This window comes from Pseudomonas matsuisoli (assembly GCF_014647635.1).
Lineage (GTDB): Bacteria > Pseudomonadota > Gammaproteobacteria > Pseudomonadales > Pseudomonadaceae > Pseudomonas_P > Pseudomonas_P matsuisoli.
This window is the reverse complement of record NZ_BMPO01000007.1, coordinates 171935-227957: the sequence shown is the minus strand read 5'-3', so window position 1 is coordinate 227957 and position 56023 is coordinate 171935. Positions and strand designations below refer to the sequence as shown.

The 56023-nt window shown below is 60.0% G+C and carries 54 protein-coding genes (2 of these 54 cut by a window edge); 24 read left to right on the top strand and 30 right to left on the bottom strand.

Going from position 1 to position 56023, the window contains the following annotated elements:
* The 3 genes from gcvT to IEY47_RS15610 form a co-directional block, all read left to right on the top strand.
* Positions 1-982: the 3' portion of a glycine cleavage system aminomethyltransferase GcvT gene (gene gcvT, locus IEY47_RS15620; protein WP_188984315.1), read on the top strand. 101 nt of this gene lie to the left of the window's left edge; only the last 982 of its 1083 coding nucleotides appear in the window; the start codon falls outside the window, past its left edge; the stop codon is at positions 980-982.
* Between the two features lie 129 nt (positions 983-1111).
* Positions 1112-1495 (top strand): glycine cleavage system protein GcvH, encoded by a 384-nt coding sequence (gene gcvH / locus IEY47_RS15615; protein WP_188984313.1) that lies wholly within the window; start codon positions 1112-1114, stop codon positions 1493-1495.
* A gap of 271 nt (positions 1496-1766) precedes the next feature.
* The gene (locus IEY47_RS15610; RefSeq protein WP_188984311.1) at positions 1767-3233 is read left to right on the top strand and encodes an inorganic phosphate transporter; all 1467 of its coding nucleotides are present in this window, start codon (positions 1767-1769) and stop codon (positions 3231-3233) included.
* 280 nt (positions 3234-3513) lie between these two features.
* Here IEY47_RS15610 and IEY47_RS15605 read toward each other — a convergent pair whose 3' ends face one another.
* Together IEY47_RS15605 and IEY47_RS15600 are read right to left on the bottom strand one after the other, a co-directional pair.
* Positions 3514-3816 (bottom strand): DUF2388 domain-containing protein, encoded by a 303-nt coding sequence (locus IEY47_RS15605; protein WP_188984309.1) that lies wholly within the window; start codon positions 3814-3816, stop codon positions 3514-3516.
* 56 nt (positions 3817-3872) lie between these two features.
* The gene (locus IEY47_RS15600; protein ID WP_188984307.1) at positions 3873-4187 is read right to left on the bottom strand and encodes a DUF2388 domain-containing protein; all 315 of its coding nucleotides are present in this window, start codon (positions 4185-4187) and stop codon (positions 3873-3875) included.
* A gap of 171 nt (positions 4188-4358) precedes the next feature.
* Here IEY47_RS15600 and IEY47_RS15595 point away from each other — a divergent pair, with 171 nt between their 5' ends.
* The 3 genes from IEY47_RS15595 to IEY47_RS15585 all read left to right on the top strand — a co-directional run bounded on the left by IEY47_RS15595 (position 4359) and on the right by IEY47_RS15585 (position 6674).
* Positions 4359-5225, top strand: a complete 867-nt coding sequence (locus IEY47_RS15595) for an HDOD domain-containing protein (RefSeq protein WP_188984305.1) — start codon at positions 4359-4361, stop codon at positions 5223-5225.
* Positions 5226-5422: 197 nt separating this feature from the next.
* The gene (gene mutM / locus IEY47_RS15590) at positions 5423-6235 is read left to right on the top strand and encodes a bifunctional DNA-formamidopyrimidine glycosylase/DNA-(apurinic or apyrimidinic site) lyase (RefSeq protein ID WP_188984303.1); all 813 of its coding nucleotides are present in this window, start codon (positions 5423-5425) and stop codon (positions 6233-6235) included.
* 94 nt (positions 6236-6329) lie between these two features.
* A complete protein-coding gene (locus IEY47_RS15585) occupies positions 6330-6674 on the top strand; it encodes a multidrug transporter (RefSeq protein WP_188984302.1) in 345 nt (114 codons plus the stop codon).
* 26 nt (positions 6675-6700) lie between these two features.
* On the opposite strand, the gene ggt is transcribed toward IEY47_RS15585, so the two are convergent.
* The 7 genes from ggt to IEY47_RS15550 form a co-directional block, all read right to left on the bottom strand.
* Positions 6701-8371, bottom strand: coding sequence for a gamma-glutamyltransferase (gene ggt, locus IEY47_RS15580; protein WP_188984300.1), 1671 nt, complete (start codon positions 8369-8371; stop codon positions 6701-6703).
* Between the two features lie 95 nt (positions 8372-8466).
* Positions 8467-8718: a YfhL family 4Fe-4S dicluster ferredoxin gene (locus IEY47_RS15575; protein ID WP_188984298.1), complete on the bottom strand. Its 252-nt coding sequence runs from the start codon at positions 8716-8718 to the stop codon at positions 8467-8469.
* Between the two features lie 157 nt (positions 8719-8875).
* A complete protein-coding gene (gene coaD, locus IEY47_RS15570) occupies positions 8876-9358 on the bottom strand; it encodes a pantetheine-phosphate adenylyltransferase (RefSeq protein ID WP_188984296.1) in 483 nt (160 codons plus the stop codon).
* A gap of 332 nt (positions 9359-9690) precedes the next feature.
* Positions 9691-10668, bottom strand: a complete 978-nt coding sequence (locus IEY47_RS15565) for a hydrolase (protein WP_188984294.1) — start codon at positions 10666-10668, stop codon at positions 9691-9693.
* Positions 10669-10677: 9 nt separating this feature from the next.
* On the bottom strand, positions 10678-11289 hold the full coding sequence (rsmD, locus tag IEY47_RS15560; protein WP_188984292.1) for a 16S rRNA (guanine(966)-N(2))-methyltransferase RsmD: 612 nt from the start codon (positions 11287-11289) through the stop codon (positions 10678-10680).
* 106 nt (positions 11290-11395) lie between these two features.
* Positions 11396-12880, bottom strand: a complete 1485-nt coding sequence (locus IEY47_RS15555) for a M16 family metallopeptidase (RefSeq protein WP_188984291.1) — start codon at positions 12878-12880, stop codon at positions 11396-11398.
* Complete coding sequence (locus IEY47_RS15550; RefSeq protein WP_188984289.1) at positions 12873-14225, bottom strand: M16 family metallopeptidase; 1353 nt, start codon at positions 14223-14225, stop codon at positions 12873-12875. The genes IEY47_RS15555 and IEY47_RS15550 overlap by 8 nt, the downstream gene beginning before the upstream one ends.
* A 135-nt stretch (positions 14226-14360) precedes the next feature.
* Here IEY47_RS15550 and ftsY point away from each other — a divergent pair, with 135 nt between their 5' ends.
* The 4 genes from ftsY (at position 14361) to rpoH (ending at position 18316) form a co-directional block, all read left to right on the top strand.
* A complete protein-coding gene (gene ftsY, locus IEY47_RS15545; protein ID WP_188984287.1) occupies positions 14361-15659 on the top strand; it encodes a signal recognition particle-docking protein FtsY in 1299 nt (432 codons plus the stop codon).
* The gene (ftsE, locus tag IEY47_RS15540; protein ID WP_188984285.1) at positions 15656-16324 is read left to right on the top strand and encodes a cell division ATP-binding protein FtsE; all 669 of its coding nucleotides are present in this window, start codon (positions 15656-15658) and stop codon (positions 16322-16324) included. The genes ftsY and ftsE overlap by 4 nt, the downstream gene beginning before the upstream one ends.
* Positions 16324-17337: a permease-like cell division protein FtsX gene (ftsX, locus tag IEY47_RS15535; RefSeq protein ID WP_188984283.1), complete on the top strand. Its 1014-nt coding sequence runs from the start codon at positions 16324-16326 to the stop codon at positions 17335-17337. The genes ftsE and ftsX overlap by 1 nt, the downstream gene beginning before the upstream one ends.
* Positions 17338-17461: 124 nt before the next feature.
* Positions 17462-18316: an RNA polymerase sigma factor RpoH gene (gene rpoH / locus IEY47_RS15530; RefSeq protein WP_188984281.1), complete on the top strand. Its 855-nt coding sequence runs from the start codon at positions 17462-17464 to the stop codon at positions 18314-18316.
* Positions 18317-18797: 481 nt separating this feature from the next.
* Here the strand turns inward: rpoH and mtgA are convergent, their stop codons facing one another.
* Positions 18798-19523, bottom strand: a complete 726-nt coding sequence (gene mtgA / locus IEY47_RS15525) for a monofunctional biosynthetic peptidoglycan transglycosylase (protein WP_188984279.1) — start codon at positions 19521-19523, stop codon at positions 18798-18800.
* A gap of 36 nt (positions 19524-19559) precedes the next feature.
* Here mtgA and IEY47_RS15520 point away from each other — a divergent pair, with 36 nt between their 5' ends.
* From IEY47_RS15520 to trmB, 4 genes are all read left to right on the top strand, one after another.
* Positions 19560-19931, top strand: coding sequence for a DUF423 domain-containing protein (locus IEY47_RS15520; RefSeq protein ID WP_188984277.1), 372 nt, complete (start codon positions 19560-19562; stop codon positions 19929-19931).
* 72 nt (positions 19932-20003) lie between these two features.
* The gene (gene thiS, locus IEY47_RS15515) at positions 20004-20204 is read left to right on the top strand and encodes a sulfur carrier protein ThiS (RefSeq protein ID WP_188984275.1); all 201 of its coding nucleotides are present in this window, start codon (positions 20004-20006) and stop codon (positions 20202-20204) included.
* Positions 20205-20301: 97 nt separating this feature from the next.
* Positions 20302-21096 (top strand): thiazole synthase, encoded by a 795-nt coding sequence (locus IEY47_RS15510; RefSeq protein WP_188984273.1) that lies wholly within the window; start codon positions 20302-20304, stop codon positions 21094-21096.
* Between the two features lie 91 nt (positions 21097-21187).
* The gene (gene trmB, locus IEY47_RS15505; protein ID WP_229779482.1) at positions 21188-21859 is read left to right on the top strand and encodes a tRNA (guanosine(46)-N7)-methyltransferase TrmB; all 672 of its coding nucleotides are present in this window, start codon (positions 21188-21190) and stop codon (positions 21857-21859) included.
* A 47-nt stretch (positions 21860-21906) separates the two neighbouring features.
* Here trmB and IEY47_RS15500 read toward each other — a convergent pair whose 3' ends face one another.
* From IEY47_RS15500 to IEY47_RS15455, 10 genes are all read right to left on the bottom strand, one after another.
* Entirely contained in the window at positions 21907-22230 is a 324-nt protein-coding gene (locus IEY47_RS15500) for a DUF3392 domain-containing protein (RefSeq protein WP_188984269.1), read from the bottom strand.
* 15 nt (positions 22231-22245) lie between these two features.
* Positions 22246-23397, bottom strand: a complete 1152-nt coding sequence (locus tag IEY47_RS15495; RefSeq protein ID WP_188984267.1) for a GGDEF domain-containing protein — start codon at positions 23395-23397, stop codon at positions 22246-22248.
* A 213-nt stretch (positions 23398-23610) separates the two neighbouring features.
* The gene (gene hemW, locus IEY47_RS15490) at positions 23611-24777 is read right to left on the bottom strand and encodes a radical SAM family heme chaperone HemW (RefSeq protein ID WP_188984265.1); all 1167 of its coding nucleotides are present in this window, start codon (positions 24775-24777) and stop codon (positions 23611-23613) included.
* Positions 24774-25367: an RdgB/HAM1 family non-canonical purine NTP pyrophosphatase gene (gene rdgB, locus IEY47_RS15485; RefSeq protein WP_188984263.1), complete on the bottom strand. Its 594-nt coding sequence runs from the start codon at positions 25365-25367 to the stop codon at positions 24774-24776. The genes hemW and rdgB overlap by 4 nt, the downstream gene beginning before the upstream one ends.
* Before the next feature lie 46 nt (positions 25368-25413).
* Positions 25414-26034, bottom strand: a complete 621-nt coding sequence (gene metW, locus IEY47_RS15480) for a methionine biosynthesis protein MetW (protein WP_188984261.1) — start codon at positions 26032-26034, stop codon at positions 25414-25416.
* 2 nt (positions 26035-26036) lie between these two features.
* Positions 26037-27176 (bottom strand): homoserine O-succinyltransferase MetX, encoded by a 1140-nt coding sequence (gene metX / locus IEY47_RS15475; RefSeq protein ID WP_188984259.1) that lies wholly within the window; start codon positions 27174-27176, stop codon positions 26037-26039.
* 154 nt (positions 27177-27330) lie between these two features.
* Entirely contained in the window at positions 27331-27849 is a 519-nt protein-coding gene (locus IEY47_RS15470; RefSeq protein WP_188984257.1) for an Hcp family type VI secretion system effector, read from the bottom strand.
* 325 nt (positions 27850-28174) lie between these two features.
* On the bottom strand, positions 28175-28768 hold the full coding sequence (locus tag IEY47_RS15465) for a YggT family protein (protein ID WP_188984255.1): 594 nt from the start codon (positions 28766-28768) through the stop codon (positions 28175-28177).
* A gap of 9 nt (positions 28769-28777) precedes the next feature.
* The gene (gene proC, locus IEY47_RS15460; protein WP_188984253.1) at positions 28778-29611 is read right to left on the bottom strand and encodes a pyrroline-5-carboxylate reductase; all 834 of its coding nucleotides are present in this window, start codon (positions 29609-29611) and stop codon (positions 28778-28780) included.
* 9 nt (positions 29612-29620) lie between these two features.
* Entirely contained in the window at positions 29621-30313 is a 693-nt protein-coding gene (locus IEY47_RS15455) for a YggS family pyridoxal phosphate-dependent enzyme (protein ID WP_188984251.1), read from the bottom strand.
* Between the two features lie 135 nt (positions 30314-30448).
* Here IEY47_RS15455 and pilT point away from each other — a divergent pair, with 135 nt between their 5' ends.
* Both pilT and IEY47_RS15445 read left to right on the top strand, forming a co-directional pair.
* Positions 30449-31483, top strand: a complete 1035-nt coding sequence (gene pilT / locus IEY47_RS15450; RefSeq protein ID WP_188984249.1) for a type IV pilus twitching motility protein PilT — start codon at positions 30449-30451, stop codon at positions 31481-31483.
* Positions 31484-31627: 144 nt separating this feature from the next.
* Complete coding sequence (locus IEY47_RS15445) at positions 31628-32773, top strand: PilT/PilU family type 4a pilus ATPase (RefSeq protein WP_188984247.1); 1146 nt, start codon at positions 31628-31630, stop codon at positions 32771-32773.
* 163 nt (positions 32774-32936) lie between these two features.
* Here IEY47_RS15445 and IEY47_RS15440 read toward each other — a convergent pair whose 3' ends face one another.
* Positions 32937-34391 (bottom strand): UdgX family uracil-DNA binding protein, encoded by a 1455-nt coding sequence (locus IEY47_RS15440; RefSeq protein WP_188984245.1) that lies wholly within the window; start codon positions 34389-34391, stop codon positions 32937-32939.
* A 2-nt stretch (positions 34392-34393) separates the two neighbouring features.
* A complete protein-coding gene (locus IEY47_RS15435; protein ID WP_188984244.1) occupies positions 34394-35602 on the bottom strand; it encodes a putative DNA modification/repair radical SAM protein in 1209 nt (402 codons plus the stop codon).
* A gap of 325 nt (positions 35603-35927) precedes the next feature.
* Here IEY47_RS15435 and IEY47_RS15430 point away from each other — a divergent pair, with 325 nt between their 5' ends.
* Positions 35928-36329 carry an NINE protein gene (locus IEY47_RS15430; protein ID WP_188984242.1) on the top strand — a complete coding sequence of 134 codons (402 nt, stop codon included), beginning with the start codon at positions 35928-35930 and terminating at the stop codon, positions 36327-36329.
* 8 nt (positions 36330-36337) lie between these two features.
* Here IEY47_RS15430 and IEY47_RS15425 read toward each other — a convergent pair whose 3' ends face one another.
* A complete protein-coding gene (locus IEY47_RS15425) occupies positions 36338-37327 on the bottom strand; it encodes a LacI family DNA-binding transcriptional regulator (RefSeq protein ID WP_188984240.1) in 990 nt (329 codons plus the stop codon).
* A 249-nt stretch (positions 37328-37576) separates the two neighbouring features.
* Between IEY47_RS15425 and IEY47_RS15420 the strand changes: the two genes are divergently transcribed.
* Positions 37577-38764, top strand: a complete 1188-nt coding sequence (locus IEY47_RS15420; RefSeq protein ID WP_444544327.1) for an L-talarate/galactarate dehydratase — start codon at positions 37577-37579, stop codon at positions 38762-38764.
* Positions 38765-38804: 40 nt separating this feature from the next.
* On the opposite strand, the gene IEY47_RS15415 is transcribed toward IEY47_RS15420, so the two are convergent.
* The 7 genes from IEY47_RS15415 to gshB form a co-directional block, all read right to left on the bottom strand.
* Positions 38805-40085 carry a dihydroorotase gene (locus IEY47_RS15415; protein ID WP_188984236.1) on the bottom strand — a complete coding sequence of 427 codons (1281 nt, stop codon included), beginning with the start codon at positions 40083-40085 and terminating at the stop codon, positions 38805-38807.
* Positions 40085-41092 (bottom strand): aspartate carbamoyltransferase catalytic subunit, encoded by a 1008-nt coding sequence (locus IEY47_RS15410; protein ID WP_188984234.1) that lies wholly within the window; start codon positions 41090-41092, stop codon positions 40085-40087. Before IEY47_RS15410 ends, IEY47_RS15415 begins: the two co-directional genes overlap by 1 nt.
* A gap of 16 nt (positions 41093-41108) precedes the next feature.
* A complete protein-coding gene (pyrR, locus tag IEY47_RS15405; RefSeq protein WP_188984232.1) occupies positions 41109-41618 on the bottom strand; it encodes a bifunctional pyr operon transcriptional regulator/uracil phosphoribosyltransferase PyrR in 510 nt (169 codons plus the stop codon).
* Between the two features lie 56 nt (positions 41619-41674).
* Complete coding sequence (gene ruvX, locus IEY47_RS15400) at positions 41675-42124, bottom strand: Holliday junction resolvase RuvX (protein WP_188984230.1); 450 nt, start codon at positions 42122-42124, stop codon at positions 41675-41677.
* Positions 42121-42690: a YqgE/AlgH family protein gene (locus IEY47_RS15395; RefSeq protein ID WP_188984228.1), complete on the bottom strand. Its 570-nt coding sequence runs from the start codon at positions 42688-42690 to the stop codon at positions 42121-42123. The genes ruvX and IEY47_RS15395 overlap by 4 nt, the downstream gene beginning before the upstream one ends.
* A gap of 61 nt (positions 42691-42751) precedes the next feature.
* Positions 42752-43642, bottom strand: a complete 891-nt coding sequence (locus IEY47_RS15390) for an energy transducer TonB (RefSeq protein WP_188984226.1) — start codon at positions 43640-43642, stop codon at positions 42752-42754.
* A gap of 152 nt (positions 43643-43794) precedes the next feature.
* Positions 43795-44748 (bottom strand): glutathione synthase, encoded by a 954-nt coding sequence (gene gshB / locus IEY47_RS15385; RefSeq protein WP_188984224.1) that lies wholly within the window; start codon positions 44746-44748, stop codon positions 43795-43797.
* Between the two features lie 233 nt (positions 44749-44981).
* Here gshB and pilG point away from each other — a divergent pair, with 233 nt between their 5' ends.
* The 6 genes from pilG to IEY47_RS15355 form a co-directional block, all read left to right on the top strand.
* Complete coding sequence (pilG, locus tag IEY47_RS15380; protein ID WP_188984222.1) at positions 44982-45389, top strand: twitching motility response regulator PilG; 408 nt, start codon at positions 44982-44984, stop codon at positions 45387-45389.
* 43 nt (positions 45390-45432) lie between these two features.
* Complete coding sequence (gene pilH, locus IEY47_RS15375; RefSeq protein WP_188984220.1) at positions 45433-45798, top strand: twitching motility response regulator PilH; 366 nt, start codon at positions 45433-45435, stop codon at positions 45796-45798.
* A 31-nt stretch (positions 45799-45829) separates the two neighbouring features.
* Positions 45830-46369 (top strand): chemotaxis protein CheW, encoded by a 540-nt coding sequence (locus IEY47_RS15370; protein WP_188984218.1) that lies wholly within the window; start codon positions 45830-45832, stop codon positions 46367-46369.
* A 114-nt stretch (positions 46370-46483) separates the two neighbouring features.
* A complete protein-coding gene (locus tag IEY47_RS15365; protein WP_188984216.1) occupies positions 46484-48526 on the top strand; it encodes a methyl-accepting chemotaxis protein in 2043 nt (680 codons plus the stop codon).
* A 210-nt stretch (positions 48527-48736) separates the two neighbouring features.
* On the top strand, positions 48737-55534 hold the full coding sequence (locus IEY47_RS15360) for an Hpt domain-containing protein (RefSeq protein WP_188984214.1): 6798 nt from the start codon (positions 48737-48739) through the stop codon (positions 55532-55534).
* Between the two features lie 2 nt (positions 55535-55536).
* A protein-coding gene (locus tag IEY47_RS15355) for a chemotaxis protein CheB (RefSeq protein WP_188984212.1) crosses the window boundary here: on the top strand, positions 55537-56023 show its beginning. Its footprint extends 548 nt past the window's final position; the window shows 487 of its 1035 coding nt (coding positions 1-487); the start codon lies at positions 55537-55539; its stop codon lies beyond the right edge, outside the window.

Below are 56023 nucleotides of genomic sequence, written 5' to 3'. Positions count from 1 at the left end.
CGACGAACACCACCAGGTGCGTAACGACTGCGGCGTGTTCGATGTGTCGCACATGTGTGTTATCGACGTCCATGGTGCCGATGCCAAGGTCTTCCTTCGCCGTTTGCTCGCTAACGATGTCGAACGTCTCGACCGTCCAGGGCGTGCCCTCTATAGCGCGATGCTGAACGAGCATGGCTACATCATCGATGATCTGATTGCGTACCTGATGCCCTTCGGCTACCGCCTGGTCGTCAACGCCGCCACACGCGAGAAAGATCTGGCGTGGATGCATTCGATCGCGGTCGATTTCCAGGTAGAGCTGCGTGAGCGCACGGATGTTGCGCTTTTGGCGATTCAGGGTCCCAGCGCCAGGGTACGTACGATCGATCTTCTCGATAGAAGTCGCGCGGCATTGATCACTGAGCTGATGCCGTTTCAGGGGCTAGAAGAGAATGGCTGGTTCATCGCGCGAATGGGCTATACCGGTGAAGATGGTCTGGAAATCATGCTCCCAGCGGAGCAAGCCGCTGGTTTCTTCGGTGACCTGGTTGGGGCAGGTATCGGGCCCGTTGGGCTGGGCGCGCGCGATACGCTACGCCTGGAAGCGGGGTTCAATCTGTACGGCTCCGATATCAATGATGAAGTCACGCCACTGACTGCGAACATGGCGTCCACGGTGGCTTGGGAGCCCCGTGAGCGCGATTTCGTTGGGCGTGAAGCGCTCGCCGTCCAATTGGCTGCCGGCGGCTGGCCGCAACTCGTTGGGCTGGTACTGGAAGATCGCGGTGTGCTTCGCCCTCGACAAGTCGTTCGGGTGGAATGCGACGGCGAAGGTGAAATCACCAGCGGCAGTTTTTCGCCAACGCTTGGAAAGTCCATTGCGCTCGCACGTATTCCCGCGGGTGCAGGCGAACGCGCCGAAGTCGAGATTCGTGGGCGTTGGCATCCCGTACGTATCGTTAAGCCTAATTTCGTGCGCCACGGGCGGCCTTTGATCTGAGCGGTGGTTTCTTACAGGTCACCACCGACACGTGCATGAACGAGAGCGCAGTTCGGGGCTGCCGGTAGCGCTCGGCAAGTGTTACATTTTCGAAAACCAACGATGCCTGACATTTCGAGGACCCAAGCCATGAGCGAAACACCCGCCGATCTTCGTTACGCCACTAGCCACGAGTGGGCACGCCTGGAGGCGGACGGCTCCGTTACGGTCGGCATCTCCGATCATGCACAAGAAGCACTGGGTGACGTTGTCTTCGTAGAGCTTCCCGAAGTAGGGCGTACCCTCTCGGCTGGACAGGAAGCGGGGGTGGTGGAGTCGGTCAAGGCGGCCTCGGACATCTATGCGCCGGTAAGCGGCGAGGTGCTTGCGGTCAATGAGAGCATTGTCGATGCGCCTGAGTCGGTGAATACCGATCCTTACGGCAGTTGGTTTTTCAAGCTCAAGCCGAGCGACGAAAGTGAGCTGTCCAAGCTGCTGGACGCCGCCGCCTATCAGGCTGCCAACAACGGTTGATCCGTCGACCGCACGCAATAGAAGCCAGACGCGCGAGTTCGCGCTCTGGCTTTTTTGTTTTGCGACAGCAGCGAATGACGCGCTGCGTTCGCTAATCCTAGAGCTAGCCTTCGCCGCAAACCCGCAGGCGAGAGGCCGAGTGAACGACCGTGTTGCCCATGTCGGTGGCTTCCCGATCACGTCAACGATCGGCACATCGCGCGCGACTGGATGCGGGCTGTCCAATTTCTGTCATAATTCGCGCCCACACCTCTACAGGCCCTGATCCTCCATGTTTGAAATGATCAGCGGGCTCCACGGCTGGTTGCTGTTGAGTCTGTTTCTGGCACTGGCGTTCGTTCTTGCGTTCGAATTCATCAATGGCTTCCACGATACCGCCAACGCGGTAGCTACCGTGATCTATACCAAGGCCATGCCGCCCCGCCTCGCGGTAATTGCCTCCGGTATATTCAACTTTCTCGGCGTTCTATTAGGCGGCGTTGGCGTGGCCTATGCCATCGTGCATCTGCTGCCGGTGGAACTGCTCATCAATGTCAATACCGGGCATGGGTTGGCAATGGTGTTCTCGCTCCTGGCGGCCGCCATCGCCTGGAACCTCGGGACCTGGTATTTCGGCATCCCTGCTTCAAGCTCCCATACGCTGATCGGCTCGATTCTCGGGGTGGGTCTCGCCAATGCGCTCATCACCGACATTCCGCTCGGCGAGGGCATCAACTGGCAAAAGGCGATCGACATCGGATTGTCGCTGCTGTTCTCGCCGACGGCTGGCTTCATCGTCGCGGCGGTGCTTCTGCTGATCCTGAAGAAGTGGCGCCCATATTCGAAGATGCACAAGACGCCCGAGCAACGCCCGAAGAAAAAGCATCCGCCATTCTGGAACCGCATGGTGCTGGTGTTATCGGCCATGGCGGTCAGCTTCGTTCACGGGTCGAACGATGGTCAGAAGGGCATCGGCCTGATCATGCTGGTCCTGATCGGCATCGTGCCGGGCTACTTCGTGCTGAACCTGGATAGCTCGACCTATCAAATCGACCGGACGCGGGATGCGGCTATCCACCTGCAGGCGTTCTATAACCGTAACGAAGAATCGTTGGGTGAGTTCCTGGCCTTGGGCAAAGGGGAGCGGACCACCGAGCTGCCCAAGGAATTTCGATGCGACCCGGCGCAGACGGAACCCACCTTGACCGCGTTGCTCACGGGCATCGAGGGTGTCGCCAATTACCACGATCTGGCGCCGGAGCGACGGGTCGAGGTTCGTCGTTACCTGCTTTGCCTGGATGACACCGCGAAGAAAGTCTCCGCCCTGCCAAGCCTGACGGCTGAGGATCGCTCCGATCTCAGCCGCTTGCGCAAGGATTTGACGGCCACGACCGAATACGCGCCTTTGTGGGTAATCATCGCCGTGGCCCTCGCGTTAGGTATCGGCACGATGGTCGGCTGGCGGCGGGTCGTGCTGACCGTAGGTGAGAAGATCGGCAAGCAAGGCATGACTTACGCGCAGGGTATGTCCGCGCAGATTACGGCTGCCGCAGCGATCGGGATGGCGAACGTATTTAGCCTGCCAGTCTCGACGACGCACGTGCTGTCGTCCGGTGTGGCGGGCACCATGGTCGCCAATCGCAGTGGATTGCAGGGCAGCACGGTAAGAACGATTTTGCTGGCGTGGATTCTTACGTTGCCGACATCGATGACGCTATCGGCTGGGCTGTTCTGGCTGTCGACGCGCTTTATCAGCTAGCGGGTTGACAGTATTGCTGCGGTTTAGGTGGAAGCTCTTCGGGATTTCACCTGCGACGCTACCGTGAGGGCGGCCAGGGCGACTATACCGGCGATTTTTTGGACGCCTGTAGGGGCGACTTTAGTCGCCTAACGGTAGGCGTTGATTACCCGTGACCCCTCATGCAAAAGAAGGCGACTGAAGTCGCCCCTACGGCCGTCTCGAAGGTGAATGCCCTTCGGAGCTTCACTCCGCGACCGATCGAGAAGCCGAGGAATCCTCGGCTTTTTTGTTCAGGCCATTAGTTGACTTCAGTCGTAACAATCGCCGAGGCCAGCTCCATATCGCTCGCCTGAAGGTCTGGGTGAGCGGTTCTTATCTGACGCAGGGCCGCCTCTAGATAGGGGCCGCGGATGTTGCCGTCGGTGGCGACATAGCTGCCCGCGTCATCACGAGCTGCCGCGACCAGCTTATGGTCACGAAAGGTCAGGTAGGTCGAGCCAGTGGTGAGGCCCGAAGACAGGATGTCCCGAACAAGGCCATCGGCCATGACGTTGGCGCTGCCCAGCAGGAGCGCGCTGCCCAATATCACGAATTTACGCATGTCTGCGTTCCTTCTGGGAGTGACTGCCAGCAAAACGGATGCTGGCAGTTCAGGCCTTAGCGTTCAGCTACCGGTTCCTGAGCAGTCAGGATCGCCGTAGCGATTTCCATGTCGTCGGCGGTGGAGCCAGGATTTTCGCTACGCACCTGGTTGAGCACCGATTCCAGGTACGGCCCGCGAATCTCGCCATTGCTGGCAACGAAGCTGCTGGCGTCGTCTTTGGCGGCGTAGACCATCTTGTGGTCGCGGAAGGTCGAGTACAGCGAGGCCGAGATGCCTGCGCTGGTCGCAAAGTCGCGCCATCCGGCGGCTAGTGCTGAGGTCACGGGCAGGCACACAGCGAGTGAAGCGACAATCAGTTGCTTGCGCATAGTGGAACTCCGTCTTTGTATTCTTCAATTGCTGAGAGTCCGTAGGCGAAGCCCGAGTTCCGGGAAAGTCTCTGGAAGGCGCGTGCATCGGCTTTCTTGCGCTTGCACGTATTCGCCGGCGTCGGCGTCGAGATAGACTTGTGCAGTCTTCCTCGTCACTAGCGCGCAGTCATGTCCCAGGAACTCTCGGCGGAACAAATCCGCAAGGCATTGCAAGGCATCAGTGTTCCACCGCAGCCCCAGATCATGGTGGATTTGCAAATGGAGCAGGTGATGCCGACGCCTGATCTGAAGGCGATCGCGCGCTTGATCAGCCAAGACCCAGGGTTGTCTGGCGCGCTGCTGAAAATCGTCAACTCTCCCTTCTTCGGTCTGGCCAACAAGGTGAGTTCCATCCAGCGCGCAGTGAACTTGCTGGGCTGCAATAGCGTGATCAACATCATCAACGCGCAGTCCATCAAGGGTGAGATGAGCGATCAGACGATCGTGACGCTTAACCGCTTTTGGGACAGTGCTCAGGACGTTGCCATGACGTGCCTGACGCTGGCCAAGCGGGTCGGCATCCAAGCCGTGGATGAGGCGTATGCCCTCGGGCTTTTCCATGATTGCGGCGTCCCGCTGATGCTCAAGCGCTTTCCGAACTACATGGATGTGCTGGAAGAGGCGTACGCGCGCTGCAGCGCGGATACCCGGATCGTCGATACCGAAAACCAGCTGCTCAACACCAATCATGCGGTCATCGGTTACTACACCGCGCGTTCATGGAATCTCACGCCGCATCTGTGCGAGGCGATCGCCAATCACCACAATGCCTTGGCGTTGTTCTCCGAAGACTCGGGCCGCGATACGCAGTTGAAAAACCTGCTCGCCATTTTGAAGATGGCGGAACATATTTGCGGCGCGTATGGAACGCTCGGCAGCCAGTCCGATGACCATGAATGGCAAGTGGTGGGCCCGTTGGTGCTCGATTATCTCGGGCTTTCGGACTATGACTTCCAGAATCTGAAGGAAAGCATCCGCGAGTTGGGTGTCGCGTAGGGCTACGGCTGCTTTTCGCGCGCTGGAATGACCAGGACTCGTTGGAAGGGCTATCCCCGCGTTGACGCAACCAGGGCCGCCCCTACGAACGGTGCGCGGAGCCCCGTGCGCCACCCTACAACTCGATCGGCCACAGCGGCCCATTGGCTTTCTTTCTGCTAGTGTGGCGGCCCTACCGGAAACGCCTGTATTGAGCTATGCCTGAATTACCCGAGGTCGAAACCACGCGGCGCGGCATCGCGCCTCATCTTGAAGGTCAGCGCGTCGAGCGTGTAGTTGTGCGCGAACGGCGTTTGCGTTGGCCAATACCGGAAGACCTGGACGTCAGGCTTTCTGGCCAAGTTATTCAGCGAGTCGAACGCCGCGCCAAATACCTGCTGATTGAAGCAGAGTCCGGGACGTTGATCGTGCATCTCGGGATGTCAGGAAGCCTGCGGATCGTCGAGTCGGGGCTGCCGGCAGCCAAGCACGAACATGTAGATATTGTGCTCGAGTCCGGCCTGTCCGTCCGCTATACCGATCCACGGCGTTTCGGGGCAATGCTCTGGAGTCAGACGCCGCTGCAACACGAGCTGCTTCGCAGCCTTGGACCTGAACCCTTGACCGACGCGTTCGACGGGGATCGCCTCTATCAAATGTCCCGCGGTCGAAGCATGGCGGTGAAGCCGTTCATTATGGACAACGCGGTCGTGGTGGGTGTCGGTAACATCTACGCAAGCGAGGCGCTTTATGCGGCCGGCATCGATCCGCGGCGGGCCGCAGGGTCTATTTCTCGGGCGCGGTATCAGGCGCTCGCGGTCGCGATCAAGCGAATCCTTGCCTATGCTATTGAACGGGGCGGTACGACGTTACGGGATTTTGTGGGCGGCGATGGCAAGCCCGGCTATTTCAAGCAGGAGCTATTCGTTTACGGGCGTGCTGGCGAGTTTTGTAAAGGCTGCGGTTTTACCCTGAAAGAGATCCGCCTGGGCCAGCGCGCGAGCGTTTTTTGTGTCAAATGCCAACGTTGACGATGATCGGTCACGACCGCGCGACGAAGCGAAAAATATTCCCTTGGCGACTGCTATAGTCGCCGCACGTTGAACGAGTTGAGGGATCACCGTCATGAAAGCATTTCGTACTACCGTCGCCGGGCTGGCGTTGCTCATGGGCGCTGCGTCGATGCCCGCGCAGGCCGACTACGCGGTTCAGGAAAACATCAGCGGTGACCCGATGTATTCGGTGGATGCGCCGCCAGCGTTCGCCATGATCGGTGACTTGCTTATTGCCCGCCCGCTGTTGATTGGCGCCACCGTTATCGGTGCCGGCGTGTTCGTCGTGTCGCTGCCTTTCACCGCCGCGGGTGGCGGTATTGGCAGGGCTGGAAAGGCCTTGGTCGTCGATCCAGGTAAAGAAGCCTTCGTGCGCTGCCTCGGTTGCACCCGCTCAGGCTACAACCGTCAGGATTGATCCCGTCGAGGATGCTTCGGCATCCTCTAATCCCTGACCTGGGCAGCGCCTACGCCGCGTGGGTCGCTCGCGGCCTGAACCTTGCTCGATTCTTTATCCCAGAGCAGCACATGCTGATTGCCGTAAGGCCGTGCTAGCGCTTTCATTTGATATCCCCTGCCTTCCATTTGCCGCTCGTCGTCGCGGCTGAATGCGCCAGGCTCGTATTCAACGATGTCCGGCAGGTATTGGTGGTGATAGCGAGGGGTGCTGACCCAGGCCTCCACGGGATGGCCTTGCAGGTATTCCATGATCGCGAGCAAGACCATGCTGGGGATGCGAGATCCGCCCGGTGTACCGAACGAAGCGAAGGCCTCATCGCTTTCAATGAAGGTCGGGCTCATGCTCGATAGCGGGCGTTTCCCGGCACTGATCGCATTCGCCTGGCTGCCGCTCAACCCATAGGCATTGGCGCCTTCCACGTCCGCGGCAAAGTCATCCATCTCATTGTTCAGCAGCACGCCGGTTCCGGCTGCCGTGAAGGCGGCGCCGAAAGGCAGGTTGATCGACAGCGTTGCCGCAACCGCACGGCCTCGTTTATCGATGACCGTAAAGTGGGTGGTGTGATCACCTTCGGTCCAGCCGGGGGCTGGCGGCAGGTCCTTGCTCGGCGTCGCTTGGGCGGGGTCGATGTTCGAAGCGAGCCTTGCTAGATAGGTCTCGCTCAGCAGATCTGCAGTGGGGATTTCGACGAAGTCGGGATCGCCCAATACACCGCGATCACGGTAGGCGCGGCGCAGGGCCTCGATGATGTAGTGGCTACGTTGCAGGCGGTTCGTGTGCTGCCACGGGAGATGTCGCAGCATGCCCAGGCTTTGCGCCAGGGCGATACCGCCCGCCGAGGGCGGCGGTGCGGTGATCAATGTCCGTTCTTCATCCAAGGTATAACGAAGCGGTTCGCGTTCAACGGTCCGGTAGAGTTCGAGGTCTTCCGCTTCCCAGATGCCGCCGGCGTTGCGTACGGCGTTGATCATCCGGGCGGCGCGTTCGCCGCTATAGAAGCCATCGTGTCCTCTTTGGGCGATGGCCTCCAGCGTATCGGCGAGATCCGGTTGGCGAACGATGAAGCCTTCTTCAGGGACCTCGCCGTCATGGAGGAAAAGCCGGGCGCTCTCGGGATCATCGCGTAACGCCGCCAGTCGGTATTGAGCGCGTTCTCGATACACGCGATCGACGGCGAAGCCGTTGCGTGCCAGGCGAATGGCCGGCGCCAGGGTTTGCGGCAACGGTAATGTGCCATAGCGCTCGCTCACGGCCACCAGTGCGGCAGGCAGTCCAGGAATGGCGGCCGCCAGGGCGCCATTCAGCGACAGGTCACGCTCGACTTTGCCTTGCCGACGATAGAGATTCGCTGTCGAAGACAGAGGCGCCCGTTCACGGGCGTCGAGGAAACGATACGTGGCGGGCTCACCCGCTTGTCGCAGTAAAAAGAAACCGCCGCCGCCCAAGCCGGAACTGTAAGGTTCGACAACCGCGAGCGCGGCGCTGACAGCGACCGCAGCATCGAACGCGTTGCCGCCCTCCGCCAGAATGGCCAAGCCCGCTTCTGTCGCAGCCGGGTGCGCACTGGCGACGGCGGCTTGATCAGGAGACTCGGCATGTGCGTTGAACGCGAGAAAGAAAACGAAAAACAGCGGTGCGAGACGATAGCGGCGCATCGGGACGGTCTTGGCGGTTAGGACGCCGTACCTTAACCCGATGTCACGTCCGCGGACAGTCGCCCATTTCCCGAACCCTGTCCAACGGTCTGCGCTTAGGCTTTGCCGGTGATGATTAGGTATTTCTTCATCAGGTCGTCCTTGCTCTCGACGTGGGCGTCATCGAGGGGGATGCAGTCGACCGGGCACACCTGCTGGCATTGCGGTTCGTCGTAATGGCCCACGCACTCGGTGCACAGGTTGGGATCGATCACGTAGATCTCTTCGCCTTGCGAGATCGCGCCATTTGGGCACTCGGGTTCGCAGACATCGCAGTTGATGCAATCGTCAGTGATTTTCAGGGACATACTTCGACTCCTGCCACGTCTCGGGGCACGTTGCGCGCGACGACTTGGCCACGCAACTGCGTTGCCGCACGCTTGGCCTAGGCATCAGAAAACCGGGGGCGCAATTGTGCCGTATCGGTAAGGCCGGTGCACGTCAAGTATGCCGGATGGTCGATTTTCAGGTCTTTTTGAAGCGTTCCGTCAGCGCTTCGGCCACAGCTGGGTGCACAAACTGATTGATATCGCCGCCAAGCCTGGCAATTTCGCGAACCAGCGTCGAGGAGATGTAGGAGTGGGTTTCCGGTGCCGTGAGGAACAGGCTTTCCACTCCCGGTGCCAACTGCCGGTTCATGTTCGCGAGCTGGAATTCGTATTCGAAGTCCGATACTGCGCGCAGGCCACGTAGCAGGATATTGGCTTGTTGCTCCTGGACGAAATGAGCCAGCAAGTTGGAAAAGCCTACGACCGATACGTTAGGCAGGTGCTTGGTGACTTCGCGGGCGAGCTCCACGCGCTGTTCCAACGGGAATAGCGGGTTCTTGTTCGGGCTGGCCGCAATGGCGATGACGACGTGTTCGAACAGGCGGGAGGCGCGTTCGATGAGCCCTCCGTGACCACGGGTGATCGGGTCGAAGGTGCCTGGATACAGCACTCGGTTCATCGCGACGTCCTTGCAGGGTCGGTGGGGAGGGCCGGATGGTAACGCAGCGAATTGCGGGGGCCAAGCCATGGGAGATCGGAAGCACGCGGTTAACCACTGGGAGCGAGCGATGCCGCGATTGGCTGGACGTTTTTTCGGCTGGTCACGGGTCTGGTCGTCGCTGCGAGGTGAGCGGTGAATTACGCCATCGAGCGGCTAATCCACCCTACGTTGTGTTTTCTTTCGTGGGAGCGGGCCATGCCCGCGAATGGAGTGATCAGGCGAGGGGGGGGCTTGGCTTAAGGCCGCTTCGCGGGCATGGCCCGCTCCCACAGGCGGGCTACTCTCGCGTGTTAACCCTTTAGCCAGCTTGGAATACGCCGCTCTAGATAGAAGCCTGGCCGCCGTAACGGGCCATCGATAAAGCCCACGTGTCCGCCTTTATCCCAGCTTTCGAGCTTCGTTGTTTCGGATACGTCATCAGGGCCTGGTATGCAGGCCGAAAAGATGAATGGATCGTCCTTGGCTTGAATGATCAGTGTCGGTACGCGGATAGCCTTGAGGTAAAACGCGCTCGACGCACGTCGGTAATAGTCGTCGGCATCCGCGTAGCCGTGCAGCGGCGCCGTGATACGGCCGTCGAAATCCCAGAACGTTCGCATGCCATCGAGGGGGCCAAGCTTTTCCAGCGCCGAAAGCCGGTCGGCCATGCCCTGGTGGGCGAACAGACGCTGTTTGTCCCGTACGTAGGCGATCATGCGGCGCACGAAATAGCGTTGGTACATCCGCGAGGCACCAAGACCCATACGATCGGCGCATTGATCCAGGCGAAAGGGGACGGAGACGGCAACAGCCTTGTGTATGCCGCTCGCGGTACCCGTTTCGCCCAGATGCTTGAGCAGTACATTGCCGCCTAACGAATAGCCCACGGCATATAGCGGGGCAAGTGGTCGCTTGCGCTGCAGGTGCCCTATGACTTCGGCGAGGTCTTCACTGGCGCCGGAATGGTATGCGCGTGGCAGCAGATTGGGCTCGCCGGAGCAGCCGCGCCAGTTCAGTGCAACGCTGGCTAAGCCTCGATCTGCCAGCGCCCGCTGCACACCGAGCACGTAATGCGACGAGGAGCTGCCAGTCAGCCCGTGTAGCACGAGTACCAAGGGTGCGTCCGCGGTGTGCGGTCCATGCCAATCGAGATCGATGAAGTCGCTGTCCTGAAGCCACAAGCGCTCGCGGACCCGTTCCAGCACGGGTGGGCGTCGCAGCAACGGGGCCCACAGGGTTTGCGCGTGTGGGCCGGGTAGCCACCAGGCAGGTTCGAAGGGTCGCGCCATGGGCGTCCGCTAAGCGGTTCTTTCCCACAGGGCGTAGTGGACTTGGCCTGCCTGCTTTTCACGGTGGAGTCGCCAATTCGATGGCAGTCCGAGGGCGGAAGGCGACGCTTCGCTTTCGGTGTAAACCCATGCCCGGGCGGCCAACCAGTTGTTGCGCTCCAACCGCTCGCAGGCCTGGAGCAGCAGGTTCTGATGAAACGGCGGGTCGAGGAAGGCAATGTCGAAAGGGTGGGCAGGCTGTTTGTCCAGGTAGCGTATGGCATCGCCTAGGACGACCTCCCCGCGAGCACAGTTCAGCGCGTCGAGATGGTGACGCAGTGACGACAACGCTTCGCTGTTCAAGTCCAGCGCCAGCGATTCACCCGCGCCTCTGGACAGCGCTTCGAGAAACAATGCCCCGCTGCCGACGAAGGGGTCGATGACGCGCGCCGCTTCGATCTGTCCTTGAAGCCAATTGAATAGCGTCTCGCGCACCCGGTCCGGTGTCGGGCGTAAGCCCGGTGCGCTCGGGAAGGCGAAACGGCGGCTACGCCACTCGCCGCCGATGATTCTCAGCGAGCCTTCGCCACCGTGAGGTTTCGGGCGCGCCTGACTAATAGGTTTGACGGTTTTGCCGCGCATCGTCGCGTACCTCATGGATGATGCCGCACCGTGCGGCTAAGAACCGGCTGATCGACCGAAATCGACCGCCGCGTCGACGCGGCGATCAGGTATGACGCGTTCACGCTCAATGTTCCGGAACCGTACTGGGCTGCTGCGCAGGCTTTGCCGATGGCGGGGGCAGCGGCTTCTGCTCGACGGTTGGGCCCGCCGTGACCACGACGAAGTTGTCGGGGTCGAGATGCTGGCTCATGGCGCTCTTAACCTGTTCGACGGTCAGCGCCTGCACCTGGTTCATGAAGTCTTCGAGGTAATCCAGAGGCAGGTCGTAGAAACCGATGGAGCCTAATTGCGCGGCGATGTCGGCGTTGCTTGCGGTGGATAATGGGAAGCTTCCGACTAGCTGTCGCTTGGCGTCATCCACCTCTTTCTGCGTAGGACCGTCGGCGAGGAATGTGCGCACAATGTCGCGGACCAGATCCAGCGTGCCCTGGCTTTGCTCGGCTCGGGTTTGCAGGGAGATGGTGAATGGGCCGCGCGCCGCCATGCCCGAGAAGCCGGAGTAGACCCCGTAGGTGAGGCCGCGCTTTTCTCGAACCTCCTCCATGAGTCGCGCGCCGAAACCGCCGCCGCCGAGAATCTGGTTGCCGAGGGTAAGCGCTGCCTGGTCCGGGTCGCCGCGTTCGATCCCGAGTTGCGCAAACAACAGGTGCGTTTGTGCGGATGGGTATTCGATGTGGTGAACCGCGGCTTCAGGCGATTGCGGCTCTGGCAGGCTCGCCAGCGCCGGCCCTTGGGGCAGCGCGCCGGAGACGCGTTCGGCCATGGCTTCGGCCTGCGCCCGCGTCATGTCGCCGACCAAGGCAATGACCGCGTTGCCGGCGCTATAGGCGCGCGTGTGAAAAGCCCGCAATTGGTCAACGGTCAATGCAGCGATGCTTTCCGGCGTGCCGTCGGACGGATGCCCGTAGGGATGTTCGCCATACAAATGCTGGAACAGTGCGTTGTTGGCCAGCTTGCCTGGGTCCTGCTTTTGCTGTTCCAGGCTGGCGAGAATCTGGTTCTTGATGCGCTGTAGGGAGTCTTCAGGAAAGGTCGGCTGACCAATGACCTGATCGAACAACGCCAAGGACGGCTCGCTGAGTGTCTCGTCGCTGAGGCTGCGCAGCGATACCACGGCCATGTCGCGGTAAGAACCGTTGCCAAACGCCGCCCCCAGCCCTTCGAAGCCTTCCGCAATTGCGGTGACGTCCTTGCCAGGAATACCTTCGTTGAGCATCGCGTTGGTCATCAAGGCGACCCCGGGATGGCCGTCGTCCTGGCTGCTGCCGGCGGCGAACGTAAGGCGCAGATCGAACATGGGAAGCTCGTGGGCTTCGACGAACAGTACGCGAGCACCACCCTTGGTCTGCCAGGATTGAATATCGAGCGTGCGGCGGGAAAGCGGTTTGCTTTCCACCTCCGTCAATGATTGCAGTTTTGTGGATTCCTCGAGCGTCGGTGGCGTGGCAGGCGCTTGCGCGGGACGGCTCATGAAGAACGCCACGATGCCGAGCAGCACGATCACTAGGAGGCCGAGCAGGCCATAACGCGCGCCGGGACGATTAATCATGGGCCGTCTCCTCTGGCAAAACACGGGCGATGGTCACGCGGGACGGCGTGAAGAATTTACGGGCGGCGGCTTGAATATCTTCAGGCTTGACCGATTCCAGTGCGCTGAGCTCTTCGTCCATCAGCCGCCAGCTCAGGCCGACGGTTTCCAGCTGGCCCATCGTCGTGGCTTGGCTGGTAATGGAGTCGCGCTCGTACACCAATCCGGACACCACTTGCGCGCGAACCCGGGCCAGCTCTTCATTCGAGGGTGGGGCGCCCTTCAGATCACCCAGCTGTTCCCACAGGGCCTTTTCGACGTCGTCCAAGGTGTGGCCTCCCTGGAGGTTGGGGAGCGCGGTCAGCATGAACAGGCTGTCTCCTCGGGTGAACGCGTTGTACCAGGCGGAGGCGCCGCTCACCAACTCCTGCCCGCGTTCGAGACGCGACGCCAGGCGCGCGCTATAGCCACCGTCAAGCAGTGCGCCTATCAAACGCAGCGCCTGGGCTTCGGTTGGGTTTTCTGCCGTGGCCATGCCTGGGACGTTGAAGCCCATCAGCAGCGCTGGCAATTGGGTGCGCACATGCAGCGTCAGGCGACGCTCGCCGGGTTCGGGCAATTCGAGCGGACGCTTGATGACCGGCGTTGGACGATTCGGAATAGGGCCGAAGTATTTCTCCGCCAGGCCCTTGATTTCATCGACCGTGACATCCCCGACCACCACCAGCGTGGCGTTGTTCGGGCGATACCAGGCTTCGTACCAGGCCCGTAGCTCCTCGATGCTCATCCGATGAAGGTCGGCCATCCAGCCGATGGTTGGTGTGTGATAGCCGCTGGCAGGGTAGGCAAGGGCCTTGAACCGTTCGAAGGCCAGCGACATGGGCTGATCATCAGTGCGGAGGCGGCGTTCCTCCTTGATGACTTCGATCTCCCGCGCGAACTCGTCGGCGGGCAAGCGCAGGCTCGCCATCCGATCCGCTTCGAGTTCGAACGCGACGGGCAGGCGATCACGGGCGATGACCTGGTAGTAGGCCGTGTAGTCGTCGCTGGTAAAGGCGTTTTCTTCGGCACCGAGTTCGCGCAGCACCCGTGAGGCTTCACCGGGACCAAGCTTGCGACTGCCTTTGAACATCATGTGTTCGAGGGCGTGCGAAAGGCCCGTGTTGCCCGGGGCCTCATAGGTGGAGCCCACCTTGTACCAAAGCTGAGAAACCGCGATGGGCGCGCGGTGATCTTCGCGCACGACCACCTTTAGGCCGTTGTCGAGCGTGAACTCATGGGTCGGTTGGGTTTCTGCGGCGTGAAGAGGGAGAGCCAGAAAAAAAGCGAATAGCAGGCCGACGCTGCGGCGAGCGGAAAGAGTCATGGGCATTTGGACCTTTCGGATAGTCCGCCGGTCATAACGCCGGCGAGCACTGAGGTGCTAGGATACGCATCCAATTTAGTGACGGCCACGTCTGTCGACCGCGACGGGCGTGGCGCTCTTGAGATACGCGACCCTATGTTTGGTTCCAACGACGACAACAAGCCGCCGCTCGAGTCGGCGGAAAAGAAAGGGTTGTTCGGCTGGCTGCGCAAAAAGCCGCAAGCTGTTCCGACACCTGAACCCGAAGCCCCGCGGACGGTGGATGACAACCTGAGGATCGATGCGCAGCAGCCGCCTCCGGTCGAGCCGCCCCCCGCGAATGATCCGCCGCCGCTGATCGATCCGCCGCCTGCGCCCATCGATGAGCCGCCGCCAAGTGAGGTTCCACCTCGCGAAGAGCCGGTCGATCCGCCTCCCGCCCAAGCCGCGCCCGTAGTCGCTGCGCAGTCTGCGCCGGTCCTGCAGGTCGCGCCGGTGGCACAGACAACGCCTGAACCCGAAAAGAAAGGCTTTTTCGCCCGGCTTCGACAGGGGCTCGCGAAAACGAGCGCCAGCCTTGGCGAAGGCATGGCCGTCATCTTCATGGGCGAAAAGGAAATCGATGACGATCTCATCGAAGAACTGGAGACCCGCCTGTTGATGGCCGACGTCGGCGTTGAGGCAACGGGCGTGATCATGCAAAACCTGACACGCCGTGTCGCCCGCAAGGAGCTCGCCAGCAGCTCAGCCCTTTATCGGGCTTTGCAAGAGGAACTGGCGGCGCTGTTGCTGCCGGTCGAGCAACCCCTGGTCATCGACAGTGCCCACCGCCCTTACGTGATTTTGGTGGTCGGCGTGAATGGCGTCGGTAAAACCACGACCATCGGCAAGCTCGCGAAGAAGCTTCAGCTCGAAGGCAAGCGGGTGATGCTGGCGGCGGGCGATACCTTTCGTGCGGCGGCTGTCGAGCAGTTGCAGGTCTGGGGCGAGCGCAATGAGATTGCGGTCATCGCTCAGCACACTGGCGCGGATTCGGCCTCGGTCATCTTTGATGCGGTGCAAGCCGCCAAGGCGCGTAATGTCGATGTGCTGATCGCGGACACCGCCGGTCGCTTGCACACCAAGGACAACCTCATGGAAGAGCTCAAGAAGGTTCGCCGTGTCATCGGCCGCCTCGACGAGAGCGCGCCACATGAAGTGTTGTTGGTGCTGGACGCCGGTACCGGGCAGAACGCGATCAACCAAGCCAAGCAGTTCAACCAGGCGGTAAGTCTGTCCGGTCTGGCTTTGACCAAACTCGACGGCACTGCCAAAGGCGGCGTGATCTTCGCGCTGGCCAAGCAGTTCAATCTGCCGATTCGCTATATCGGCGTCGGTGAAGGCATCGACGACCTGCGCACCTTCGAGGCCAAGCCCTTCGTTCAGGCGTTGTTCTCGGATAAAGAGGCTGCATGATCCGTTTCGACCAGGTCGCCAAGCGTTATCCCAACGGTCATGTGGGTCTGCATGAATTGAGTTTTCGTGTTCGGCGGGGCGAATTTCTGTTCGTCACCGGGCACTCCGGCGCGGGCAAAAGCACGTTGTTGCGGCTGTTGTTGGCGATGGAACGGCCCACGGGCGGTAAGCTCCTGTTGGCCGGGCAGGACTTGGCCACGATCACCAATGCGCAGATTCCTTTTCTTCGTCGCCAGATCGGCGTCGTTTTTCAGAACCACCAGTTGCTGTTCGATCGTAGCGTCTTCGACAACGTCGCCCTGCCACTGCAGATCCTTGGCCTAAACAAGCGAGACATCGGCCAGCGCGTGATGACTGCCCTGGAGCGGGTCAGTCTCAAGGACAAGGCGCTGCAATTTCCCGCTGATCTCTCCACGGGCCAGCAGCAGCGCGTGGGTATCGCCCGTGCGGTGGTGCACAAGCCTGCGTTGCTGCTGGCGGACGAACCCACGGGCAACCTCGACCCCCGCCTCGCGGCTGAGATCATGGGCGTGTTCGAAGATATCAATCGACTTGGGACCACCGTGCTGATCGCGAGTCACGATTTGGCGTTGATCGCGCGCATGCGCCACAGAATGCTGACCTTGCAGCGTGGTCGTTTGATCGGTGACGGGGAGGCGGGCTGATGAGTGCGAAGCAGGATCCGGCCGCGCCTAAGCCGGCCGAACGTGTTGGGGCTACTGGCCAGCGCCCGGATAAACAGGATGACGGCCCCGACTTCAAGACCTTTTTCAATGCCTGGCTGGAAAGCCATCGTGCCAGCCTTGTGGATAGTCTGAGGCGGCTCACCAAGCAGCCAATCGGCAGCTTTTTCACCAGTTTGGTCATGGCGGTTGCCCTGTCGCTGCCCATGGGGCTGTCGCTGTTGCTGAGCAACGTCGAGCGTTTAGGGGGCTCATGGCAGCGAGCGGCACAGATTTCCGTCTACCTCGACCTGGATGCCTCTGCGCAGCGGAGCGAGTCGTTACGGGAAGAGATCGCCCAGTTGCCGGACGTCGAAGACGTGCGGGGGATCAGCCGGGAAGAAGCGCTCGATGAATTCCAACAGCAAACGGGCCTGGGCCAGGCGCTGCGCGAACTTCCGGAGAATCCGCTGCCCGGCGTGATCATCGTCACGCCGAATGTCATCGACAAGGCCAAGCTCGACGCTCTGCGGCAGCAGCTCGAAGGGCTGCCAGGGGTCGATCAGGCGCAATTGGATCTGCTGTGGGTCGAGCGGCTGACGGCAATCCTCAATTTGGGCGATCGCTTCGTCTTCGGCCTGACGGTGCTGCTGGTGATGGCGCTCCTGCTGGTGGTCGGCAATACCATTCGCCTGCATATCGAAAACCGCCGAGCGGAAATCGAAGTCATCAAGCTGGTCGGTGGAACCGACGGATACGTGCGACGTCCGTTTCTCTACATGGGCGCGCTCTACGGCCTGGCTGCGGGCTTTCTGGCCTGGTTGCTGCTCGCGTTCGGCCTCGACTGGCTGAACGACGCGGTCGTTCGTTTGGCTGGACTTTACGACAGCGCCTTCGCACTGGACGGCGTACCGGCGGGTGATGGCTTTTCACTGGTGTGCGGTGCCGTATTGCTGGGTTATGTCGGCGCATGGCTGGCCGTCGCGCGGCATTTGCGGGAGCTCGCCCCGCGATGAATCTCGGTGGTAACTCATTGATTTGTAATATCAATACAATCGATGAGGCAGAACTTGTGGGGCAATTCCCTGTCCCAATGCTCAGTGTTAGACTCAGCGAGCTTCGTGAATCGGAGGATTCGCAATGACCAAATCTCTGCAACCTGTTTATGCGTTGGCTCCCGGTGCGAACCTGGAGGCTTACGTGCATGCGGTCAACAGCATTCCGCTGCTGACGCAAGAGCAGGAGCGCGATCTGGCAGAGCGTCTTTATTTCCAGCAGGACTTAGAGGCCGCTCGGCAGATGGTGATGGCGCACCTGCGCTTCGTTGTCCATATCGCCAAAAGCTATTCCGGCTACGGACTGGCACAGGCTGACCTGATTCAGGAAGGCAATGTCGGTTTGATGAAGGCCGTCAAACGCTTTAACCCGGAAATGGGCGTTCGTCTCGTATCCTTTGCAGTGCACTGGATCAAGGCCGAAATCCATGAGTTCATCCTGCGCAACTGGCGTATCGTGAAGGTCGCGACGACGAAGGCTCAGCGCAAGCTGTTCTTCAACCTGCGTAGCCAGAAGAAGCGTTTGGCCTGGTTGAACAACGATGAAGTGCACCGTGTGGCCGAGACCCTGGGCGTCGAGCCGCGTGAAGTGCGTGAGATGGAAAGCCGCCTGACGGGTCAGGACATGGCCTTCGATCCTGCCGCGGACGCTGACGACGACAGTGCCTATCAGTCACCGGCGCACTATCTGGAAGACCATCGCTACGATCCAGCCCAGCAGCTGGAGGATGCCGACTGGAGCGACAGCTCGACAGCCAGTCTGCACGAGGCACTGGATTCACTGGATGAGCGTAGTCGTGACATCCTGCAGCAACGCTGGTTGTCGGAAGACAAGGCGACGCTGCATGACCTGGCAGCTAAGTACAACGTATCGGCGGAGCGTATTCGCCAGTTGGAAAAGAATGCGATGAACAAGCTGAAAGGTTCGATCGAGGCTTGATCGGGTGACAGGTACGGAAAAAAGCCGCGCATATGCGCGGCTTTTCGTTGGGCGTCTGCTAGCGGCTGGACTCGCAATTTCGTCGCGAAGGCTGATGTCGCATTCGCGAGCAAGCTCGCTCCTACAGTAGCCGAATACGGTTTCAAGATCGGCGACACTGCCCCTTGAGGAGGGTGAGCGGAATCGCCGTGTACGAGGTTGAGCGGCATGGATGCCGCGAGAAGTGCGATGGGCCAAGGATGGTCCTTCGCGCTGTGCCTCGTACGCGGCGATGGAGTGAACGAACCCTGCGCGAAGCGCAGGGCCGGATGATGGGGCAAGCGTTTTTGCTTACTTTTGTCCGGGGCGCGTAGCCGCGTCTGAAAAAAGTGAGTCGCCCGAGGGGGCGAAACCCTATCGAACATGCGACTCGTCAATCTTGGTACGCAATCTACTGCTCAGTGCGGCTTGCGTTGCTCAGCTTCCTCTCACTCTGCTGAGCTCACCTTAACTGCTGCAGAAAACCACTTCCCCCCAACTGCCGCATCTGCCGGCTTATCCAACTGCTCCGCTGCAATACATACGCGCTTGGCCGACTGGCGCTCCAGCGCAGAGGGTTCGGCAGCACCGCCGCCAAGCGAGCGGACTGCGCAGCGCTCAGTTGATCCGCGCCAACACCGAAGTGATGCCTTGCGGCAGCCTCCGCGCCAAAGATGCCCGGGCCCCATTCCACGCTGTTGAGGTACACCTCAAGAATCCGCTCCTTTGACCAGAGCGTTTCGATCAATACCGTGAACCAGGCTTCCAGCCCCTTGCGCAACCAACTGCGTCCGGACCAAAGAAACAGGTTTTTCGCTACCTGCTGGCTGATGGTGCTGGCGCCCCGCACGGAGCCACCGTCCTGGTTGTGCAGCAATGCCGCTCTGATGGCGGGTAGATCGAATCCCCAGTGGCTGGGGAAATGCTGATCCTCGCCAGCAATCACGGCCATTTTCAGGCTGTCGGAAATCCCGTCCCAGGCGCGCCACTCGCGTTGCAGGTCGATCGGCTCGCTGCTGGTCCAGGACGCCACCTTGCGCTCGACCATCAACGCGGTGCCCGGCGGTGGAACCCAGCGGAAGATCAGCACCAGTGCAACGCTGGCGAGCAAGGCATAAACCAGGCCTCGGACAACATGTCGCAGAAAGCCCCGGGCGTTCAGCTTGGACTTCTTTGCTCGGCGCGCCATTATGAAGACTGCATCCTTGCGTTCGGGAAATGTTCCATGATTCGACTCTTTCTCATGCTGGCCGCGTTTTCCGGTTTCACAGGCGTGGCATTGGGCGCGTTCGCAGCCCACGGCTTGAAGACTCGCCTTTCCGCCGACTACCTCGCGGTGTTTCAGACCGGGGTACATTACCAGTTGATCCATGCGCTGGCCCTTTTTGGTGTGGCCCTGCTTGCGCTTTATCAGCCAGGAAAGCTCGTCAACACGGCCGGCGCGCTCTTTGCGCTGGGGATCCTGCTGTTCTCCGGGAGCCTTTATCTGCTGACGTTGGTGGGTATAAGCCGGTTCGGTATCGTGACGCCTATTGGTGGCGCCGCCTTTCTGGGTGGCTGGCTGTGCCTGGGGCTCGCCGCGTGGCGGATGGCCTGATCGACGCGTTGCCTTTGTCATCGGATTCAAACGGGCTAGAATGCACGCCCTTTAGACGATAGCCCCCTGACCATGTTGATTCATGTGAATGGCGACCCTTATGAAATTCCGGCTGGCGAGACCGTTGCCGACTTGATCGGTCGCCTGGACCTCGCTGGACGCCGCGTCGCTGTCGAGCTCAACCTGGACATCGTGCCGCGTAGTCAGCACGCCGAAACAGCATTGAGCGAAGGTGACCGTGTCGAGGTCGTCCACGCCATTGGCGGCGGCTGACCTACCACCAGTCGTATGAGCCCGCCGAACACAGGCCCGGCGATCGCTGACGCGGCGCTGTTTCCCAGTGGCCTGTTCCCCTTCTAGGAAACCCGCGATGACTGCATCTTTCCAAGACAAACCCTTCACCATCGCTGGCAAGACCTATCAGTCGCGCCTATTGATCGGCACCGGGAAGTACCGCGATCTCGACGAAACACGTGACGCGATCGAAGCCAGCGGTGCCGAAATCGTGACCGTTGCCGTCCGCCGAACCAACATTGGGCAAAATCCGGACGAGCCCAATTTGCTGGACGTCATCTCACCCGATCGCTACACGATCCTGCCAAACACGGCAGGCTGTTTCGACGCGGCCGAAGCCGTGCGCACCTGTCGTCTCGCACGTGAATTGCTCGACGGTCACAATCTGGTGAAGCTCGAAGTCCTGGCCGATCAGAAAACCCTGTTCCCAAACGTCATCGAAACGCTGAAGGCAGCCGAAGTCCTGATCAAGGACGGTTTCGATGTCATGGTCTACACCAGTGACGACCCCATCATTGCGCGCCAGCTGGCAGAGATGGGTTGCTGTGCGGTCATGCCATTGGCGGGTTTGATCGGCACGGGGTTGGGTATCTGCAACCCCTACAACCTGCGCATCATTCTCGAAGAGGCGAAAGTGCCCGTGCTCGTGGATGCGGGCGTCGGTACGGCGTCGGATGCGGCGATCGCAATGGAGCTGGGTTGTGAGGCGGTACTGATGAATAGCGCGATCGCCCATGCAGGGCATCCCGTGCTCATGGCGCAAGCCATGAAACACGCCATCGAAGCGGGGCGTTTGGCTTATCTGGCGGGGCGAATGCCCAAGAGGCTTTACGCCAGCGCGTCTTCGCCGCTGGAAGGTCTCATTCGCTGATCCATCCCCGTGCTCCTGTGCGCGGGCACTTTCTTTGTCACTCTTGCTACCGAATCCCATGACCGATACCCCCGAAAGCCAACCGCGCGCCATGCGTACCATCAAAAGCTTCGTGATGCGCGCTGGCCGCATGACGGAAGGGCAGGAGCGCGGGTTGGAGCGCGGTTGGCCGCTGTATGGTTTGGAGCTAGCAGATGGCTTGCAGGATTTCGATCGGTTGTTCGGGCGCCAGGCATCGCGCACGTTCGAGATCGGTTTCGGCATGGGCCATTCGACCCTGGAAATGGCCGCAGCCGCCCCGGAGCAGGATTTCATCGGCGTTGAGGTGCACAAGCCAGGTGTAGGCGCATTGCTCAACGGCATGCTCACGGCGGAACTCAGCAACATTCGCGTTTACAGCTGCGATGCGCTGGAGGTCCTGCGTGACTGCGTAGCGGATGCGTCATTGGATCGCGTATTGCTGTTCTTCCCGGACCCTTGGCATAAATCCCGTCACCACAAAAGGCGTATCGTCCAACCCGCGTTCGCCGAGTTGGTGCGCCGCAAACTCAAGGTAGGTGGCGTGCTGCATATGGCGACCGACTGGGCCCAATACGCCGAACACATGCTCGAGGTCATGCGTGCCGCGCCGGGTTTTCACAATCTCTCCGCGGACGGCACCTTCATACCGCGTCCTGAAGAGCGTCCCGTCACCAAGTTCGAGCGACGTGGCGAACGCCTGGGGCATGGCGTATGGGACCTGAAATTCGCCCGCAGCGAATAACGCGACAAGTGTCAGCGTCTACGCTGGCCCTGCTCGATTCAGCCCCGTCAACTTCGGTCCGCCAGTACCCCGATCACGAAGAACAGCAGCACCAGTACTGGCGCCAGCGTGTAGTTATTGAAATAGCTCAAACCCTGGGTGATCCAGCCGGGTAGGTGAATCATTGCCAAGCCATAGCCGGCTGCGCAGATGATCACGAACAGCAGTGTTCTGAAGACGAAATTGAGGCTGCCAATACGCTGTTGTATCCAGCCATTGATGGCGGGCCCGAGCAGCACCAGCAAGGTAGCGAGAATGGCGATGGAGATTTCGCTCAGGTGACTGCGGCTCCAGCGCGATGCCGTTGCGATAAGGTCGAGTATTACGTCCACGGTATGCTCCTTGTTTCAGCCATGTTCGACGCGATTCCTACCGGCGTGCTTGGCTCGGTAGAGCGCGGTGTCCGCCCGGTTCAGTATCTGCTCGAGGTCTTCGCCCGGTCGGGCGGTGGCACAGCCGATACTCACCGTCATCGGATAAGGTTTGGCGTCGTCCTGATACGGGGTGGCCTCCACGCAACGGCGAAGGCGCTCGGCGACGATGCCGGCCTGGCGCTCGTCCGCATCGCACAGCAGCAGTACGAATTCTTCCCCGCCGTAACGCCCCAGTGGCTCGTTCGGGCGCAAGACGGCATTTAGCGATCGAACGATATGCTTGAGCACTTCGTCGCCGATCTGATGGCCGAGCGTGTCGTTGACGGTTTTGAAGTGATCGATATCCAGCAGCAGCATGGACACGGGTTTGCGCCCGGTCAGTTCGCGGCGGGCCAGCGTCATCACCACTGGCCTGGCAAAAGCGTTGGTGAGCGGATCATGGCTAAGCTGATATTCGAGCAGTGAGTGCAGGCGCTCGTTCGACATGAGGATGAAGCCCACCGAAATGCAGATGACCAGCAGGCTGTGGGTCGAGAAGTACAGGACGTTCAGCGGTGTCGGCGCGAACAGATCCGCCAAGCCATCATTGGTCGCCCAGAAGGCGTTGAGCGCCCTTAGCAGTGAAACGATAACGTCGAAATAGACGCTAATTCCGGTGAACAAGTAAGGGAATACCGCGCGTTCCGCCATGCGCGGTCGGTAGCGCATGACGTCTCGGCCGAACAGGTACAGCAGAGCAGCGGATAACAACGAGAAGATGACGGAGCGCGCGGCCAGGGTGTCTTGGAAGTAGGTGAAATACGTGAGCGCGAGGGTGGCGAGGCCCACCGCAAAGATCAGCTGACGGTTGGCGGGCGCCTTGTCGAAGAAGGCGCGTCCTCCCGCGTAAATCATGGCCACCGCCGTCAGCGCGGCCGTGTTCGCCAGCGAGACCGAAAGCCAGTTGGGCGCCAGGCCCCGTAATCCATAGAGCAGTGCCGCGACCGATAGCATCAGCATGCCGGCGCTCCAATGTCGACTGCCGCCCAGCCTGTCCCGAATCGATTGGGGCATGGCGAATAGCACCAGCGACATCAGCAGACTCAACGCTGACAGGATAAAAATGATGCTGCGTGGGTCGAGCACGCTGGCTTCTCGTTGTGGGGTTAAAAAGGCCGCATAGGGTACCCGAAAAGTCGTGCATGAAGATGCCGATTTGGGCGGCTTGATTGAGATTTGAAGGCGTAGACGGCGACGCTTCGCGGGCATGGCCCGCTCCCACGAAAAGCATGTTCGCGCGCAGCGCTCAGCGCGCTGTAGGGGCGGGCTTGCCCGCTGTGGCCAACGCGGCTAACGCGGCTAACGCTCTTCCGCGAGAAACAACTGCAACAGGTCGTTCAGGAACAACTGGCCTTTTTCGGAGGCCACGAGGCGGTTCGGGCGATCCGCCAGCAGGCCTCGCCGAACGGCGTCTTCGCGGGATGCCTTGATGGTTGCAAGATCGAGGCCCGTGCGTTGGGCGAACTGCTCCGCCGGTACGCCTTCGGTTAGACGCAACGCGTTCATCAGGAATTCGAAAGGTAATTCGTCAGCGTTGAGTATCCGCTGGCCTGCAAGGAAGGGCTTCGCAGAGTTCAGGTAATCCTTGGGCAGGCGAGTCTTCCAGGTTCGCCGAATAGTGCCATCAGGCGAGCTGAGCTTGCCGTGAGCTCCGGCGCCAATACCGATGAAATCACCGAACGCCCAATAGTTGAGATTATGCCGAGCCTGCTTCCCAGCACGGGCGTAGGCAGAAATCTCGTATTGCGCATAGCCGTTCGCGGCAAGGTACGCCTGCCCGGCTTCCTGGATATCCCATAACACGTCGTCTTCGGGCAGCACGGGTGGCTGCGACCAGAACACCGTGTTGGGCTCCATCGTAAGTTGGTACCACGAAAGGTGAGTTGGCGATTGTTCCACCGCGATGCGCAGGTCATCCAGCGCGTCTTCGATGGACTGGTCCGGCAAACCGTGCATGAGGTCGAGGTTGAAGTTGTCGAAGCCAGCTGCGCGGGCCATATCGGCGGCGCGGATCGCTTCCTCGCCATTATGGATACGCCCAAGGGCCTGAAGCTTTTTGGGCTGAAAACTTTGCACGCCGATGGACAGCCGATTGATACCCGCTGCGCGATAGTCCCGAAATTTCGCCTGCTCGAAGGTGCCGGGGTTCGCCTCGAGCGTGATCTCGATGTCACCGGCAAAGGGCAAGCGCTGTTCGACACCTTGCAGCAATCGATCCAGAGCCTTTGCGGAAAACAGGCTCGGCGTTCCGCCGCCAAAGAAGATCGATGTCAGCACCCGGCCATGGCGATCGGCGGCATCCAGATCCAGGTCTGCCAATAGCGCATCGACGTAGGCGTCTTCGGGCAGTTCAGGCCCTGCGGCGTGGGAATTGAAGTCGCAGTACGGGCATTTGCGGACGCACCACGGGATGTGGATGTACGCCGCAAGGGGCGGAAGCTGAAACTCGGTCGAGATGCGCGTCATAAGCCTAGGCGTTGCTTGAGCAGTGCCATTGCCCGTGCACGATGGCTGATGCGGTTCTTCTCTTCCGGGGCGAGCTCGGCGCTGGAGCCGTCCGCGTCTGGAACCCAGAACAGTGGGTCATAGCCGAAACCATGGGCGCCGCGTGCCTCGAAGAGGATGCGCCCCTGCCACAGGCCTTCGCAGAGGATCGGCAGAGGGTCGTCCGCATGGCGAACCAATGCCAGGCAGCATACGAACTGGGCGGTTCGCTCGCGCTCGGGCACGTCTTTCAACGCCTCCAGCAGCTTGGCGTTGTTCGCTGCATCACCTTTGCCGTCGGCGTAGCGGGCGGAATAAATGCCGGGTGCGCCGCCCAGTGCATCGACGGCTAGCCCCGAGTCATCGGCCAGCGCGGGAAGGCCGGAAACGCGCGCAGCGTTGCGCGCCTTGAGGATGGCGTTCTCGACGAACGACAAGCCAGTTTCTTCCGGCTCAACTTCGCTGAACTCGCCAATCGAGCGAATACGCACCGAGCCGCCCAGCATCGCTTGCAACTCCTTGAGCTTGCCGGCGTTATGGCTTGCGAGAACGAGTTCGGTCATGGAAAGCATGGGTGACTCCAGAGTGCTTGGGTTCTGTACGAAAGGCGTCCGCGCCCTAGATGGCGACATTGTGATCGGTGAAACCCGCACCGCTGATGCGGTAGATCCCGATTTCACCGAACAGGTTGGGCCAGATCCGGCTAGCAGGGCCGTGGCGATGGTGGCGGTCGACCGCGAGGCGATTCATGACGCGCGCGTCGAGCTTGCCACACAGGCGCTCGAAGTCCTCGAACGTGCAAAAGTGAATGTTCGGCGTGTTGTACCAGGTATAGGGCAGGAAGTCCGACACTGGCATGCGTCCGCGACCGCCAAGGTAAACCCGGCAGCGCCAGTGGCCGAAATTCGGAAAGGTGATGATGCAGTGCTTGCCCACCCTGAGCATTTCGCTCAAGACCTTGTCCGGGTAGCGCAATGCTTGCAGGGATTGCGTCATCACGACCACGTCGAAGGTGTCGGCGCCGAAATTGCCGAGGCCGTCATCCAGGTTCTGCTCGATGACATTGACGCCACGGTCCAGGCAGCGCTCGATTTTCTCCGGGTCGATCTCCAGGCCGTAGCCGCTGACGCCGCGATGCTCTGCGAGCCAGGACAGCAGCTCGCCGTCGCCGCAACCGAGGTCGAGCACGCGGCCGCCGGTAGGAATCCAATCTTTGATGATGTCGAGGTCGGCTCGCATGGTTACACCTCGATCCGGTTCATGTAGCCCGCAAACCCGCGCAGGTATCGCGGGATTGGAATGAGGAAGGCGTCGTGCCCTTGTGGGGCATCGATCTCGAGGTAGCTGACGCTTTTCTTGGCCGAGATGAGCGCTTCGACGATTTCCTGCGAGCGGGCTGGCGAGAAACGCCAGTCGGTGGTGAAGGACATCAGGCAGAAGCGCGCCTGCGCGTTAGCGAAGGTCTTCGCCAAGTCGCCGTCATGCGCCTGCGCAGGATCGAAGTAATCGAGCGCCTTGGTCATTAACAGATAAGTGTTCGCATCGAACCGGCCGGAAAATTCTTCGCCCTGGTAGCGCAGGTAGCTTTCCACCTGAAATTCGACGCTGTGGAAGTCGTAGTTGAGCTTGTCGGTTTTCAATTCGCGGCCAAATTTCTCGCCCATCGAATCATCCGACAGGTAGGTGATGTGGCCGACCATGCGCGCCAGCATCAGGCCGCGCTTGGGAATCACGCCCTGTGCCTGGAAATCGCCGCCATGGAACTCCGGGTCCGACAGAATGGCCTGGCGGGCAACTTCGTTGAACGCGATGTTCTGCGCGGACAACTTTGGTGCCGAGGCAATGGCGATGCAATGACGCACGCGTTCCGGGTAGCTGATCGTCCATTGCAGCGCCTGCATGCCGCCCAGGCTGCCACCGATAACAGCCGCCCATTGCGCGATACCGAGCACGTCGGCCAGTCGTGCCTGACTGTTGACCCAGTCTTCCACCGTAACGACAGGGAAATCGGCGCCGTAGGGTGTGCCGGTGGCCGGGTTGACGCTCGTGGGGCCCGTGCTGCCATTGCAGCCACCCAGATTGTTCAGCGCGACGACGAAGAACTTGCGTGTATCGATAGGTTTGCCAGGGCCGATGCAACTGTCCCACCAGCCGGGTTTACGATCGTTTTCATCGTGGTAACCCGCAGCGTGATGGTTGCCCGAAAGGGCGTGGCAGATCAGCACCGCGTTGGATCGCGCTGCGTTCAATTCGCCATAGGTTTCATAGATGAGTTCATAGCCGCTGAGGCTACGGCCGCAGGCGAGCGCAAGTGGCTCTTCGAATACCTGTGTCCGCGGGCGGACGAGGCCAACGGAATCATCGGGAAAGGGTATGGGCATCGACCCTGCTCGTGCAAAAGTAAGGCGCGGATTCTACTGGGAAGTCGCCGCGTTCGCATCCGTGGTCGTCGGGAGGAGGGAGCAGGGTCTCTGGTATCGAAAGACGTCCGACACAGACCATTGCGGGTCTGTGTCGGATCGAGCATCGAGGCGATCAGGACGCGATCGGTGAGCGCCAGTCATCGGAGCCGGACGTGCCGGAGACTTCGTGAGTCCAGACGATCTTGCGGTACGTGAAGTACACGTCTTCCAGATGAGTGAAATGCGCCATGTTCGGGTCTTGGCAGTTCGGCATGCGCGACTGCACGTCGACGATGATCGCGTCTTCCAGTTCGATGGTGAAGTAGTGTTCTTGCGTGCCGGTCGCGGACGTGCGGTACCACTCCAGGCGGCATTTGTTCAGACGTTCGCCCGAGGTCAGGGAGTTGAAGATCAGCGGCGAGGACTTGTCGAATACCTTGGTGATCATCAGCGGTTTGTGCACGCGCTGGCCGGTAGGCTGACCCGACTGCGGATCGCGGGGAATGATGACCTGATGGTTGAAAGCCTGAACCAGAATCTGGTCTTCGTGGCCTTCCTGGAAGATGTTGCCGACCGAGTCTTCGGTGAAGGTGCCGGCGGTGATGAGCCCTTGTTTGGTGCCTTCCAGGGTCATGTAAGCAGGTGTTGGCATGATGCGCTCCTTTGCGTTGATAAGGGATCGAGTGATCCGTTGCCAAAGGGAGAGCGATTGTCGTGCCAGATTTAAATAAGTCTCTATTTATCAATTAGTTATACGTTTTTACGGGTGGGCGGGAAGGTGCCCTGTGAGGCAGCTCACGCGCATGTGAGCAACGCTTTGCGCAGCGTTGGCAACATGTTGCACATGGCCCTTGAAAGCGACGATTTCGCCGGCCTTGGGCGGCAATAAGGGCCGGTTGCGACGCGAGGGTGCGCGGGATATTGCGCAGCTATCCGCACACCGGCCATCGCCCAAGTTAGCGATGGCCGGGCTGGGTTTACATGAAGGGGCTGAGAATCTGCGGCATGCCGGTTTCAGCCGCCAACCTGACGATCACGAAACGGTCGATCAGATTGATCGCCATGAACGCGAAGATGGGAGAGATATCCAGCCCGCCCAGGTTTGGCAGAATACGGCGGAACGGCGCCAGGAAGGGTTCGCAGATCTGCTGAACCAACTGCGCGGCGGGATTGAAACTGCCAGGCGCGACCCAGGACAGGATCACGCTAATGATCAACGCGAAGAAAAAAATCTTCAGGAATAGCGATGTCACGGCCAGGATCGACCACACCAGTAGCTGCAGCAAGTAACCGCCAGGCCCGTAGCCCATCAACACCAGCACGATGATCATCAGCAGCAGTTGGATGACGATGGCCAGTACCAGCGAAGACAGATCGAGGCTGCCAAGGCTTGGAATGACGCGCCGCATTGGCTTGAGGAGCGGGTGCGTGGCGCGAACGATGAATTGGCTCAGCGGGTTGTAGAAATCGGCCCGCACGAGTTGAAGGATGAAACGCAATAGCACGATCAGCAGGTAGAAGCTGCCCAGCGTTTGAATAACGTAAATCAGTGCTTCGTTGAGTCCGGACATGAAACGCTCCTATTGTCCAAGCTGAGCGGCCAATTCGGCCGAACGGTGGGCGGCAGCATCGAGTGCCTTTTGCACGAGGTCTTCGAAATGGTTGGCTTGGAAGGCGTTGATGGCGGCTTCCGTGGTGCCATTCGGCGAGGTTACCCGGCGCCGCAGCTCGGCGGCCTCGACATCGCTCGTAGCCACCATGCGTGCGGCGCCCAGCGCGGTTTGCGCCGTGAGCTTCGCGGCCACCTCGCGGGGTAGCCCAAGCTTTTCGCCCGCGGCTGTCATGGCTTCCACTAGGAGAAAGAAGTAAGCCGGGCCGCTTCCCGAGACTGCCGTCACGGCATCGATAAGCGATTCGTCGTCCAGCCACATGGCCAGGCCAACGGCGGACAGGAGCTGCTCGGCTTGAGCGCGTTGGGTGTCGCTCACCTGCGCATTGGCATACAGGCCGCTCGCGCCCTCGCGAAGCAGGGCTGGTGTATTCGGCATGCAGCGCACGATAGGGCGCAATGCGCCACTGGGGCCGCCGAGCCATGTCTGTAGGCTGGTGCAGGGAATGCCCGCGGCGACAGAGACGATAAGCTGCCCCTCGGACAACGACGGTGCAAGATCGAGACACACCGCTTTCATCACTTGCGGCTTGACTGCCAAAACCACGACATCGGCGTTCTCGACGGCTTTAGCATTATCGGCAAACGTCTCGATGCCGTGCTCGGTGTGCACGCGAGTGCGATTGTCTTCGCCCGGATCGCCTGCGCAGAGTTGCGCAGCGTCCAGGCCCTGGGCGCGAAGTCCGCCAATCAGGCTCGCGGCCATGTTGCCCGCGCCGATGAAAGCGATACGAAGGTTGTTCATCCAGATTCCTTATCGAATTGACGTCGAATAGTCGCGGGCGCCAAACAGCGCAGTACCGATGCGAACCCAGGTTGCGCCTTCGGTAATGGCTGCCTCGAGGTCGTGGCTCATGCCCATGGATAGGGTATCCAGTGGCAGGCTCAACGCGGTGAGTTGTTGACGTAGAAGCGCGAAAGGCTCGCGTTGTCGTTGTGGATCGTCCTCCGGCTCGGGAATCGCCATCAGCCCGCGCAAACGCAGCCTCGGTAGTTGCGAAACAGCCAGCGCAAGCTCCGGCAGCGCTTCGAGCGAACACCCGGATTTGCTGGCTTCGCCGCTGACGTTTACCTGCAGGCAAATGTTGAGCGGTGGCAAGTCTTCCGGGCGCTGTGCAGACAGGCGTTCGGCTATTTTCAGCCGGTCGACCGAATGCACCCAAGCGAACTGCTCGGCGATGGCTTTGGTCTTGTTGGATTGGATCGGTCCGATGAAATGCCAATCGATCGCGAGATCGCTCAATTCGGCCTGCTTGCCGAGCGCTTCCTGTAGGTAGTTTTCGCCGAAATGCCGCTGGCCGCAGGTGTAAGCGTCGCGTAATGCCGACGCCGGCTTGGTCTTGCTGACGGCCAGCAGACCGACGGCTTTTTCGTCACGCCCGGCGGCGCTCGTCGCGGCCTCAATACGGCTGCGTACCTTTGCAATATTTTCCGCTATCGTGGACATTAGCCTCGCTCATTGAAACGACCGTAGCGCAGCGGCTCGACACGCCTTTATCAGCATGTCGCCCAAATGCCGGCAGCCTTCGCGCCGGCGTGAACCTGCGGCATTCTACCCGCTTGCCTCTGATTGGGGAGTCCCATGGATATTACCGAGCTGCTGGCGTTCAGCGCCAAGCAGGGCGCGTCCGACCTGCACCTTTCCGCCGGCTTGCCGCCCATGATCCGCGTGGATGGCGATGTGCGGCGCATCAACCTGCCGCCGATGGACCACAAGCAGGTTCACGCACTGATCTACGACATCATGAACGACAAGCAGCGAAAGGATTTCGAGGAGTTTCTCGAGACCGACTTTTCGTTCGAAGTGCCTGGCGTTGCCCGTTTCCGGGTCAACGCGTTCAATCAGAATCGGGGCGCTGGTGCGGTGTTCCGTACGATTCCTTCCAAGGTCCTCACCATGGAAGATCTGGGGATGAGCGATGTCTTTCGCAAGATATCCGACGTGCCGCGGGGCTTGGTCCTGGTAACCGGGCCGACGGGTTCGGGGAAATCCACAACGCTCGCGGCCATGCTGGACTACCTCAACAGCACCAAGTACCACCACATTCTTACCATCGAGGACCCTATCGAATTCGTTCACGAGTCGAAGAAGTGCTTGGTGAACCAGCGCGAGGTACACCGGGATACGCTTGGCTTCTCCGAAGCACTGCGCTCGGCACTGCGGGAAGACCCGGACATCATTCTCGTCGGCGAAATGCGTGACCTGGAAACGATTCGCCTCGCGCTGACGGCTGCGGAAACCGGCCACCTCGTATTCGGCACGCTGCACACCACGTCGGCCGCCAAGACCATCGACCGTGTCGTCGACGTGTTCCCGGCGGAGGAGAAGTCCATGGTGCGTTCGATGTTGTCGGAATCGCTGCAGTCCGTGATCTCGCAGACGCTGATCAAGAAGGTCGGAGGTGGCCGCGTCGCCGCGCACGAAATCATGATCGGCACGCCGGCCATTCGAAACCTGATTCGCGAAGATAAGGTCGCCCAGATGTATTCGGCGATCCAGACCGGCGGCTCCATCGGCATGCAGACGTTGGACATGAGCCTCAAGGCGCTGGTCGCACGTGGGCTCATTAGCCGTGACGCTGCACGCGAGAAAGCGAAAACGCCGGAAAACTTCTGACGCGCGCTGAAGCGGCGGCCCAGTAAGGTCTGCCGCTCTGTCCATCATTTCTTCCCGCTGATCGTGTTATCGGGCTTCCAATCTGTGAGCCCGGCACGCAGGCGGTTCTAATACCACGCTGCACATTTCTGGAAGATAGGCGTCATGGAATTCGACAAGCTGTTGCGGTTGATGGTTGAGAAAGGGGCTTCCGACCTGTTCATCACGGCGGGCGTTCCGCCATCCATCAAGGTGAACGGCAAGATCTTGCCCGTCACCAAATCACCGATGTCGCCCGAGCTGACGCGTGAAACCGTTTACGGCGTGATGAACGAGCAGCAGCGCCGCGAGTTCGCGGAAAACCATGAATCCAACTTTGCGATCAGCGCACGGGGTATTGGCCGTTTTCGAGTGAGTGCGTTTTTCCAACGCAACCTAGCCGGGATGGTGCTGCGCCGGATCGAGACGCGTATCCCGACGATCGATGAGCTGCGCCTGCCGGAGAGCTTGAAATCACTGGCGATGGCCAAGCGCGGTCTGGTGCTGATGGTGGGCGCGACTGGCACCGGCAAGTCCACCTCGCTCGCAGCGATCATTGGCCACCGCAATCTCAACAGCAGCGGCCACATTATCTCCATCGAAGACCCCATCGAATATGTGCACCAGCATCACAGCTGCATCGTCACCCAACGCGAGGTCGGGCTGGACACTGAGTCGTTCGATGTCGCGTTGAAGAACACGCTGCGCCAAGCCCCGGACGTCATCATGATTGGCGAGATTCGCTCGCGTGAAACGATGGATTACGCGCTGGCCTTCGCGGAAACCGGCCACCTGTGCCTCGCGACATTGCATGCCAACAATGCCAACCAGGCGCTGGATCGCATCATCAACTTCTTCCCGGCGGATCGGCACAACCAAATCTGGATGGACCTTTCGCTCAACCTCAAGGCGATTGTCGCGCAGCAGTTGATTCCAACGGTCGCTGGCAATGGGCGACGTGTCGCAATCGAGGTGTTGGTCAATACGCCGCTGGCAGCGGACATGATCCGCAAGGGCGAGGTGCATGAGCTCAAGGGTCTCATGAAGCGTTCCCCCGAAGCCGGCATGCAGACGTTCGACGAGAGTTTGTTCAAGCTGTATCACGATGGGGAAATCAGCTATGAAGCCGCGCTGCAACACGCGGATTCCGCCAACGACCTGCGCTTGATGATCAAGCTTGAGTCCGAAACGGACGGCGATCACCTGCGCCGAATGAGCGATCGTCTTAGCCTGGAGCCTGGCGAAGAAGCTGGCGGGCGAAATTTACGTTAGACCCGCTCCTACCGACAGCTCCGACCTCAGGGTGGATGCAGGCAATCCCGTCTGTGGGAGCGGGCCGGTAGGTGCAGACCAGGCCAGTCTGAAAATCCTTCGCGGGCATGGCCCGCTCCCACGAAGAGACGCAGGTATCCTGCATTTAAATGGATATCCGATATTAGTGCAGCGTGGAGATCAGTTCCGCCGCCTTAGTCAGTGCATGGCATAGCTCTTCGAAATACCGCCTTTGTTGCTCATCCCGATTACGCAGAATCGCTGCGGGGTGCGGGGCAGTCAGCACCCAGCGACCGTCGTGCTTGAATGCCCGGCCGCTGTAATCGGCAAGACGGATTCGCTGCGGGTCGTGTACTTCGAGTATGGAGGCCAGCGCCGTTCGGCCCAGCGCGACGAGCACCAGCGGTTTGATGTCCGCGAGTTCTTTCGTTAGCCAATCCCGACACGCACGGATCTCCGCAGGTTTCGGTGTGGCGTGCTTGCGCGTCGCAGCCTTGCCGTGAATGCCTCCGCGAGGCTCCCATTTGAAATGCTTGACCGCGTTGGTGACGAAGATAGCCGCTCGATCCAGGCCTGCGCTTGCGAGCGCCTGATCCAGGATCTGCCCTGCCGGACCAACGAAGGGCCGCCCCGCAAGGTCCTCATGGTCGCCAGGCTGCTCGCCAATCAACATGATTTGCGCATGTGAACTGCCCGCGCCAGGAACAGCACAGGTTGCGTTCTGCCAGATATCGCATTGACGGCACTCGTCCAGGGAGGTGGGCAGCGGACGGACTGGCTGCGCACGCTCCCGGGCAATCAGTACTTGTCGACCTGCTTGTTTTCCGACGCTCTCGGTTTGCGCAAGCTTTTGCTGCCCGGCGCGGGCTTGGGTTGCCAGTTGTGGAATCAGATCGCCTTCTGGCAGATGCTTCCAGAAACGCGCAGGCATATGTCCGCGCATGACCTTTTCGTTAACTCGGGCAGGGTTGAACGTGCTGCTGTAATACGCCCGCCATAGCGCCTCGCCGTCGTCCCGCGTGCCCTGGGCCAACTGCCGCAAATCGTCGGGGCAGGGTGAGAGAAAGGAGAGCGAGGTGCCGTCGCAGACTGCGGCGCCTTCCGGAGTGGCAATCAGCCAACTAACGCTTCCCATTCGATGATGAAAATGGCCCGACGCAAGTTCCAGTACATCATGGGCGGGTTCATGCCAGGCGACGAATCGAGGTGTCGCGTCCTCAGCGCGTTCAGCGAAACGCAAGAAGGCGTGCATGTGATGGGCTTCACGCCGCACGCTTTTGACCCGCCCATGCAGCTGCGCGCCGTCGATATCGCCCGCAAGCATTGCGCTCCGGTCCCCGCGCGTCACACGCCAGAGCACGCGGTACAGCAACGCCCACCGATCCGGCGCACGGTAGCAGGCGGCGTACTTTAAAAGCTCGGGCAGCTTGCGCGGGATCGCAAGGGCAACCGACGGTTGCGTCGGCTCATCGAGAACGTCGGGCGAGGCGAAAAGATCGGCAGCAGGATCATTTCCCGCTTGCCACGTGATCTGGTCGGGAGCCGTTTGATCCAGCAGCAGTTTGCGTGCAATCGGTCGCCAGGCTTCAAAACTGCCGGCAAAGTGGATCGTTCGCACGTTTACCAGAGCGCCATCTGTGCAGGCTGCTCGGTAAGCGATCGCCGTAGAGAGTGTGATTCCCACTGATCGCGCTGCGGGCGATAGTCATCTGTGACAATGAAAGGCTTCACCTTTTCCATCGAGCAACGGAGTCGCACGAGGTCGTTGAAGCGGATCCGGCGCTCCCGCCGCAGTTGCACCAGACGCTTGGCATTGAGCATGCCGATCCCAGGAATACGAGCGATCAGCATCGCATCCGCCCGGTTGAGGTCCATCGGAAACTGCTCCCGATGATTCAATGCCCACGCTAATTTGGGATCGATATCCAGCGGAAGATTGCCAGAAGACAGCAACTCATCGGCTTGAAATCCGTACCCGCGCAGTAGAAAGTCCGCCTGATACAGCCGATGTTCACGCATTAAGGGTGGAGGTTGCAGCGGGACGGTGCCCGGACTCTTGGGAATGGGGCTAAACGCTGAGTAGTACACACGCTTGAGGCCATAGGCGCCGTACAGCCGTTGCGCCGTGTCGAGAATGGTCCGGTCGTCCGTGGTGTCGGCACCGACGATCATCTGCGTGCTTTGCCCTGCGGGGGCAAAACGGGGTGCGCGGGTCTCTGCGGTGGATTCCTCCACGCCCAAGCGAATCCGTCCCATGGCTTTGCGAATGCTCTGGCCGTTTTTTTCCGGCGCCAGGTTTTCCAGACTGATCTCCGTTGGCAGCTCGATATTCACGCTAAGCCGGTCCGCATACAGGCCGGCTTCTGCAATCAGCTGCGGGTCCGCATCGGGAATGGTCTTGAGATGGATGTAGCCGCGAAACTCATACTGATTGCGCAGAAGACGCGCCACGCGAACCAGTTGCTCCATGGTGTAGTCCGAGGAGCGGATAATTCCAGAGCTGAGGAATAGGCCGCTGATGACATTCTTTCGATAGAAGTCGATCGTCAATTTGGCGACTTCTTCCGGCGTGAAGCGCGCACGGGGCACGTCGCTGGAGCGGCGATTCACGCAGTACTGGCAGTCATAGATGCAGAAGTTGGTCAACAGCACTTTCAGCAACGATACGCAGCGGCCATCGGGGGTGAAGCTATGACAGATGCCCATTCCGGTATCGGCGCCCAGCCCGCTCTTGCCTTTGGAGCTGCGTTTCGGCGCGCCGCTGCTGGCGCAGGAAACATCATATTTGGCGGCGTCTGCGAGTACGATCAGCTTGTCGGTGAGGTCCATGGCGGGCTCTAATACTGTATGAAAATACAGTATCGTACTCGGGCGTGGACGTGACAACTGCCGGCCACTTCCGTACGTCGGAGCGCATGGCCAGCGCTGCGGATAACTCCAATGTACGATGCGAGTTTTAGAGCCTGTTCACGATCTCGCGAGCTAGAGCTAAACGGGGGCGAAAACAGCTGAGGGCTGCGCACTGGGCTCGCACACGAGTTTACGTGCTGTAAATGAGCATGCCGAAGCTGTTTTCAACGCCGTTTAGCCGACGCGCAGCAGATCGTGAACAGGTTCGTAGGCGATGTTCGAAACGAGAGTGGAGAGGTAGCACATGCAAACCGCAGACACCCATAGCAAGGTCATTGGCTATTTGCTGTGGATTTTTGGCTTTACGGGCGCACACCGGTTCTATTACGGCAAGCCGGTGACGGGGACGATCTGGTTCTTTACGTTCGGGTTGTTCCTGATCGGCTGGATCATCGACTTGTTCTTGATTCCCGCGATGGATCGGGAAGCCGATTTGCGCTTCAACGCCGGGCACCTGAATTACAACGTTGCGTGGGTCTTGCTTACCTTCCTTGGGATTTTCGGCGTGCACCGCATGTATCAAGGGAAATGGATCACCGGGCTTTTGTATCTATGCACCGGCGGCTTGTTCTTTTTAGGTGTGCTCTATGACTTTTGGACGCTCAATGACCAGGTGTCGTTGAAGAACGCACGGCAGCGGTACTGAACGAGCCCTTAAGTACTTTCTCGAACCACAAGCCGAAACCCTACATCGTCGACACTGGTACGCGTTACCAGCTCGCCGGTGAGACGCTGTAGGAGGCGTTGCGCGATGAGCTGTCCGATCAGAGCGCCATCGATTGCAATGGTCGTCAGGCGAGGGTGGGTATACGCAGCGAACTCCAAGTTTCCATAGCCCATGACGGCGACATCCTCGGGTATTCGTAATCCGCGTGATTGCGCCTCCGCCATGACACCTTGTGCCAAAAGATCGATGCTGCAGATCACCGCGTCCATGCCCATGGATTCGTCCAGCAGCGCTTTCATCGCCTCTCGACCATATCCGACCAGCACCGGAACGGGCGTAATGTGACGAGCTGTGATGTGCACCCCGGCGTCGATGAGGCGTTGCTCGCAAGCCGTTCGGCGCTGGGTCCCGCGCGCGTCGCCGCTCCAGACCAGCGCCACCTTGCGGTAACCTCGTTCGATGATGTGCTCAGCCATCGCCTTGCCGGCATCAGGATGGGAGAACCCCACCAGCGTGTCGATGGGGCGATCATGAATTTCCCAAGCTTCGATGACCGGTATGCCACGAGCCAGCAGCTTTTCTCGAGCCGCAGGCGACTGCAATGGATGGGTGAGAACCAGACCGTCTGGACGGCGGGCGAGGATACTGTCGATGAGCGCGGATTCGCCTTCTTCGCTGAGATCTGATTGGGCCAGCAGCAATTGATAACGTGCGTCTGCGAGGCATTGACCAAGGTGTTCGATGGTGGCGTCGAACACGCGATTGGCCACCGTTGGAATCACAACCACAACCAGGCGGCTGCGCTGAGAAACCAGTCCGCCCGCTAGAAGATTAGGTACGTAACCCGTCTTGGCAATCGCCGCTTTGACGCGTTTAGCCGTTTTTTCCGATACCAAGTGTGGATGATTAAGCACGCGAGACACGGTGATCGACGAGACCTTAGCCAGGCGGGCGACGTCGGCGAGGGTGGCGCTCATGGGGCTTGGCGGGCTCTGTAAATGACTGCTCTTCGATTCCATTTCCCGCTTCATACGCTCTTATCGATTACCTGATTTGCCGCGATCATAGCGACTTCACTCAGCGGTTTAGAAAATTATCTGTCGCTTTTCATCAGTAAGACTTGCATGACAGCGCTGTCATTATGTTAGCGTTGTCATCGAGTTTGGTTCATTTTTTCGCGAACGTCTGTAACGCCAACAACAATTCGATGGAGACGCTTCATGAGCATGATCGAAAGCAACGTATATATCGACGCCAAGATTCCTTCGATGGAAGCCGGGCCGGCATCCGTGGATAAAATCGAGTGGGTGAAGCTTTCCCTGCTTTTCCTGCCACTCGCGGCGCCAATCAGTGACGCGAAAGTGCTCACTGGCCGCCAAAAGCCGATGACCGAAATCGCGTTCGTGTTCGCCGAGATCCGCACGCGTGACGGGCATGAAGGTATTGGTTTTGGTTATTCCAAGCGTGCGGGTGGTCGTGGCATGTTCGAACATGCCAAGGAGATCGCCCCGAATCTGCTGGGTGAAGACCCGAACGATATTGCGAAGATTTTCAATAAGCTTCTGTGGGCGGGCGCGTCCATGGGACGAAGTGGTATGGCGGTTCAGGCGGTAGCGCCTTTCGACGTTGCGCTGTGGGACTTGAAAGCGAAACGTGCCGGCTTGCCACTTGCCAAATTGCTTGGCGCACACCGTGATTCCGTCCAGTGCTACAACACCTCGGGCGGGTTTCTATCGACGCCGTTGGACAAGGTTCTGGAGAACGTCGAAAGCAGTCGCGCTAGCGGCATCGGCGGCATCAAGATCAAGGTGGGCCAGCCGGACACGGCGATCGACTACGCGCGGGTCAAAGCCGTGCGCGAGAAGCTGGGTGAAGGTTTCCCCTTGATGGTGGACGCAAACCAGCAGTGGGACCGCGTCACTGCGCAGCGTTTCTGCCGCAAGCTCGAGGAATTCGATCTCACCTGGATCGAAGAGCCGCTCGACTGTCAGGACCATGAGGGTCATGCGGCGCTTTCCGCTTCCCTCGACACGGCAATCGCCACCGGCGAGATGCTGACGAGCTTCGAGGAGCATGCGCGCTTCATCGGGGTGAAGGCCGCAGACTTCGTGCAGCCCGACGCCCCTCGGGTGGGTGGGATCACGCCTTTCCTGCAGATCATGAACCTGGCGAGTTTCAACGGCCTGAAGCTGGCGCCGCATTTCGCCATGGAGATCCATTTGCACTTGTCCGCTGCCTACCCGACCGAGCCATGGTTGGAGCACTTCGAGTGGCTGGAGCCGTTGTTCAACGAGCGTCTGGAACTGCGCGATGGACGCATGTGGGTGCCGAATCGGCCAGGCTTGGGGTTCAGTCTTAGTGAGCAAGCCGTGGCGTGGACCGTCGCGACCGAAACGTTTGGGACTCGCCCTTGATCGATGTTGGGGCCACCCTGTAGCGGGCGGCCCGGCTATCTCAAGCGCTAATGGCCTGAAAGCTAAGGCGGCCGTTCATCAATGTGTAGCGAACGCTTCCAGGTAGGGTGTCACCCATGAAGGGGCAGTTTCGGCCCTTGGAGTACCACTGCTCGCCAGCAGTGGTTTTTCCAGCCCGGTCGAATAGCACGATGTCGGCGGCGGCCCCGACGTTCAAGGTTCCTGCGGGAAGCCCAAATACCGCCGCTGGGCCACTTGTCAGCCGCTGTAATAGCGTTGGTAGATCCAACAGCCCGTCTTCGACCAGGGACAGCGCAAGTGGCAGGAGTATCTCGACGCTGCTTATTCCGGGTTCGGTCGCCGCGAACGGTGCTAGCTTGGCGTCTGCTTCGTGGGGTTGATGATGGCTGGCGATAGCCTGAATCACGCCTGATTTGACGGCCTCCCGTAGTCCCTCCCGATCCTGCCGGGAGCGCAGCGGTGGCTGCACGTGATAAAGGCTCGAAAAACCCGTAAGGGCGTCGTCCGTTAGCAGCAACTGATACAAAGCCACGTCAGCGCTTACGGAGAGCCCCCGAGCCTGGGCGTCGGCGATCATTTGCGCGCCACGGGCACTGGTTATCTGCGTGAAATGCGCCCGGACTCCGGTTTGTTCGACCAGCAGGAGGTTGCGCGCCAAGGCGACCGTTTCGGCCGTTTCCGGGATGCCGGCAAGACCAAGGAAGCTCGCCGTTGCGCCTTCGTGGGCCAACCCGCCGTTGGCAAGGTCCGGGTCTTGCGAATGGAAAACGACCGTAAGGTCGAAGGTCGCCGCATATTCCAGGGCGCGCTGCAGTACTCGATTGTTGGCCATGGGGGCGAGCCCGTTGCCAAAGCCAATGCAGCCGTTGTCGCGCAACGTGACGAGTTCGGAAAGCTGATCGCCCGCCAATCCTTTGGTCAGCGCGCCGATCGGGAAGACTTTGGCGTGACCTGCTTCTTGGGCGCGGTCCAGGATCAATTCGGCTATGGCCGCGGTATCCAGTATAGGACGGGTCAAGGGCGGACAGCATAGCGACGTTACGCCCCCGGCTGCCGCTGCCAGCGTTTCGGTCGAGATCGACCCTTTGCGCGTGTAGCCCGGCTCGCGAAGCGCAACGGACAGGTCGACGAGGCCGGGGGCCGCGATCAATCCCTGCGCCTGGATGCTATGCCGGGCTTCGAACCCGGCAGGCTTCGCACCGACCGCGACGATCTTGCCTGCGTCGAGATAGAGGTCAGCAACCTTGTCGATGCCGGAGGTGGGGTCGATAACGCGGGCTCCGAGGATTTCGGTAGGCATCAGGCGTGCTCCTCGGCGTCCTGGTTCATCTGACGTTGTGCGGTTTGTCCGCTCATGGCCATCGACAACACGGCCATGCGAATGGCGATACCGTAGGTGACCTGATTGAGAATGACGGATTGCGGCCCGTCCGCGACTGCGGATTCGATTTCGACTCCGCGATTGATCGGGCCAGGGTGCATGACGATGGCGTCGGGCTTGGCGTGGCGCAGCCGCTGTTCCGTGAGGCCGTAGAGGCGATAGAACTCGCCTTCGCTGGGAAGCAGGCCGCCTTGCATACGTTCGCGTTGCAGCCGAAGCATGATGACGACGTCTACGTCTTTTAGTCCTTCGCTGAGATCGTTGTAGACGCGGACGCCGTACTGCTCGACACCGACCGGAAGCAGCGTCTTTGGCCCGATGACGCGAATGTCCGGACAACCCAATGCTTTGAGCGCCAGCATGTTCGAGCGGGCGACGCGGGAGTGCAGGATGTCGCCAACGATCGCGACTGACAGGTTTTCGAACTGCCCCTTGTGTCGGCGGATCGTCAGCATGTCCAACATGCCTTGGGTCGGGTGCGCGTGGCGCCCGTCTCCGCCGTTGATGATCGCAACGTTCGGGCAGACGTGCTCTGCAATGAAATGGGCGGCCCCGGAGTCGCTGTGGCGCACGACGAACATATCGGCGGCCATGGCCTCGAGATTGCGCAACGTATCGAAGAGTGTCTCGCCTTTGCTCGTGGACGAGGTGGACACGTTCAGGCTGATCACGTCAGCCGAGAGCCGCTGGGCAGCCAGTTCGAACGTTGTCCGAGTTCGCGTCGAGTTCTCGAAAAACACGTTGCAGACGGTTTTCCCGCGCAGCAGCGGCACCTTTTTAACAGCGCGCGCACCCACCTCGAGAAACGAGTCAGCGGTATCGAGAATTTCTGTCAGCAGGGCGCCCGGTAAATTGTCGAGCGAGAGAAAGTGGCGAAGCTGGCCCTGATCATTGAGTTGCAGCGAACGCATCACGTCTTTAGGCATGTGGCTGGCCTTGTGTTCAGGAGGCAGAGAGGGTTTGCAGTTCGAGCGCAAGCGGCGCGGGGCCGGACAACTTGATGCGCTGATCGTCGCCCAGCGCAAGGGTGGCGCCGACGATATCCGGGCGAATGGGAAGCTCGCGCGCATTGAGGTCGAGCAGGCATACCAGCGTAACGCTGGCAGGGCGGCCGTAATCGAATAGCTCATTGAGTGCTGCGCGAATCGTCCGACCGCTCATGAGCACGTCGTCGATCAGTACGAGGTGTTCGCCCTCGATGGCAAAAGGCAGTTCGGACGGCTGGACTTGGGGATGAAGCCCGTTTTGCGTGAAATCATCGCGATAGAACGACACATCGAGTACGCCCATTTTATCGTCGCGCCCCATCTGTTCGAGCAAGGCCTGTGCGACCCACACACCGCCCGTGCGAATGCCAATGAAGTGAGGGGTGTCGATGCGGCGATCGGCGAGGTAGGTCTGCAACTCAGCAGCCATTTTTGGCAGCAGTTCGCCGGGTAATGGCAGTGTCATGGCGTGTCCTCTATGGATGCCGCTAAAGGGCAGCATCTGTCCTTCTTTGTATGCGGTTACAGGGTGGATGGATGATGTTCGAGCCATCCTTCCAAGAGCAAGGCGGCGGCCAATGCATCCACTGGTCGATCGCGGTAACCGCCTCGCTGCCCTTGCGCCATTCGGTGGCCTTTGGCTTCGAAGGTGGTCAGGCGCTCATCGTGGGTGAATGCCGGCAGGTTGAAGCGGCCATTGAGGCGGCGCGCGAACTTTTCCGCGCGGTCACTCATGTCGCTGCGCGTACCGTCCATGTTCAGCGGGAGACCGACCACGACCGCGTCGGGTTGCCACTCCGCGATAAGGGCCTCGACTCGAGACCAATCTGGAACGCCGTTTTGAGCCTTGAGCACACAGAGCTCACGCGCCTGGCCGGTGACGGCTTGGCCGACAGCAACGCCGATTTGCTTGGTGCCGTAGTCGAAGCCGAGCAGGAGGCGAAGCGCCCCGGTCTGGCGTGACCCGGTCATGCATGACCCGCTTGGGACGTCAGCAGGGTCAGGTCGACCCCTAGACATGCCGCGGCTGCGGCAACGCGTGCATCACTTTCCACTTCGAACAGGATTGATGCGTCGGCAGGGCAGGTGAGCCAGGCGTTCTGGACCAGTTCTTCTTCGAGTTGCCCTGCGCCCCAGCCGGCATAGCCAAGGGCGATCAGCGACCGTTGCGGCTCGAAACCATCGGCGATGGCGAACAAGATGTCCTGCGACGTGGACAGTGCGATCTCTCCAAGCTCAAGCGTCGCCTGAAAGGTCGGGCCGGCGGGATGAAGCACGAACCCGCGGTCCGTCTGGACTGGCCCTCCCGAATACACCGGCATCGCAATGCTGCGTGCATCGGCGGTGGTGTCCGGGCGCAGCTGTTCGAGGACGTCAGCAAGGTTGAGGCCGGAGGGTCGGTTGACCACGATACCCATGGCGCCTTGATCATTGTGCTCGACAATGTACGTCAGGGTATGGGCGAAATTTGGATCGGCCATGTGCGGCATGGCGATCAAAAACTGATGCTTTAAATAGCTAGAAGTGGTGTCTCTCATGGATCGCTAGTTTCGGCCTTCCACTGTCGGGCATCAAGCGGATTTGGCCGAAGCGTTACGACTATTGGCTGGAGAGACGATCGCCACGTTCGAATCGCCACGTCCGAATGATCTCGAGGCGGTCGATATCGGACAGGTCGCCGGTAAAGGGCGAAAAGGGCGCTGCCAACCGGACGATTCTCAGCGCAGCCTGGTCAAGCACCGGCTTGCCAGATGACTCAAGGATCTGCACCTCATACAGCGTGCCGTCTTTGTTGATGGAGACGAGCAGGCGAAGGCTGCCATAGATGCCGTCGCGGCGCGCTTCGCCGGGGTAATTCAAATTGCCCACGCGTTCGATGCGCTTACGCCAATCTTCTTTATAGGACGCGCCTTTGTCTTGCATGGTCGAGGCTGCATTGATCCGGTAGATCCGCGGACGCTTGGCGTAGCGTTCGACTTCATTGGCCAGCTCGGCTTCCAGGCTGGAAATCTCTGACGTGAGTGGCTCACTCTCTGTCGTAGGCGCTTCCTGCGTAGGTGCCTCGTCGCGCTCGTCAGTCGTTGCCGGCGTCTTCTCGCGCTGTGGTGAGCGCGTAGCGATTGCAGTCTTGGGGGAAAGCTGTTGGGTGGCAGGCGGCGGCGACGACGGAGGGCTGACCTCGTTGACCTCAGTGTCTTGAAACGCAGCCTGCTGCGTGGTCTTGGGAACGGCTTTCTCTTCAAGCGTGCCGCTGCCCTGCTGATTGTGCTGAGCGAGAAAGTCCGCGTTGTCGGGTGCTTGGTCACTCTTGAACGTCGCGAGCGTCACTTCGAGCGTTTTGCTGAGCTCCAGCGGATCGGACAGGGTAAAGCCCACGCCCAATATCACGGCAACGTGCAGCACGGCGGCGAGAAAGAGCGTGAAGCCCAGGCGATCCGAGGATCTAACCGGTTCAGGGTTCAAACGAGTGGGCTTCACGGCAGCATTCATGGAGGTCGTTGATAGCGGATGTGCGGGGCAGTCTGCCGATAGCCCGCAGGGGCCGCAAGACTTGGCGAGCAAGTCTGCGGACTGCGCAACGTTTAAGGTCTGTTGACTATTTACTCACAGCAACCCGGCTTGCGACGATACGTCAACAGGCTCTAGGTTCTATCAAGCTTCTTGGCGATAGCGTCCATGAGCTGCGCGCCAATTTGCGTTCCAAAGGTGGCGTCGATCTCTCGAATGCAGGTTGGGCTGGTGACGTTGATTTCGGTCAGGTGCTCGCCGATGACATCGAGTCCGACAAACAACAGGCCCCGCGCGCGCAGGGCTGGCCCTACATTACGCGCGATCTCGAGATCGCGCTCAGTCAATGGTCGTGCCTCTCCGCGCCCGCCTGCGGCGAGATTGCCGCGCGTCTCGCCTTGTGCAGGAATACGCGCCAGGCAGTAAGGAACCGGCTCCCCGTCGATCATGAGGATACGTTTGTCGCCATCCTTGATCGCGGGGAGGTAGCGTTGTGCCATTATCTGGCGAGTGCCGTGCAGCGTCAGTGTCTCGAGAATTACCGAGAGGTTCGGGTCGCCTTCACGGTGCCGGAATATGGAAGCGCCACCCATTTCGTCCAGCGGTTTGAGGATAACGTCACCGTGCTCAGCTGCGAACTCGCGCAAAATGTCCGACCGGCGGCTTACCAAGGTCGGCGGGGTGAATTGCGGGAATTGGGTGGCGAAAAACTTCTCGTTGCAGTCACGCAGGCTCTGCGGTTTGTTCACCACGAGCACTCCGGCCTGTTCGGCAAGCTCGAGTAGGTACGTGGAATAGACGTACTCGCTGTTGAAGGGAGGATCCTTGCGCATGAGGATGACATCAAGGTCGTCCAGTGATGCATCCACTTCTTCGCCGAGTTCGAACCAGCGTTCTGGATCAGGAAATACGTTGAGTGAACGCATCCGGGCACGGGCTTTGCTTTTGCTTTGGTAAAGGTCCTTTTGCTCCATGTAGTGGAGTGACCAACCGCGCTCCTGCGCGGCAAGCAGCATGGCCAGCGAGCTATCCTTCTTGAAGGATATCTGTGCAATGGGGTCCATCACGATCCCGAGGCGAACGCTCATCGAAGCTCCTTTGGTTTCAATGGGATTGAAAAAAATTGGCAGGTACTGACCGTTTGGGTTGTGGGTACATGCCACAGTAAGTGCTTTCCAGGGTCAGCTTCTGACCCCGCCGTGCGTGTAGGCGGCAGGTGTATGCTAAAAGAATTCGCCCCAGTGTGCGGCGAGCGGCGGAAAAATTCCGGGTTGCCTGATATAAGGCGTTGCTGGATCCATCGAGGCGTTAAGTAAGCGAAATGGAACAACATTCCGAAGGCTTGAAGGTAATGGTGATCGATGATTCGAAGACGATTCGCCGCACGGCCGAAACCCTGCTGAAGAAAGTGGGTTGCGACGTGATTACGGCAGTCGATGGCTTCGATGCCTTGGCTAAGATTGCCGATAACCGACCGAACATCATTTTCGTCGACATCATGATGCCGCGCCTCGATGGTTACCAGACTTGCGCGCTCATCAAGAACAACAACGCGTTCCGTTCGACGCCCGTCATCATGCTGTCATCCAAGGACGGTCTGTTCGACAAGGCAAAGGGACGTATCGTCGGATCTGACCAATACCTGACCAAGCCGTTCAGCAAGGAAGAATTACTAGGCGCTATCAAGACGCATGTGCCGAGCTTCGTCCCCGTAGAACGGGCTTCCTGATTTTTTGGCGTTTGCCATTTTTGCTTATCGTATGGGGACACACATGGCTCGAATTCTTATCGTTGACGATTCGCCAACGGAAATGTTCAAACTCAGCGCGATGCTGGAGAAGAACGGTTACCAAGTTATCAAAGCCGAAAATGGTGCCGACGGCGTGGCCCTGGCTCGCCAGGAGAAGCCGGATGCCGTTTTGATGGACATCGTCATGCCTGGGCTGAACGGCTTTCAAGCGACGCGGCAACTGACGAAAGACAGCGAAACCAGCAGCATTCCGGTGGTCATCGTCACTACCAAGGATCAGGAAACCGACAAGGTCTGGGGCAAGCGCCAGGGCGCGCGTGACTATCTGACCAAGCCGATTGATGAAAGCACGCTCGTCAGTACGCTCAAGGCCGTACTGGCCGGCTGATCGGTAATTCCAAGGGACGGATCGAAAAGGCATGGCCGATTCACAACATTCGCCGTTTGCAATGCTGGTCGACATCGATCGACGCTGTCGCGAACTCGCCGCGAATCTTCCTGCTCAGCAAGAATCCGTACGCACCTGGAGTGGTATCGGGTTTCGCTTGGGCGGATTGCTGCTCGTGGCGCCCATGGGGGAGGTGGGAGAAATCCTTCACGAACCTGGGCTGACAGCTTTACCCGGCGTCAAGCCTTGGGTGAAAGGCGTGGCCAACGTGCGGGGTCGGTTGCTACCGGTTCTCGATCTCTGTGGCTATTTCGGAATCGACTCGAACAATCCGCTCAAGCAAAGACGCGTACTGGTCGTCGAGCGCGGCGAAGTGTTCGTAGGGTTGATCGTGGATGAGGTGTTCGGGATGCAACATTTTCCGATTACCGACTACTCAGAGCATGTCCAGTCGATAGCGCCGGAGTTTCGGCCATTCGTGCATGGGCAATTCCAACGCAAGGACTCCTGGCTTCTGTTCAGTCCGCATTCTTTAGCGACGAATCAGAGCTTCCTGGCGGTGGCAGTCTAGAAGGCAGTGGTGCAGGTCTGCACAGTGGCAGGTTTGATGGGGCGGGTCGGTGCAGCCGATCCAGACGAAGCATAGATGGAAAGCAATGCTGTAGGTCCAGGCGGGGGCCAATAAATGAAGAACTTTGAGAAAGGTAGTCCATTCGGCGGCGTGCAGAGCAGCACTCTGATCGGTGTGTCATTCGTGGTGCTGGTTCTGGCTATCGTTTTGCTGTTTGCCAACTTCACCTATCTCAACCGGCTTTCGGCGAACGACGCCGAATACATCGGTCAGGCTGGAGAGCTGCGGGTTTTGTCCCAGTCCATCGCGAAAAACGCCACGGAAGCGGCGGCCGGTACACCGGAGGCATTCGCGCTGCTCACCACTGCACGTAACGAGTTCGCCCGCCGCTGGGATGCGCTGGTGAAGGGGGATCCGACGACAGGTCTGCCTGCCGCACCAGCCGAGGTGCAAAACGAAATGTCCGCCGTGCAGGCGAGCTGGGACAGCTTGCGCAATGACACCGACGCGATCATCTCCAGTGAGCAGACCGTCCTTTCGCTCCACCAGGTGGCGGAAACGTTGTCTGAGACCGTTCCTCAGCTCCAAAGTGAGTATGAAGAAGTGGTCAACCTTCTGCTGCAGAGCAACGCACCGGCGTCACTGGTCAGCGTAGCCCAGCGCCAGTCGTTGCTCGCCGAGCGGGTACTTGGCGCTGTGAACTCCGTATTGGCCGGCGGCCAGGACGCGGTCCGCGCTGCGGATACGTTCGGACGTGAGGCAAACCGTTTTGGCCAGGTCCTGCGGGCAATGCTCGAAGGCAGCCCAGACATACCGCGCGTGACGAACCCCGAGGCGATCGGTCGACTACGGGATATCTCCGAGCTGTTCGAATTCGTATCCGGCTCGGTAGACGAGATCATCGAGACGTCTCCAGAGTTGTTCCAGGTACGTGCAGGTGCAGAAAGCAGCTTTACCGTATCGCAGAAGCTTCTAGACGATCTTTCGGCGCTGACGACGGGCTTCGAGGCCCTTGATCAGAACCGTTCGCTGAATACCTTGCTGGGCTACCTGCTGGGCGCGCTGATTCTGATCTCCATCGTGATCATCGGTGTGACCATCACTCGCGAAGCCAACCGCCGGCTGGCCGAAACTGCCGAAAAGAACGACCGTAACCAGGCTGCTATTCTTCGTTTGCTCGATGAAATTGCTGACCTGGCAGATGGTGACCTGACGGTGGCGGCAACCGTAACCGAAGACTTCACCGGCGCAATCGCGGACTCGATCAACTACTCGATCGACCAGTTGCGCGAACTTGTGGAAACCATCAACCAGACCGCGGTTCAGGTGGCCTCGGCCGCTCAGGAAACGCAGTCGACCGCCATGCATCTCGCCGAAGCCTCTGAGCACCAGGCGCAGGAAATCGCAGGTGCATCTGCCGCGATCAACGAGATGGCGATCTCGATCGACCAGGTATCGGCCAACGCCTCCGAGTCGACGGCGGTAGCGGAACGTTCGGTAGCCATTGCCAACAAAGGCAATGAGGTGGTTCACAACACCATCACGGGCATGGATAACATTCGCGAGCAGATTCAGGATACGTCCAAGCGAATCAAGCGTCTGGGTGAGTCGTCCCAGGAAATCGGTGACATCGTAAGCCTCATCGACGATATCGCCGACCAGACCAACATCCTTGCCTTGAACGCTGCGATCCAAGCTTCGATGGCCGGTGATGCGGGCCGCGGCTTTGCTGTCGTCGCCGACGAAGTCCAGCGACTTGCAGAGCGTTCATCCGGAGCGACCAAACAGATCGAGGCGCTGGTCAAGGCAATTCAGAGCGATACCAACGAAGCGGTCATCTCCATGGAGCAAACGACTTCGGAAGTAGTACGCGGTGCGCATCTCGCCCAGGACGCCGGTATTGCTCTGGAGGAGATCGAACGGGTATCCAAGACGCTCGCGGATCTTATCCAGAACATTTCCAACGCGGCTCGTCAGCAGGCCTCCTCCGCCGGCCAGATTTCCAACACCATGAACGTCATCCAGGAAATTACCTCGCAGACATCGGCAGGTACGACCGCCACCGCACGCAACATCGGTGACCTGGCGAAGATGGCGACCGATATGCGCCGTTCGGTGTCGGGGTTCACATTGCCGGACGCGCATACCAACGCGTGATGCAACCGCCGGTTCTAGGACCGGCGATTCGCTCCAAACGTAGGCAGGCCGCGAGCAACCGAGCGGCACTGCACCGATAGGCATCGAGCGTAGCCTTAGCCGGCCGCGCTATCGATGAATTGCCAGCTAGGTTCCAAAGCCCGTCTGAGTTGCCTATGGCAAAGACTGGGCTTTTCATCTGGCAGGGACAGCACTTTGATTGGAGTCGGTATGGGTGATCGGCACGATTATGTCGCCCTAGAGTGGGTAAAGGGCGAGATTGGCGAAACCCTCAAGCAGGCCCGGCAGGCCATTGAGGCATTCGTCGAGAACCCGCATGAGCCGGTTCCGCTCTATCTATGCCGTGATTATGTGCATCAGGTGCATGGCACCTTGCAGATGGTGGAGTTTTACGGCGCGGCCTTGCTCGCCGAAGAAATGGAGCAGCTTACCGAGGCGTTGGTCGACGGCCGCGTGAGTAGTCAGCGCGAGGCGCTGGAAACGCTTATGCAAGCGGTACTGCAACTGCCGTCCTATCTTGATCGCGTACAAGAAGCTCGGCGTGATCTGCCCGTGATCGTGCTGCCTTTGCTCAATGATTTGCGCACGGCACGCGGGGAAAACCTGCTATCCGAAACCACGCTGTTCGCTCCGGATCTATCCAGCATTCAGGAACAGGATGTCGAAAGCCGTAGCTTCCCGGTCAACGAAGAGCTGCTGACGCATCTGCGCAAGTTTCGCCAGATGCTGCAAGTCGCCCTTGCAGGGGTTATTCGCAATCAAGATACCGCGCAGAACCTGAGCTATATGGCGAAGGTATTCGAGCGGTTGGAGCGGCTTTGCCACGATATGCCAATCGCTGCCCTCTGGGGAGCTGCGCTCGCGGTCGTAGAAGGCTTGCAGAATGGCGGTATCGCGAACGGCGCATCTGTTCGTAATTTGCTGCGGCAAGTTGATAAGGAGTTCAAAAGCCTATTGGCCGAGAGCATTGGTCTCGGCCGAACGGCGCCTGAAGAGCTGATCAAGAACCTGCTCTTCTACGTCGCCAAGGCTGACGTCGACTCGCCCTACATTCAGCTGCAAAAGCAGAAATACCGTTTGGCCGAAGCCTTGCCGGAGGCGCCGTCCACGGTCGCTGCGCAGCCGCGTCTAGTCGGCCCTGATCGCGACGCGATGCGTTCGGCCGTAACCGCCCTGTGCGAGGAATTGGTTCGCGTAAAGGACAGCTTCGACCTCTACGTACGAAGTGAGCAAAGAGATCCCTCGTCGCTCGAAGCCCTGCTCATCCCCGTCAAGCAGATCGCCGACACCTTGGCGATGCTCGGCATGGGGCCGCTGCGCAAGGCCATTCTCGAACAGTACGAGCAACTGCAGCTCATTGCCCACGGTGAATCCCTGGCCGACGATGCTCGACTGATGGAGATCGCAGGTGCGTTGCTCTTTGTCGAAGCCAGCCTGGCCGATACGGCGGCGCCAAAGGAAGGTGCTCGCGAGGAGAGCGATCTACTCCCGAGTACCAATGTTGCCCAGATTCACCAGGTTGTTGTCAGAGAAGCGCGTAAGGGCCTCGAGCAGGCCAAAGACTCGATGATCGAGTTCATCGTTTCGCAGTGGGATCACGATCATTTGCGTCCAGTGCCCGATCTGTTGAATCAGGTCCGTGGCGGTCTGGCCATGATCCCGCTGGAGCGCGCGGCCACGCTTCTCGACGCGTGCAGTCGCTACATCCTCGAGCAGATGTTGGCGCACGCCGCCATTCCTGATTGGCAAAATCTGGATACGCTGGCGGACGCCATCACCAGTATCGAGTACTACCTCGAGCGGCTTGCCGAGGATCCGGAAAGCGAAGGCAACGCGATACTGGATGTCGCCCAGGACCGTTTGCAAACCCTAGGCTATTTTCCGGTCGAATCTGCCGTTCTTGCCGATGCAGCACCGTTGGCGGAACCCGTGCAGGAAGTGGAGCTTCTTGCCGCCGAGGCCGAAGCACTGGCGCCCGAGCTCGAACCTTCGGACGCTCCGGCCGACGACGCCGAAGCGGCTGCCCCTGATGAGTCTGGGCAACCCTACTTGGCAGATGACCTTCAGATGCCACCGGAAGCGCCTGAGCAAGGCCTGCTCGACGAACTCGATGCGTTCGATGCCGAATTGCCTGACGCGGTCGAAGATGATTGGGCGTTGGTTGAAGACGACGATCTGTCGGAGCTCAGCTTCCCAGATGAGATGGCGGAGGAAGAAGAACCCGCAACGGATCTGGCGAGTGTGATGGCCGGCAGTGTGCCGCCCATCAATCCGCCAGCACTGGAGGTACCGCCTACGCTGTTGCCGCCTCCTGCTGATGAAGAACCCGTCGACGAAGAACTTCAGGAAGTATTCGTCGAAGAGGCGGGAGAAGTCATCGAGGCGCTTCAAGAGCATCTGCCTATTTGGCACGCAGAACCGGGTGACCGTCATTCGTTGACCGAAATTCGACGTGCTTTCCATACCCTGAAGGGCAGTGGGCGGATGGTTCGTGCTCTGGTGCTCGGAGAGCTGGCCTGGTCGGTCGAAAACCTTCTAAACCGAGTGCTCGACGGCACGCGTGCTGCGGATGCGTCCGTTCTACGCGCAGTGGATGAAGTCGTGCTGCTGATTCCGTCGCTGGTCGACGAATATGCCTCGCATGCGCAGCGGCAGCGGAACGACGTGGATATTCTGGCAGCCAACGCGCATGCATTGGCGCTGGGGAAATCGGAGCTGTTGGATGCGAGAAGCGCTTCCAATACCGCCACCACGGCGGCGCCTGCGATTTCTCCGGAAGAAGCCGAAGAGCCGCTGGATCCGCAACTGTTGGAGGTATTCCGCAACGAGGCCGAAGCCCATTTGCAGAGCCTTGCTGTCTATCTTGAAGCCTGTTCTGAACAGCTGCCGCAGCCTATCACCGACGATTTGCAGCGTGCGTTGCATACGCTCAAGGGCAGCGCGTCGATGGCGGGTATTCAGCCAATAGCGGACATCGCCGCGCCGCTTGAGCGGATGGCCAAGGAATACAAGATCAATCAGGTGTCGATGGATCTCATCGAGGCCGATCTGCTCGCCGAGGCATTGGGCCTGTTCACGCTTGGGCTCGAGCAACTGGATATCTCTCCGCTACAGCCCGTTATGGGTGCTGATGACTTCAGCCGACGTGTGGCGGAGCAGCAACACGAACGCCTGGGGACCGGTTCGGCAACGACCGAGCCGGAGCGCGTGGCGTCCAACAGCCAAATGCTGCTGCCCCTGCTTTCGGATGGCATGGATCATCTGCTCGCAGCGGAGGATCTCTTGGGTGCATGGCGGAAAACGCCGGAAGACCGTCGCGAAATCGATCGGCTCGTCAACGCACTGGACGAATTGGAGCAGGGCGCGCGGCAGGCTGGACTGCCGCAAGTCGACGAACTCGCTACGGCGCTGGAGACGGTCTATCGCGCGGTAGGTGATGGAACACTGGCCACCAGCGAGCGCTTCTTCACGGAAGCGGGCCTTGCACATGACGCGCTGGTTGGCATGATCGATCAAGCCGCTGCCGGACTCGACGTGCAGGCACGCCCGGAGCGGGTAGCCGCACTCAATGGCTTGTTGGGCACAGCAGGCGATTCAGCGGCCGAGGCGCTGGAGTCGTTCGATCAAGAAGACGACGTTCCGTTCGCAGCCGACCCCGAATCTGAAACCTTAGCACTGACGGAAGATCCGCTACCTGTCGAAGCGGATGCTGATGCCAACACCCTGTTCGCCGAGGCGATGCCGCCTCTCGAACCGTCCGCATTCCCACGTATTTCCATCGAGGAGGAAATGGTTTCCATCTTCCTCGACGAGGCCGTGGATATCCTCGAGAGTGCCAATCAATCGCTCGAACGCTGGCTAGCAGATGCGTCCAACACATCGGCTCTTAATGCCCTGCAGCGCGACCTGCACACCCTCAAGGGCGGGGCTCGCATGGCGGACGTCGAACCGATAAGCCGGCTTGCGCATGAGCTGGAAGGCCTCTACGAGGGGCTGCTGGACGGACGCTATCACCACGTCGAGTCGCTTGGTCAATTGTTGGAAGATTGCCACGATCATCTGTCTCTACAGCTTGACCAATTACAGGGTGACCATCCGCTAGCTGATCCTGATTCGCTCATCGAGCACATTCTTACGGTACGCCAGTTGGCGTCCGAAACCGATGTGCCTGGCGTCCGCGCCGAATTGCCGGTCGAGGGTGCGGAAGCGTCCGAGGAACAGTTGCTGAACGGATTCGTCGACGAAGCGCGCGACCTGGTGGATGGGCTGTCGCTGCGGTTGCAGCAGTGGCTGGGGGATACCGAGAACCGCGACCTGCTGGTCGCCCAGCAGCGCGACTTGCATACCCTCAAAGGCGGTGCACGTCTCGCCAACGTCCGACCGATTGCCGAGCTGGCCCATGAACTAGAGTCGATCTACAGCGACGTTGGCGCCGCGCGTTCGACCGCCTCGCCCGCGCTGTTCGAACTATTGCACCGTTGCCACGACTGCCTCGTTGACATGCTGGATGCATGCGTCAACACGTCCGAGTGGCCGGCGTACCTTGCGGTCTTCGACGCGATTCGGGATTTCCGTTCGCGCCCGGTGACCTTGCCTGTGTTCCGCAGCCCTGCCGCTACGGATGTGGCGCCGGCCTGGGACGAAGAGAGCGACGAAGAGATCCTCGACATCTTCTTGGAAGAAGGCGACGACCTGCTCGAGGAAATGGACGCCGCGATCGCGCGGTGGGAATCCGACCGAAGCGCAACTGAGCCGGTCGAGGAAATCCTCCGCGTTCTGCATACCTTGAAGGGCGGTGCGCGCCTTGCTGGCCTGACCCGACTGGGAGACCTTGCTCATTCGCTCGAGCAGTCCTTTGCCGAAGGCGATATCCAGCCTGGTCCGATGCTCGACAACAGCGTGCTCAAGATGCAGGAAGGCTATGAGCAGCTGGCCGTCGAATTGCGGCAGCTGCGCGAGCGTCTGGCGCAGGATGAAGCGCCAGCGATTGACGTCGCATCCGAGCCTCTTCTCGAAGACAAACCGTTACTGACTGCCGCGGTCGAGCCTGCGCCCGCGCAGGACGCCGATGTGGTGTTGCCGTTCATGCAACGGGCGACCGAAGTCGCGCAGGAGTTGGCTTCACGACGCACGTCGCGGGAAACGGTGAAGGTGCCCGCCGATTTGTTGGAGGGGCTGGTCAACCTGGCGGGCGAGACGTCGATCTTCCGTGGACGCGTCGAACAGCAAGTCAGCGACTTCGCGTTTACGCTGGGCGAAATGGACGCCACGATCGAGCGAGTGCGTGACCAGTTGCGTCGTTTGGATACCGAGACCCAGGCGCAAATTCTCAGCCGCTACCAGGCCGAAAGCGAGCGTGCGGGTTACGAAGACTTCGATCCGCTCGAAATGGACCGTTATTCGCAGCTCCAGCAGCTGTCGCGGTCGCTTTTCGAGTCGGCGTCCGACTTGCTGGACCTCAAGGAAACACTGGCCACGCGTAATCGCGATGCCGTGACGCTGCTGCAGCAGCAGGCATGGGTCAATACCGAACTGCAGGAAGGGCTGATGCGTACGCGCATGGTGCCCTTCGAACGGATGGTGCCGAGGCTGCGTCGTATCGTCAGGCAGGTGTCCGCCGAGCTGAACAAGCAGGTCGAATTCTCCATCGGCAACGCCGAGGGCGAACTTGACCGTACGGTGCTGGAGCGCATGGTGGCTCCGCTGGAGCACATGCTGCGCAATGCCGTGGACCACGGCTTGGAACCTCAAGAAGCACGGATTGCGGCGGGCAAAGACGCGGTAGGACAGATCCGGCTGACCTTGGCCCGAGAGGGCGGCGACATCCTCATCACGCTCAGCGACGACGGTCGGGGCATTCCGCTGGATGCCGTCCGGCGCAAAGCGATCGAACGTGGCTTGATCGATGAAGGCTCGACGCTGAGCGATCAGGAATTGCTGCAATTCATCCTCGAATCCGGTTTCTCGACCGCCGACAAGGTCACGCAGATTTCGGGGCGTGGCGTTGGTATGGACGTGGTGCATTCGGAGGTGAAGCAGCTCGGTGGATCGATGAGTATCGATTCGGTTGCTGGTCAGGGCACACGATTCCTGATTCGCTTGCCATTCACGGTATCGGTCAACCGTGCCCTGATGGTGCGGTCGGGCGACGATACCTACGCCGTACCTCTCAACACCGTGGAAGGTATCGTTCGTATCTCGCCCTATGAGCTCGAAGCGCTCTACGGCATGGAGTCGCCGAAGTACGCATACGCCGGTCAGGAATATGAGCTGACGTATCTGGGGGATCTGCTGGAAAACGGGCAGCACCCCAAACTCGTGGGGCAGAGCCTGCCGTTACCGGTCATCCTCGTACGTTCGAGCGAACACACGGTGGCCGTTCAGGTCGATGCACTCGCCGGCTCACGGGAAATCGTGGTGAAAAGCCTTGGGCCGCAATTTGCTTCGGTCGCTGGCTTGTCCGGCGCGACCATTCTGGGTGATGGGCGGGTCGTTGTGATTCTCGACCTGCTGGCAACCATCCGCGCCCGCTATACGCGTGCACTGCCCCAGGCGCGCCATGGCTTGCTGTCGCCACGGCAAAGCGATGCCGTGGACCGACCGACCCTGGTCATGGTCGTCGACGATTCCATTACGGTGCGCAAGGTGACCGGTCGTTTGATCGAACGTAACGGCATGCATGTCATTACGGCGAAAGACGGGGTCGACGCCATCACGCAGCTTCAGGAACGCAAGCCCGACATCATGTTGCTGGATATCGAGATGCCCCGTATGGATGGCTTCGAGGTGGCTACGCTGGTCCGCCATGACTCTCGCTTGAAAGACCTACCGATCATCATGATCACATCACGTACAGGTGAAAAACACCGCGAGCGTGCTTTGGCCATTGGTGTAAATGAGTACCTGGGTAAGCCCTACCAGGAGAGCACGCTTCTAGCCAGCATTCGTAGCCTGGTCGGAAGCCATCCAAGCGCGCATCCGCTGAAAGATCACCCTACGGAATCGTGAACATGAAGGAACAATCCATGGCGCGTGTCGCAATTCTGGCCGACACGTCCCTGCAGCGCGGTGCATTGCAGCAAGCCTTGACCAGTAACGGCTATCAGGTGGTGCTGAACAGCAGCCCCTCGAGATTGGATGAGGAAACGTTGGCGGACAGCAGTGTCGATCTTTGGCTGGTGGACCTTGCGCTCGCCGAAGATTCCCCGCTGATCGACGCGCTTCTCCAGCAGGCTGACGCACCGGTCCTGTATGGGGAGGGGCAGGCGCCGGAGCGTCATTCGGAACAATACCCGATATGGGAGAAGCGGCTGTTCGGCAAGCTCAAGAAGCTCATTGGCGATGCGAGTCAGGCTGTAGCGCCGAGCTTGGAAGTTCTGGTCAACGAAGGTCACCGCCCCGAGCGACTTCCGCTTCCCGTCGAGCTTGCAGCGATGCCCCTGCAAGCGGGCGAGCCGGCGAACGAGGTCTGGTTGCTGGCGGGATCGCTTGGCGGGC

What these genes read in the sequence shown, in the direction of transcription:
- gcvH (WP_188984313.1), top strand. Translation starts at nt 1,112, where the DNA reads ATGAGCGAAACACCCGCCGATCTTCGTTACGCCACTAGCCACGAGTGG.
- IEY47_RS15610 (WP_188984311.1), top strand. Translation starts at nt 1,767, where the DNA reads ATGTTTGAAATGATCAGCGGGCTCCACGGCTGGTTGCTGTTGAGTCTG.
- IEY47_RS15605 (WP_188984309.1), bottom strand. Translation starts at nt 3,816, where the DNA reads ATGCGTAAATTCGTGATATTGGGCAGCGCGCTCCTGCTGGGCAGCGCC.
- IEY47_RS15600 (WP_188984307.1), bottom strand. Translation starts at nt 4,187, where the DNA reads ATGCGCAAGCAACTGATTGTCGCTTCACTCGCTGTGTGCCTGCCCGTG.
- IEY47_RS15595 (WP_188984305.1), top strand. Translation starts at nt 4,359, where the DNA reads ATGTCCCAGGAACTCTCGGCGGAACAAATCCGCAAGGCATTGCAAGGC.
- mutM (WP_188984303.1), top strand. Translation starts at nt 5,423, where the DNA reads ATGCCTGAATTACCCGAGGTCGAAACCACGCGGCGCGGCATCGCGCCT.
- IEY47_RS15585 (WP_188984302.1), top strand. Translation starts at nt 6,330, where the DNA reads ATGAAAGCATTTCGTACTACCGTCGCCGGGCTGGCGTTGCTCATGGGC.
- ggt (WP_188984300.1), bottom strand. Translation starts at nt 8,371, where the DNA reads ATGCGCCGCTATCGTCTCGCACCGCTGTTTTTCGTTTTCTTTCTCGCG.
- IEY47_RS15575 (WP_188984298.1), bottom strand. Translation starts at nt 8,718, where the DNA reads ATGTCCCTGAAAATCACTGACGATTGCATCAACTGCGATGTCTGCGAA.
- coaD (WP_188984296.1), bottom strand. Translation starts at nt 9,358, where the DNA reads ATGAACCGAGTGCTGTATCCAGGCACCTTCGACCCGATCACCCGTGGT.
- IEY47_RS15565 (WP_188984294.1), bottom strand. Translation starts at nt 10,668, where the DNA reads ATGGCGCGACCCTTCGAACCTGCCTGGTGGCTACCCGGCCCACACGCG.
- rsmD (WP_188984292.1), bottom strand. Translation starts at nt 11,289, where the DNA reads ATGCGCGGCAAAACCGTCAAACCTATTAGTCAGGCGCGCCCGAAACCT.
- IEY47_RS15555 (WP_188984291.1), bottom strand. Translation starts at nt 12,880, where the DNA reads ATGATTAATCGTCCCGGCGCGCGTTATGGCCTGCTCGGCCTCCTAGTG.
- IEY47_RS15550 (WP_188984289.1), bottom strand. Translation starts at nt 14,225, where the DNA reads ATGACTCTTTCCGCTCGCCGCAGCGTCGGCCTGCTATTCGCTTTTTTT.
- ftsY (WP_188984287.1), top strand. Translation starts at nt 14,361, where the DNA reads ATGTTTGGTTCCAACGACGACAACAAGCCGCCGCTCGAGTCGGCGGAA.
- ftsE (WP_188984285.1), top strand. Translation starts at nt 15,656, where the DNA reads ATGATCCGTTTCGACCAGGTCGCCAAGCGTTATCCCAACGGTCATGTG.
- ftsX (WP_188984283.1), top strand. Translation starts at nt 16,324, where the DNA reads ATGAGTGCGAAGCAGGATCCGGCCGCGCCTAAGCCGGCCGAACGTGTT.
- rpoH (WP_188984281.1), top strand. Translation starts at nt 17,462, where the DNA reads ATGACCAAATCTCTGCAACCTGTTTATGCGTTGGCTCCCGGTGCGAAC.
- mtgA (WP_188984279.1), bottom strand. Translation starts at nt 19,523, where the DNA reads ATGGCGCGCCGAGCAAAGAAGTCCAAGCTGAACGCCCGGGGCTTTCTG.
- IEY47_RS15520 (WP_188984277.1), top strand. Translation starts at nt 19,560, where the DNA reads ATGATTCGACTCTTTCTCATGCTGGCCGCGTTTTCCGGTTTCACAGGC.
- thiS (WP_188984275.1), top strand. Translation starts at nt 20,004, where the DNA reads ATGTTGATTCATGTGAATGGCGACCCTTATGAAATTCCGGCTGGCGAG.
- IEY47_RS15510 (WP_188984273.1), top strand. Translation starts at nt 20,302, where the DNA reads ATGACTGCATCTTTCCAAGACAAACCCTTCACCATCGCTGGCAAGACC.
- trmB (WP_229779482.1), top strand. Translation starts at nt 21,188, where the DNA reads ATGCGTACCATCAAAAGCTTCGTGATGCGCGCTGGCCGCATGACGGAA.
- hemW (WP_188984265.1), bottom strand. Translation starts at nt 24,777, where the DNA reads ATGACGCGCATCTCGACCGAGTTTCAGCTTCCGCCCCTTGCGGCGTAC.
- rdgB (WP_188984263.1), bottom strand. Translation starts at nt 25,367, where the DNA reads ATGCTTTCCATGACCGAACTCGTTCTCGCAAGCCATAACGCCGGCAAG.
- metW (WP_188984261.1), bottom strand. Translation starts at nt 26,034, where the DNA reads ATGCGAGCCGACCTCGACATCATCAAAGATTGGATTCCTACCGGCGGC.
- metX (WP_188984259.1), bottom strand. Translation starts at nt 27,176, where the DNA reads ATGCCCATACCCTTTCCCGATGATTCCGTTGGCCTCGTCCGCCCGCGG.
- IEY47_RS15470 (WP_188984257.1), bottom strand. Translation starts at nt 27,849, where the DNA reads ATGCCAACACCTGCTTACATGACCCTGGAAGGCACCAAACAAGGGCTC.
- IEY47_RS15465 (WP_188984255.1), bottom strand. Translation starts at nt 28,768, where the DNA reads ATGTCCGGACTCAACGAAGCACTGATTTACGTTATTCAAACGCTGGGC.
- proC (WP_188984253.1), bottom strand. Translation starts at nt 29,611, where the DNA reads ATGAACAACCTTCGTATCGCTTTCATCGGCGCGGGCAACATGGCCGCG.
- IEY47_RS15455 (WP_188984251.1), bottom strand. Translation starts at nt 30,313, where the DNA reads ATGTCCACGATAGCGGAAAATATTGCAAAGGTACGCAGCCGTATTGAG.
- pilT (WP_188984249.1), top strand. Translation starts at nt 30,449, where the DNA reads ATGGATATTACCGAGCTGCTGGCGTTCAGCGCCAAGCAGGGCGCGTCC.
- IEY47_RS15445 (WP_188984247.1), top strand. Translation starts at nt 31,628, where the DNA reads ATGGAATTCGACAAGCTGTTGCGGTTGATGGTTGAGAAAGGGGCTTCC.
- IEY47_RS15435 (WP_188984244.1), bottom strand. Translation starts at nt 35,602, where the DNA reads ATGGACCTCACCGACAAGCTGATCGTACTCGCAGACGCCGCCAAATAT.
- IEY47_RS15430 (WP_188984242.1), top strand. Translation starts at nt 35,928, where the DNA reads ATGCAAACCGCAGACACCCATAGCAAGGTCATTGGCTATTTGCTGTGG.
- IEY47_RS15425 (WP_188984240.1), bottom strand. Translation starts at nt 37,327, where the DNA reads ATGAGCGCCACCCTCGCCGACGTCGCCCGCCTGGCTAAGGTCTCGTCG.
- IEY47_RS15420 (WP_444544327.1), top strand. Translation starts at nt 37,577, where the DNA reads ATGATCGAAAGCAACGTATATATCGACGCCAAGATTCCTTCGATGGAA.
- IEY47_RS15415 (WP_188984236.1), bottom strand. Translation starts at nt 40,085, where the DNA reads ATGCCTACCGAAATCCTCGGAGCCCGCGTTATCGACCCCACCTCCGGC.
- IEY47_RS15410 (WP_188984234.1), bottom strand. Translation starts at nt 41,092, where the DNA reads ATGCCTAAAGACGTGATGCGTTCGCTGCAACTCAATGATCAGGGCCAG.
- pyrR (WP_188984232.1), bottom strand. Translation starts at nt 41,618, where the DNA reads ATGACACTGCCATTACCCGGCGAACTGCTGCCAAAAATGGCTGCTGAG.
- ruvX (WP_188984230.1), bottom strand. Translation starts at nt 42,124, where the DNA reads ATGACCGGGTCACGCCAGACCGGGGCGCTTCGCCTCCTGCTCGGCTTC.
- IEY47_RS15395 (WP_188984228.1), bottom strand. Translation starts at nt 42,690, where the DNA reads ATGAGAGACACCACTTCTAGCTATTTAAAGCATCAGTTTTTGATCGCC.
- IEY47_RS15390 (WP_188984226.1), bottom strand. Translation starts at nt 43,642, where the DNA reads ATGAATGCTGCCGTGAAGCCCACTCGTTTGAACCCTGAACCGGTTAGA.
- gshB (WP_188984224.1), bottom strand. Translation starts at nt 44,748, where the DNA reads ATGAGCGTTCGCCTCGGGATCGTGATGGACCCCATTGCACAGATATCC.
- pilG (WP_188984222.1), top strand. Translation starts at nt 44,982, where the DNA reads ATGGAACAACATTCCGAAGGCTTGAAGGTAATGGTGATCGATGATTCG.
- pilH (WP_188984220.1), top strand. Translation starts at nt 45,433, where the DNA reads ATGGCTCGAATTCTTATCGTTGACGATTCGCCAACGGAAATGTTCAAA.
- IEY47_RS15370 (WP_188984218.1), top strand. Translation starts at nt 45,830, where the DNA reads ATGGCCGATTCACAACATTCGCCGTTTGCAATGCTGGTCGACATCGAT.
- IEY47_RS15365 (WP_188984216.1), top strand. Translation starts at nt 46,484, where the DNA reads ATGAAGAACTTTGAGAAAGGTAGTCCATTCGGCGGCGTGCAGAGCAGC.
- IEY47_RS15360 (WP_188984214.1), top strand. Translation starts at nt 48,737, where the DNA reads ATGGGTGATCGGCACGATTATGTCGCCCTAGAGTGGGTAAAGGGCGAG.